49 protein-coding genes and 2 riboswitches (2 of these 51 running past the window's edge) are annotated in these 57,671 nt (G+C 65.3%); of the genes, 40 read left to right on the forward strand and 9 right to left on the reverse strand.

Annotated elements, in window-relative coordinates; translation table 11 throughout:
- The 3 genes from H0P51_RS14490 to malQ all read right to left on the reverse strand — a co-directional run.
- A protein-coding gene (locus tag H0P51_RS14490) for a molybdopterin-dependent oxidoreductase (protein ID WP_180918977.1) crosses the window boundary here: on the reverse strand, nucleotides 1-188 show its start. 1,534 nt of this gene lie to the left of the window's left edge; 188 of the gene's 1,722 nt are visible here — the first part of the coding sequence; the start codon lies at nucleotides 186-188; its stop codon lies off the left edge, out of view.
- A gap of 168 nt (nucleotides 189-356) precedes the next feature.
- Nucleotides 357-815 (reverse strand): nuclear transport factor 2 family protein, encoded by a 459-nt coding sequence (locus H0P51_RS14495; protein WP_180918978.1) that lies wholly within the window; start codon nucleotides 813-815, stop codon nucleotides 357-359.
- A complete protein-coding gene (gene malQ / locus H0P51_RS14500; RefSeq protein WP_180913523.1) occupies nucleotides 815-2,980 on the reverse strand; it encodes a 4-alpha-glucanotransferase in 2,166 nt (721 codons plus the stop codon). The genes H0P51_RS14495 and malQ overlap by 1 nt, the downstream gene beginning before the upstream one ends.
- Before the next feature lie 340 nt (nucleotides 2,981-3,320).
- Here malQ and eccB point away from each other — a divergent pair, with 340 nt between their 5' ends.
- On the forward strand, nucleotides 3,321-4,847 hold the full coding sequence (gene eccB, locus H0P51_RS14505; RefSeq protein ID WP_180913524.1) for a type VII secretion protein EccB: 1,527 nt from the start codon (nucleotides 3,321-3,323) through the stop codon (nucleotides 4,845-4,847).
- The gene (gene eccCa, locus H0P51_RS14510) at nucleotides 4,844-9,010 is read left to right on the forward strand and encodes a type VII secretion protein EccCa (RefSeq protein WP_180913525.1); all 4,167 of its coding nucleotides are present in this window, start codon (nucleotides 4,844-4,846) and stop codon (nucleotides 9,008-9,010) included. Before eccB ends, eccCa begins: the two co-directional genes overlap by 4 nt.
- Nucleotides 9,011-9,044: 34 nt before the next feature.
- Here eccCa and H0P51_RS14515 read toward each other — a convergent pair whose 3' ends face one another.
- On the reverse strand, nucleotides 9,045-10,220 hold the full coding sequence (locus H0P51_RS14515; RefSeq protein ID WP_180913526.1) for a cytochrome P450: 1,176 nt from the start codon (nucleotides 10,218-10,220) through the stop codon (nucleotides 9,045-9,047).
- A 182-nt stretch (nucleotides 10,221-10,402) separates the two neighbouring features.
- Here H0P51_RS14515 and H0P51_RS14520 point away from each other — a divergent pair, with 182 nt between their 5' ends.
- The 5 genes from H0P51_RS14520 to H0P51_RS14540 all read left to right on the forward strand — a co-directional run bounded on the left by H0P51_RS14520 (nucleotide 10,403) and on the right by H0P51_RS14540 (nucleotide 14,155).
- Nucleotides 10,403-10,597, forward strand: coding sequence for a ferredoxin (locus tag H0P51_RS14520; protein ID WP_180913527.1), 195 nt, complete (start codon nucleotides 10,403-10,405; stop codon nucleotides 10,595-10,597).
- Between the two features lie 364 nt (nucleotides 10,598-10,961).
- Nucleotides 10,962-12,197 carry a PPE family protein gene (locus tag H0P51_RS14525; protein ID WP_180913528.1) on the forward strand — a complete coding sequence of 412 codons (1,236 nt, stop codon included), beginning with the start codon at nucleotides 10,962-10,964 and terminating at the stop codon, nucleotides 12,195-12,197.
- 50 nt (nucleotides 12,198-12,247) lie between these two features.
- Nucleotides 12,248-12,547 carry a PE family protein gene (locus tag H0P51_RS14530; RefSeq protein WP_180913529.1) on the forward strand — a complete coding sequence of 100 codons (300 nt, stop codon included), beginning with the start codon at nucleotides 12,248-12,250 and terminating at the stop codon, nucleotides 12,545-12,547.
- Between the two features lie 10 nt (nucleotides 12,548-12,557).
- Nucleotides 12,558-13,784: a PPE family protein gene (locus tag H0P51_RS14535; protein ID WP_180913530.1), complete on the forward strand. Its 1,227-nt coding sequence runs from the start codon at nucleotides 12,558-12,560 to the stop codon at nucleotides 13,782-13,784.
- A 50-nt stretch (nucleotides 13,785-13,834) separates the two neighbouring features.
- Nucleotides 13,835-14,155, forward strand: a complete 321-nt coding sequence (locus H0P51_RS14540; protein ID WP_180913531.1) for a DUF732 domain-containing protein — start codon at nucleotides 13,835-13,837, stop codon at nucleotides 14,153-14,155.
- A 7-nt stretch (nucleotides 14,156-14,162) separates the two neighbouring features.
- Here the strand turns inward: H0P51_RS14540 and H0P51_RS14545 are convergent, their stop codons facing one another.
- Together H0P51_RS14545 and pstS are read right to left on the reverse strand one after the other, a co-directional pair.
- On the reverse strand, nucleotides 14,163-15,206 hold the full coding sequence (locus H0P51_RS14545) for a class I SAM-dependent methyltransferase (protein ID WP_180913532.1): 1,044 nt from the start codon (nucleotides 15,204-15,206) through the stop codon (nucleotides 14,163-14,165).
- Nucleotides 15,207-15,258: 52 nt separating this feature from the next.
- Nucleotides 15,259-16,368, reverse strand: a complete 1,110-nt coding sequence (pstS, locus tag H0P51_RS14550; RefSeq protein ID WP_425488860.1) for a phosphate ABC transporter substrate-binding protein PstS — start codon at nucleotides 16,366-16,368, stop codon at nucleotides 15,259-15,261.
- Between the two features lie 365 nt (nucleotides 16,369-16,733).
- On the opposite strand from pstS, the gene H0P51_RS14555 reads away from it, so the two are divergent.
- From H0P51_RS14555 to H0P51_RS14630, 16 genes are all read left to right on the forward strand, one after another.
- Complete coding sequence (locus H0P51_RS14555) at nucleotides 16,734-17,060, forward strand: DUF732 domain-containing protein (protein ID WP_246397964.1); 327 nt, start codon at nucleotides 16,734-16,736, stop codon at nucleotides 17,058-17,060.
- Nucleotides 17,061-17,361: 301 nt separating this feature from the next.
- Nucleotides 17,362-17,661 (forward strand): type VII secretion system ESX-5 target PE19, encoded by a 300-nt coding sequence (locus H0P51_RS14560; protein ID WP_036361188.1) that lies wholly within the window; start codon nucleotides 17,362-17,364, stop codon nucleotides 17,659-17,661.
- Nucleotides 17,662-17,998: 337 nt separating this feature from the next.
- Nucleotides 17,999-18,295, forward strand: coding sequence for a WXG100 family type VII secretion target (locus tag H0P51_RS14565; protein ID WP_180913534.1), 297 nt, complete (start codon nucleotides 17,999-18,001; stop codon nucleotides 18,293-18,295).
- 50 nt (nucleotides 18,296-18,345) lie between these two features.
- On the forward strand, nucleotides 18,346-18,630 hold the full coding sequence (locus tag H0P51_RS14570; protein WP_083111340.1) for a WXG100 family type VII secretion target: 285 nt from the start codon (nucleotides 18,346-18,348) through the stop codon (nucleotides 18,628-18,630).
- A 141-nt stretch (nucleotides 18,631-18,771) separates the two neighbouring features.
- Nucleotides 18,772-19,674, forward strand: coding sequence for an ESX secretion-associated protein EspG (locus H0P51_RS14575; RefSeq protein ID WP_180913535.1), 903 nt, complete (start codon nucleotides 18,772-18,774; stop codon nucleotides 19,672-19,674).
- A gap of 251 nt (nucleotides 19,675-19,925) precedes the next feature.
- Complete coding sequence (gene eccD, locus H0P51_RS14580) at nucleotides 19,926-21,437, forward strand: type VII secretion integral membrane protein EccD (RefSeq protein ID WP_180913536.1); 1,512 nt, start codon at nucleotides 19,926-19,928, stop codon at nucleotides 21,435-21,437.
- A complete protein-coding gene (gene mycP, locus H0P51_RS14585; protein WP_180913537.1) occupies nucleotides 21,415-23,280 on the forward strand; it encodes a type VII secretion-associated serine protease mycosin in 1,866 nt (621 codons plus the stop codon). The genes eccD and mycP overlap by 23 nt, the downstream gene beginning before the upstream one ends.
- Entirely contained in the window at nucleotides 23,277-24,497 is a 1,221-nt protein-coding gene (eccE, locus tag H0P51_RS14590) for a type VII secretion protein EccE (RefSeq protein ID WP_180913538.1), read from the forward strand. The genes mycP and eccE overlap by 4 nt, the downstream gene beginning before the upstream one ends.
- Nucleotides 24,494-26,326 carry a type VII secretion AAA-ATPase EccA gene (gene eccA, locus H0P51_RS14595; RefSeq protein WP_180913539.1) on the forward strand — a complete coding sequence of 611 codons (1,833 nt, stop codon included), beginning with the start codon at nucleotides 24,494-24,496 and terminating at the stop codon, nucleotides 26,324-26,326. The genes eccE and eccA overlap by 4 nt, the downstream gene beginning before the upstream one ends.
- 703 nt (nucleotides 26,327-27,029) lie before the next feature.
- Nucleotides 27,030-28,322 (forward strand): PPE family protein, encoded by a 1,293-nt coding sequence (locus H0P51_RS14600; protein ID WP_180913540.1) that lies wholly within the window; start codon nucleotides 27,030-27,032, stop codon nucleotides 28,320-28,322.
- Nucleotides 28,323-28,357: 35 nt separating this feature from the next.
- On the forward strand, nucleotides 28,358-29,755 hold the full coding sequence (locus tag H0P51_RS14605; protein WP_180913541.1) for a PPE family protein: 1,398 nt from the start codon (nucleotides 28,358-28,360) through the stop codon (nucleotides 29,753-29,755).
- Between the two features lie 103 nt (nucleotides 29,756-29,858).
- On the forward strand, nucleotides 29,859-30,146 hold the full coding sequence (locus H0P51_RS14610) for a DUF732 domain-containing protein (RefSeq protein WP_246398815.1): 288 nt from the start codon (nucleotides 29,859-29,861) through the stop codon (nucleotides 30,144-30,146).
- 357 nt (nucleotides 30,147-30,503) lie between these two features.
- Complete coding sequence (locus tag H0P51_RS14615; RefSeq protein WP_180913543.1) at nucleotides 30,504-31,754, forward strand: PPE family protein; 1,251 nt, start codon at nucleotides 30,504-30,506, stop codon at nucleotides 31,752-31,754.
- 16 nt (nucleotides 31,755-31,770) lie between these two features.
- Entirely contained in the window at nucleotides 31,771-33,171 is a 1,401-nt protein-coding gene (locus H0P51_RS14620) for a PPE family protein (protein ID WP_180913544.1), read from the forward strand.
- Nucleotides 33,172-33,234: 63 nt separating this feature from the next.
- Complete coding sequence (locus H0P51_RS14625; RefSeq protein WP_246397966.1) at nucleotides 33,235-33,525, forward strand: DUF732 domain-containing protein; 291 nt, start codon at nucleotides 33,235-33,237, stop codon at nucleotides 33,523-33,525.
- Nucleotides 33,526-33,622: 97 nt separating this feature from the next.
- Nucleotides 33,623-34,351, forward strand: a complete 729-nt coding sequence (locus tag H0P51_RS14630) for an MgtC/SapB family protein (protein ID WP_180918980.1) — start codon at nucleotides 33,623-33,625, stop codon at nucleotides 34,349-34,351.
- A gap of 26 nt (nucleotides 34,352-34,377) precedes the next feature.
- On the opposite strand, the gene H0P51_RS14635 is transcribed toward H0P51_RS14630, so the two are convergent.
- On the reverse strand, nucleotides 34,378-35,316 hold the full coding sequence (locus H0P51_RS14635; protein ID WP_180913546.1) for an alpha/beta hydrolase fold domain-containing protein: 939 nt from the start codon (nucleotides 35,314-35,316) through the stop codon (nucleotides 34,378-34,380).
- Between the two features lie 61 nt (nucleotides 35,317-35,377).
- On the opposite strand from H0P51_RS14635, the gene H0P51_RS14640 reads away from it, so the two are divergent.
- From H0P51_RS14640 to H0P51_RS14660, 5 genes are all read left to right on the forward strand, one after another.
- A complete protein-coding gene (locus H0P51_RS14640; RefSeq protein WP_180913547.1) occupies nucleotides 35,378-36,334 on the forward strand; it encodes a sterol desaturase family protein in 957 nt (318 codons plus the stop codon).
- A gap of 102 nt (nucleotides 36,335-36,436) precedes the next feature.
- On the forward strand, nucleotides 36,437-37,099 hold the full coding sequence (locus H0P51_RS14645; RefSeq protein WP_425488861.1) for an Rv1815 family serine proteinase: 663 nt from the start codon (nucleotides 36,437-36,439) through the stop codon (nucleotides 37,097-37,099).
- A 160-nt stretch (nucleotides 37,100-37,259) separates the two neighbouring features.
- Nucleotides 37,260-37,949: a TetR/AcrR family transcriptional regulator gene (locus tag H0P51_RS14650; RefSeq protein WP_180918982.1), complete on the forward strand. Its 690-nt coding sequence runs from the start codon at nucleotides 37,260-37,262 to the stop codon at nucleotides 37,947-37,949.
- A 100-nt stretch (nucleotides 37,950-38,049) separates the two neighbouring features.
- Nucleotides 38,050-38,550, forward strand: coding sequence for a VOC family protein (locus H0P51_RS14655; protein ID WP_180913548.1), 501 nt, complete (start codon nucleotides 38,050-38,052; stop codon nucleotides 38,548-38,550).
- Nucleotides 38,547-40,040: an FAD-binding protein gene (locus tag H0P51_RS14660; protein ID WP_180913549.1), complete on the forward strand. Its 1,494-nt coding sequence runs from the start codon at nucleotides 38,547-38,549 to the stop codon at nucleotides 40,038-40,040. The genes H0P51_RS14655 and H0P51_RS14660 overlap by 4 nt, the downstream gene beginning before the upstream one ends.
- A 79-nt stretch (nucleotides 40,041-40,119) precedes the next feature.
- Here the strand turns inward: H0P51_RS14660 and H0P51_RS14665 are convergent, their stop codons facing one another.
- On the reverse strand, nucleotides 40,120-42,042 hold the full coding sequence (locus H0P51_RS14665; RefSeq protein ID WP_180918983.1) for an ABC transporter ATP-binding protein/permease: 1,923 nt from the start codon (nucleotides 42,040-42,042) through the stop codon (nucleotides 40,120-40,122).
- A gap of 94 nt (nucleotides 42,043-42,136) precedes the next feature.
- Here H0P51_RS14665 and H0P51_RS14670 point away from each other — a divergent pair, with 94 nt between their 5' ends.
- From H0P51_RS14670 to gcvP, 12 genes are all read left to right on the forward strand, one after another.
- Complete coding sequence (locus H0P51_RS14670; RefSeq protein WP_180913550.1) at nucleotides 42,137-43,780, forward strand: acetolactate synthase; 1,644 nt, start codon at nucleotides 42,137-42,139, stop codon at nucleotides 43,778-43,780.
- Nucleotides 43,781-43,859: 79 nt separating this feature from the next.
- The gene (gene secA2 / locus H0P51_RS14675) at nucleotides 43,860-46,184 is read left to right on the forward strand and encodes an accessory Sec system translocase SecA2 (RefSeq protein ID WP_180913551.1); all 2,325 of its coding nucleotides are present in this window, start codon (nucleotides 43,860-43,862) and stop codon (nucleotides 46,182-46,184) included.
- Nucleotides 46,185-46,280: 96 nt separating this feature from the next.
- Complete coding sequence (locus tag H0P51_RS14680) at nucleotides 46,281-46,904, forward strand: CDP-alcohol phosphatidyltransferase family protein (protein ID WP_180913552.1); 624 nt, start codon at nucleotides 46,281-46,283, stop codon at nucleotides 46,902-46,904.
- A complete protein-coding gene (locus tag H0P51_RS14685) occupies nucleotides 46,897-47,823 on the forward strand; it encodes a DUF881 domain-containing protein (RefSeq protein ID WP_180913553.1) in 927 nt (308 codons plus the stop codon). Before H0P51_RS14680 ends, H0P51_RS14685 begins: the two co-directional genes overlap by 8 nt.
- A 49-nt stretch (nucleotides 47,824-47,872) precedes the next feature.
- Complete coding sequence (locus tag H0P51_RS14690) at nucleotides 47,873-48,205, forward strand: small basic family protein (protein ID WP_180913554.1); 333 nt, start codon at nucleotides 47,873-47,875, stop codon at nucleotides 48,203-48,205.
- A gap of 4 nt (nucleotides 48,206-48,209) precedes the next feature.
- On the forward strand, nucleotides 48,210-49,037 hold the full coding sequence (locus H0P51_RS14695; protein WP_180913555.1) for a DUF881 domain-containing protein: 828 nt from the start codon (nucleotides 48,210-48,212) through the stop codon (nucleotides 49,035-49,037).
- A gap of 28 nt (nucleotides 49,038-49,065) precedes the next feature.
- Entirely contained in the window at nucleotides 49,066-49,470 is a 405-nt protein-coding gene (gene gcvH / locus H0P51_RS14700; protein ID WP_180913556.1) for a glycine cleavage system protein GcvH, read from the forward strand.
- Between the two features lie 258 nt (nucleotides 49,471-49,728).
- On the forward strand, nucleotides 49,729-50,199 hold the full coding sequence (gene garA, locus H0P51_RS14705) for a glycogen accumulation regulator GarA (protein WP_180918984.1): 471 nt from the start codon (nucleotides 49,729-49,731) through the stop codon (nucleotides 50,197-50,199).
- Nucleotides 50,199-50,939 (forward strand): transcriptional regulator FtsR, encoded by a 741-nt coding sequence (gene ftsR, locus H0P51_RS14710; RefSeq protein ID WP_180913557.1) that lies wholly within the window; start codon nucleotides 50,199-50,201, stop codon nucleotides 50,937-50,939. Before garA ends, ftsR begins: the two co-directional genes overlap by 1 nt.
- Nucleotides 50,940-51,091: 152 nt before the next feature.
- Nucleotides 51,092-51,586, forward strand: a complete 495-nt coding sequence (locus H0P51_RS14715) for a bifunctional nuclease family protein (RefSeq protein WP_180913558.1) — start codon at nucleotides 51,092-51,094, stop codon at nucleotides 51,584-51,586.
- Between the two features lie 256 nt (nucleotides 51,587-51,842).
- On the forward strand, nucleotides 51,843-52,469 hold the full coding sequence (locus tag H0P51_RS14720) for a MerR family transcriptional regulator (RefSeq protein WP_180913559.1): 627 nt from the start codon (nucleotides 51,843-51,845) through the stop codon (nucleotides 52,467-52,469).
- Nucleotides 52,470-52,499: 30 nt separating this feature from the next.
- Nucleotides 52,500-52,597: riboswitch (glycine riboswitch) on the forward strand.
- A riboswitch (glycine riboswitch) is annotated at nucleotides 52,598-52,718 on the forward strand.
- 34 nt (nucleotides 52,719-52,752) lie between these two features.
- Nucleotides 52,753-55,581 (forward strand): aminomethyl-transferring glycine dehydrogenase, encoded by a 2,829-nt coding sequence (gene gcvP / locus H0P51_RS14725; protein ID WP_180913560.1) that lies wholly within the window; start codon nucleotides 52,753-52,755, stop codon nucleotides 55,579-55,581.
- Between the two features lie 25 nt (nucleotides 55,582-55,606).
- Here gcvP and H0P51_RS14730 read toward each other — a convergent pair whose 3' ends face one another.
- Nucleotides 55,607-57,671, reverse strand: partial view of a substrate-binding domain-containing protein gene (locus H0P51_RS14730; protein WP_180913561.1) — the 3' portion only. Its footprint extends 68 nt past the window's final position; 2,065 of the gene's 2,133 nt are visible here — the last part of the coding sequence; its start codon lies beyond the right edge, outside the window — the gene reads right to left on this strand; its stop codon occupies nucleotides 55,607-55,609.

Raw genomic sequence — 57,671 nt, forward strand, 5'->3', positions numbered from 1 at the left:
TTGCCGATCGCCACTCCGGCGACCAGTAGCGCGAATCCGATGGGAAGCAGCCAGAGCAGGTTGAACCATCTGTCCCGCCCCACCCGCAGCTTGGGTGCGGTGGCCCGCCGGGTCAGATCGAACCCGCCGCCGTAATTCTCGACATCCACCACGTCCTCGGCTTCGTGCACTTCGCTGGCGTAGTCCACGCCAAGCCGCCGATCGAGTACTCGAGTACGTCGCGCCGAAGTCTCGTGTGCAGTGCTCACCCGATGCCCCTCATTTCCAGCCGGAAAATTTTACGACATCGATTGTATAAATCATGGTGGTTGAAACCTAGACAATCGCCGAGTTCAGCCACTCCGCTGGACTTCGCGCTACTCGGGGTCGCGGGGCAGCAATCGGCGCACCGACCGCGTTTCGATGGCGTTGACCGTCAGGGCCCGGCGGTTGATCCGCCAGCCCTCGCCGGCGAGTTCGTACTCGTCGTCGTAGCGCAGGTGCCAGACGACGTCCGACACCCCGTCGTGGCGCTGGCTCCAGTGGTGGGCAATGCAGGCGATGCGGCCGACGGCGCACCCAGCGCGTGCGCCGTCGCAGTAGACCTCGCCGACGATCGCGTGCTCGGTGCGGGTCACTGCGGCCACCGCGGCCACCGCCGACGCGATCGCCCCTCGCCCGCGATGTGCGTGTATCGGTTTCAACGACTCCGGCGGATCGGGCACCGTCAACGTCGCGTCAACGGTGAAAAGCCCTGCTGTCAAATCGAATTGGTGGTCGTCGACGTAGGCCGCATAGCGATGGACCAAGTCGCTGAGTTCAGCGCGCGCCACCATCACGCCGGCTCCGTCGCCGCCCGGACCGCTTGCAGCAGCGTGGCTGCCCGCACGTCGGTGAACACGTCCTCCAACATCATTGGTCGCCCGTCCGGACCGGTCAGCGGTACCCGCCAGTTGGGATATTCGTCGGTGGTCCCGGGCTGATTCTGGGTTCGCTGATCACCTATCGCGTCGGTCAGCGCGACCCCAAGCAGCCGAGACGGCGTGCGCCCCAGATATCGGTACAGCGCCACGATCACCTGTTCGGGTCGGTCCTCACCGTCGGCGAGCAGCCCGGTCCGGCGCAGCTCCGCCAACCATGCCGCCCGCTCGGCCGCGGCGAACTCCAACTCCGCCTCCACCGGCCGGGTGAGTAACCCCAACGATTCCCGCAACCGCACATGTTCGCCGGCCAGATAGCCGGCCGTCGGCGGCAGGTCGTGGGTGGTGACCGAGGACAAGCAGTACTCCCGCCATCTTTCGGCAGGCAGCGGTCCACCGCCCGGAGCGGAGTCGTCCTGCTCGAACCACAGAATCGACGTGCCCAGCAGCCCGCGTAGTAATAGGTAGTCACGCACCCACGGCTCGACGGTGCCCAGATCCTCCCCGACAACGACGGCCCCGGCCCGCTGCGCCTCCAGCGCGACGATGCCGATCATCGCTTCGTGGTCGTAGCGGATGTAGGTGCCTTCGGTGGGTGGCGTACCGCTGGGAATCCACCACAGCCGAAACAACCCGATGATGTGGTCGATGCGTACGCCGCCGGCGTGGCGCAGCACCGCCCGAATCAGCGACCGGAAGGGCCGGTACTCAAATTCGTCGAGTCGGTCAGGCCGCCACGGCGGCTGCGACCAGTCCTGACCCAGCTGATTGAACTCGTCTGGGGGTGCACCTGCGGTCACCCCCAGCGCCAGCACATCCTGCAGGGCCCATGCATCGGCCCCGTTGGGATGCACACCGACCGCCAAGTCGTGCATGATCCCGAGGGTCATTCCGGCCCGCACCGCCTGTGACTGCGTCGCGGCGAGCTGTTCGTCCAGCTGCCACTGCAACCAACGGTGAAAATCGATCGCATCCTCGTTCTTGACGAATTTCGCGATCCCCGCGGCATCTGGGTGCCGCACCGACTCCGGCCAGCGATGCCAATCAGCGCCGTATTTCTCGGCCAGGGCACACCAAGTGGCGAAGTCGTCCAGGTCTCGGCCCTCGCGGGCACGAAATGCGGCGTAGGACAGTTCGCGGCCCGCTGAGCGCGGCACCCGGTGCAGCAATTCGAGTGCCTCCCGTTTGGCTGCCCAGGCGGTATCGCGGTCGATGCTGTCGACGCGGCCGGCCCGATGCTGCACGTCGGCGCGCAGCTGGCGCACCCGTCCGCGCTTGGGCAGCTCGACCAATTCGGGAACGGCTTCGACACGCAGATACAGCGGGTTGACAAAACGCCGCGAGGTCGGCAGATAGGGCGAGGGTTCCATGGGTTTGAGGTCTCCCTGCTCCCCGGGCAGCGTCGCGGCGTGCAAGGGGTTGACCAACACATAGTCGGCGCCGTGCACCGAAGCCGACCAAAGCGCCAGATCGGCCAGATCGGTGAGGTCGCCAATACCCCACGACCCTCGCGACCGCACGCTGTACAGCTGGGTGGCAAGCCCCCAGGCGCGCCGGCCGCCGAGCCGCTCCGGCAGGCCGAGCCAGTCCGGCGTCACGATCAGAGCGGTGCTGGCCTGGTCGTGGTCCGAACGTAGGTGCACCCGGTGGTAGCCCAGTGGCAGATCGGTGGGTAGCAGAAAACTAGCTTCGCCAATCCAGCGTCCGTCCAGATCGAACGGCGGCGTGAAGTTGTCGACCTGCACGATCCCGCTGTCCCGGCCGCGGCGCTCGGTGCCGTCCTCGAGCTCGAGCCACACGTCGGCGGGCGCCCCATGAGTCACATGCACCCAGAACCGGGTCTGCGCCCCGGAACGCCCGACGATGGTCGGCGGCATGAGCCGTTCCCAGTAGGAGCGACGCTCGGCAATCAGGGCGTCGTTGCGGTGTTGCTCCGTATCGGCCGCGACGCCGAGCGCCCCGAGGACAGCGACCAGGGTGTCCTCTGACACGAGCACGTGCCGGCCCGTCCAATCCTGATAACTGGTGGCGATGCCGAAGCGGCGGGCGAGTTCGACGAGGGAGGGCGCGAGCTCAGTCATGACGCCAATCTTGCGGCCACGCGGGACACATGGGGGAGCGCGGGGCCTTTGTAACCGTCGGCGGACGCGTTCGGCGTCCGAGACGCATCCGGCACGGCGGCGCTATCCGCAGCTCAAAGCGGTTGATCGAACCTCAATGCATTTGATTGAGCGGTATGCGACTTAGCGCGCCGAGTCGGCCGATGCCGGTTACCATGCCCAATGAAGACACGATGAAGCCGTGGGGGACGCCGTGCGGGCACTAACGCCTGGCGAGGTCGCTGCGGGTGCCCTACGGTTACCGATGTACCCGAAGGGCTTTATATCCAGGCGTTTTGACACAACCGGAAGGTGATCGAGCGTGGCCGAACATAGCCGCGGACAGCGGGGGTCGGGTTACGGCCTCGGTTTGTCGACGCGGACCCAGGTGACGGGTTATCAGTTCCTGGCGCGCCGCACCGCGATGGCATTGACCCGCTGGCGGGTCCGGATGGAGATCGAACCGGGCCGGCGCCAGACGCTGGCCGTCGTCGCGTCGGTGTCGGCGGCCCTGGTGATCTGCCTGGGAGCGTTGCTGTACTCGTTCATCAGCCCCGCGGGCCAGATCAACGAGGCGCCAATCATCGCCGATCGCGACTCCGGCGCGCTGTACGTCAAGGTGGGCGACCGGCTCTACCCGGCGCTGAACCTGGCCTCGGCGCGACTGATCACCGGGCGGCCAGACAACCCGCACCTGGTCCGTGGCAGCCAGATCGCCAAGATGCCGCACGGACCGCTGGTCGGGATCCCGGGCGCACCGGCGGAGTTCTCTCCCAAGAGTCCGACGGCCTCGTCCTGGCTGGTCTGTGACACCGTCGGCGGCACCTCCGCGTCGGACATTCCCTCCGCCGGAGGTGTCACGGTCACCGTCATCGACGGGACCCCGGACATGAGCGGCCATCGCCGCGTGCTGAGCGGTTCGGACGCCGTCGTGCTCAGCTACGGCGGGAGCGCCTGGGTAATCCGCGAGGGTCGCCGGTCGAAGATCGACGCCACCGATCGTTCGGTGCTCCTACCACTGGGCCTGACGCCCGAGCAGGTCAGTCAGGCGCGGCCGATGAGCCACGCACTGTACGACGCCCTGCCGGTCGGGCCCGAACTGCTGGTCCCCGAGGTGCCCAACGCCGGGGCCCCGGCTACCTTCCCCGGTGCTCCCGGACCCGTCGGCACCATTCTCGTCACGCCCCAAATCAGCGGGCCTCAGCAGTATTCGCTGGTCCTGGTGGACGGGGTCCAGACCCTGCCACCGTTGGTGGCCCAGATCCTGCAGAACGCCGGGCGTCCGGGCAACACCAAGCCGGTGACGGTCGAGCCGTCCGCGTTGGCCAAGATGCCCGTGGTCAACCGGCTGGACCTGTCGGCCTACCCGAACGATCCACTGAACGTGCTGGACATCCGGGAGAACCCGTCCACCTGCTGGTGGTGGGAACGGACCGCCGGCGAGAACCGCGCCCGGGTCCAGGTGGTGTCCGGTCCAACACTGCCCATCAAATCTAGCGAGATGAACCGCGTCGTGAATCTGGTGAAGGCTGACCCGACCGGTCGCCAGGCCGACCAGGTTTACTTCGGCCCCGACTACGCGAACTTCGTGGCCGTCACCGGCAACAACCCCGACGCACAGACCACCGAGTCGCTGTGGTGGCTGACCAATGCGGGCGCGCGGTTCGGCGTCGACGACACCAAGGAAGCCAGAGAAGCACTGGGCCTGTCGTCGCGACCGAGCCTGGCTCCCTGGGTGGCATTGCGACTGCTGCCGCAGGGCCCGACGCTGTCGCGGGCAGACGCGCTGGTCGAACACGACACCCTTCCGATGGATCTATCCCCTGCCGAGTTGGTGGTACCCAAGTGAAACGTGGTTTTGCCCGGCCGACCCCGGAGAAGCCTCCGGTCATCAAACCGGAAAACATCGTCCTGCCGACACCGCTGAGCATTCCTCCGCCCGAGGGCAAGCCGTGGTACATGATCGTCATCGGGGTCGTGGTGATCGGCCTGCTGGGCGGCATGGTCGCCATGACGTTCGCCAGCGGCTCGCACGTATTCGGCGGCGTCGGTTCGATCTTCCCGATCTTCATGGTCGGCGGGATGATGATGATGATGTTCGGTGGCCGGTTCGGCGGCCAGCAACAGATGAGCCGGCCCAAATTGGACGCGATGCGCGCGCAGTTCATGCTGATGCTGGACATGCTGCGGGAGACCGCGCAGGAGTCGGCCGACAGCATGGACGCCAACTACCGGTGGTACCACCCGGCGCCCAACACGCTGTCGGCGGCTGTCGGATCGTCGCGGATGTGGGAGCGCAAGCCCGACGGTAAAGATCTCAACTTCGGTGTGGTCCGGGTCGGCGTCGGCATGACTCGCCCCGAGGTGACCTGGGGTGAGCCGCAGAACATGCCCACCGACATCGAGCTTGAGCCGGTGACAGGTAAGGCGCTGCAAGAGTTTGGGCGCTACCAAAGCGTCGTCTACAACCTGCCGAAGATGATCTCGGTGCTCGTCGAACCGTGGTACGCGCTCGTCGGCAATCGCGAGCAGGTGCTGGGATTGATGCGCTCGATCATTTGCCAGCTGACCTTCTCGCACGGCCCCGACCACATGCAGTTCATCATCGTCAGCTCCGACCTGGAGGAGTGGGACTGGGTCAAGTGGCTTCCGCACTTCGGTGACTCGCGCCGCCACGACGCGGCGGGCAACGCTCGCATGGTCTACAGCTCGGTTCGCGAGTTCGCCGCCGAGCAAGCCGAATTGTTCGCCGGGCGAGGGTCTTTCACACCGCGGCACGCCAGCTCCTCGGCGCAGACACCGACACCGCACCATGTGATCATTGCCGACGTCGACGACCCGCAATGGGAGTACGTGATCAGCGCGGAGGGTGTCGACGGGGTGACGTTCTTCGATCTCACGGGATCGTCGATGTGGACCGAAGTACCTGAGCGCAAGCTGCAATTCGACGAGATCGGCGTCATCGAGGCGTTGCCACGCGACCGCGACACCTGGATGGTGATCGACGACAAGGCCTGGTTCTTTGCGCTCACCGACCACATGAGCTCCGCCGAGGCTGAGGAGTTCGGCCAGAAGCTGGCACAGTGGCGACTGGCCGAAGCGTACGAAGAGATCGGTCAGCGGGTGGCCCACATCGGCGCCCGAGACATCCTGTCCTACTACGGGATTGACGATCCGGCATCGATTGACTTCGACGACCTGTGGGGTAGCCGTACCGACACGATGGGCCGCTCACGGTTGCGGGTGCCGTTCGGCAACCGCTCCGATAACGGCGAGCTGCTGTTCTTGGACATGAAGTCGCTCGACGAGGGCGGCGACGGCCCGCACGGCGTCATGTCGGGTACCACCGGTTCGGGTAAGTCGACGCTGGTGCGGACCGTGATCGAGTCCCTGATGCTGGGCCACCCACCCGAGGAGCTGCAGTTCGTACTGGCAGACCTCAAGGGTGGGTCGGCGGTCAAACCGTTCGCCGGGGTGCCGCACGTTTCACGCATCATCACTGACCTCGAAGAAGACCAGGCGCTAATGGAGCGCTTCCTGGACGCATTGTGGGGCGAGATCGCCCGCCGCAAGGCGATCTGCGACAGCGCCGGCGTCGACGACGCCAAGGAATACAACTCGGTGCGGACCAGGATGCGGGCACGCGGGCAGGACATGGCGCCGCTGCCCATGCTGGTGGTCGTCATCGACGAGTTCTACGAGTGGTTCCGGATCATGCCGACCGCCGTCGACGTGCTTGACTCGATCGGGCGGCAGGGACGTGCCTACTGGATCCATCTGATGATGGCCTCCCAGACCATCGAGAGCCGTGCCGAAAAGCTCATGGAGAACATGGGTTACCGGTTGGTGTTGAAAGCCCGTACAGCGGGTGCCGCGCAGGCAGCGGGTGTGCCCAACGCCGTGAACCTGCCCGCCCAAGCTGGCCTGGGCTACTTCCGCAAGAGCCTCGAGGACATCATCCGATTCCAGGCCGAATTCCTGTGGCGCGACTACTTCCGACTGACCAGTGTCGACGGCGAGGAAGCGCCGGTGCTGGTGCACAACATCGATTACGTGCGCCCGCAGCTGTTTACCAATTCGTTTACGCCGCTAGAGGTCAGCGTCGGAGGCCCCAGCGTCGAGCCGACGCCCACTTACCCCAGCGGTGACCTGCTCGCCCTCCCCGGCGACGAGCCCGACGAGGAAGAAGAAGCGATCCGGACGCCGAAGGTCGGCACGGTGATCATCGATCAGCTGCGCAAGATCAACTTCGAGCCGTACCGGCTGTGGCAGCCGCCCTTGACTCAGCCGGTCGCCATCGACGAACTGGTCAACCGACTTCTCGGTCGCCCGTGGCACACCGATTACGGTTCGGCCAGGAATCTAGTGTTCCCGATCGGCATCATCGACCGCCCCTTCAAGCACGACCAGCCGCCGTGGACGGTCGACACCTCTGGGCCCGGCTCCAACGTGCTGATCCTGGGCGCCGGAGGTTCGGGCAAGACGACGGCCCTGCAGACACTGATCTGTTCGGCCGCGCTGACCCACACACCCGAGCAGGTGCAGTTCTACTGCCTGGCCTACAGCAGCACCGCGCTGACCACTATCGCGCAGCTGCCGCACGTGGGCGAGGTGGCCGGGCCCACCGATCCGTACGGCGTGCGCCGCACAGTGGCTGAGCTGCTGGCGCTGGTGCGTGAGCGCAAGCGCAGCTTCCTCGAGTACGGCATCGCGTCGATGGAGATGTTCCGGCGGCGCAGGTTCGGCGGTGAAGCGGGTCCGGTGCCCAACGACGGTTTCGGCGACGTCTATCTGGTCATCGACAACTACCGGGCGCTGGCCGAAGAGAACGAGGTGTTGATCGATCAGGTCAACATGATCATCAACCAGGGTCCGTCCTTCGGCGTGCATGTCGTGGTCACCGCCGATCGCGAATCCGAGCTGCGGCCACCGGTGCGCAGTGGCTTCGGATCCCGCGTCGAGCTGCGCCTGGCTGCGGTGGAAGACGCCAAGCTGGTGCGGTCCAGGTTCGCCAAGGATGTCCCGGTCAAGCCCGGCCGGGGCATGGTTGCGGTCAACTACGTGCGGCTGGACAGCGACCCGCAAGCGGGTCTGCACACCCTGGTCGCGCGGCCCGCCCTGTCGAACACAGCAAACAACGTGTTCGAAAGTGACAGCGTTGTCGCCGCGGTCAGCCGCCTGACCACTGCCGCCGCTCCGCCGGTGCGACGGCTGCCAGCGAGATTCGGCGTTGAACAGGTGCGCGAACTCGCGGCCCGGGACACCCGCCAGGGCGTAGGCGTGGGCGGGATCGCTTGGGCCATCTCGGAATTGGATCTTCAGCCGGTTTACCTCAACTTCGCAGAGAACTCGCACCTAATGGTCACCGGCCGTCGCGAGTGCGGACGTACCACGACGCTGGCCACGATCATGTCCGAGATCGGGCGGTTGTACGCGCCCGGTGCCAGCAGTGCACCACCACCACCAGCCGGACGGCGGTCCGCACAGGTATGGCTGGTGGACCCGCGTCGTCAGCTGTTGACGACGCTCGGATCGGACTACGTGGAAAGGTTCGCCTACAACCTCGACGGCGTCGTGGCGATGATGGGCGAGCTGGCGGCTACCCTGGCGGGCCGGGAGCCACCACCCGGCTTGTCGGCCGAGGAGCTGCTGTCCCGGTCGTGGTGGAGCGGGCCGGAGATCTTCCTGATCGTCGACGACATCCAGCAGCTGCCCCCGGGCTTCGACTCGCCGTTGCACAAGGCGGTTCCGTTCGTGAACCGTGCCGCCGACGTCGGCCTGCACGTGATTGTCACTCGAAGCTTCGGCGGTTGGTCATCCGCGGGCAGCGACCCGATGCTGCGCGCCCTGCACCAGGCGAATGCGCCGCTGCTGGTGATGGACGCGGACGCGGACGAGGGCTTCATCCGCGGGAAGATGAAGGGTGGTCCGCTGCCCCGCGGCCGCGGCCTGCTGATGGCCGAGGACACCGGAGTTTTCGTGCAAGTTGCTGCCACCGAGGTGCGCAAGTAGAAGGCCGGGCTGCGCTGGGTTTGACGCCTGGCAATCAAACCCAGCGCAGCGGTAACGCCTTGAGCGCGAAAGATTTGGACGGAAAATTGATTTCGGGTTTGTAGCCCGGCGGCAGCTCGAAATCGGGAATCCGCTTCAGCCATTCCCCGAGGATCACCGTCAGTTCCATCCGCGCCAGGTGCGACCCCAGGCAACGGTGCGGCCCGCCGCCAAATCCCCAGTGCCGGTGGACTTTTCCGTCCATTACCAGCTCGTTGGTTGACCACGCGTCGCTGCCGTCGCGGTTGATCGCAGCCATGCATAACCGCACCTGCGATCCGGGCGGCAGCGTCATGCCGCCCACGTTCACTAGCTCGGTGACAATCCGAGGCGCCACCGGCGCCGGTGGCTCCAACCGGATGACCTCTTCGATAAACACCCTGACCAGCCTGGGGTCTTCGCGTAACTGGGTGCGAAGTGCCGGCCGGCGGGCCAGTTCGAAGAGGGAAAAGCCGATGACGGCCGTCACGGTATCCAGGCCAGCCAGGATCAGCAGGTGGCTCATGCCGAGTGCCTCCAGGTCGGAGAACGCGTCGTCGCCAGTCATGACCACTGACAGCAGGTCGGAACCCGGATGCTGCCGGCGCTGCAGGATTGCATCCTTGAGGTACTCGAACAGGGCGATCTGACCCTCGGCGAGTTCAGCCGGGGTGAGGTTGGGCTTGTCGCCGATGATCACGTCTTTCCAGCCAATCAGGCGGTCACGATCCTGCAACGGCAGGCCGTAAAGGTCGAGGAAAACCTGGAACGGGTACAGCCTGGCGAAGTCGGCCATTACCTCACAGCCGCCCCTAACGGCGATCTCGTCAATCATCGCCACCGCGTGACGCTCTAGTACCGGCCGGGACTTGCTCAGCGCGTAAGGACTGAAGTGTGGCTGCAGAATTCGTCGGTAGTGGGTGTGCTGCGGCGGGTCGAACGCGAGCGGGAGCACCGGCATCGGGTTGCCCGGGGGCTGCAGCACCGACGACGAGAAAACCTTCGGGTTCCGCAGTGCGGCGAGCACGTCGTCGCGTCGCGTCAGATAGTAGTAACCATTCATGAACACAACGGGGCCTGCATCCCGTAACGTCTTCCAGCCCGCGCCACGATCCTCGGTGAACGGCAGCGCCGAGTATTCCAACCGGGGCAAATAGAATCCGCTATTATCACCAATGCCCGGAATATTCATTTGCTGGAAATCTTTCCTTTACTTCTACGCCACTCGGGATCGCATTTGCGGCTGAGGTACCGCGGTCCCAATATGGCAGGTACGGTGGGCGCTCACCAATCGCCGCTAGAGTCGGCGTACCGGCGCGGTCAGTTTACGGTCGGATCAGCCGATCCAGCGTCGAGCATCGAAAGGGGACTGGCGTGAAGGTGCGTCTCGAACAGTCCAGGTGCGTGGGCCACGCGCAGTGCTTCGCGGTGGATCCCGAACTGTTCCCGATCGACGAGTCGGGATACTCGATCCTGGAAGAACGCGAGGTCGCCCACGAAGATGAACCGGCGACTCGGGACGGTGTGGCTTCCTGCCCGGAGATGGCGCTGGTCATCGTCGGGGACTAACCGCACCGGATTCACGCCGCCTCGCCCGGGCGCCGAGACAACCGTGTTTCTGCTGGTGAATTCGACCGCTCCGAACATCAAATTTAACGACGGTTGAACAGAAGTTTGCGCGGAATGAATAATTGGCGTCGTCGGCTCCTTCGCTCCTTTGCTGCCATTAGAGTCCCGTATGAGTGTCAGGCAGGACGTACTACCAGCGAATGAACTGTGATACCGACCACGATGATGGCCCAGGACGTGCGAAGCGTTCGACATCGCCAAGCGTCGGCACAGCACTCCACGATTTCCCGCAGCAACGTGGCTGCAGACGAACGCGAGAACAGGACAGCCAAGACCGACACGTGTGGCGGTTGAGGAGGGGTTGGTGTTTGACTTCGGCGCGTTGCCTCCCGAGATCAACTCGGGACGGATTTACAGCGGTCCCGGGTCCGCTCCGATGATCGCGGCCGCTTCGGCCTGGGACGGCGTGGCGGCGGAATTGAGTTCGGCCGCTTCCGGATACAACTCGGTGATCACGGAACTGACCGGCTCGCCCTGGCTGGGGCCGGCGTCGCAGGCGATGCTCGCAGCCGTCGTGCCGTATGTCGGCTGGCTCAGCGCGGCGGCTGCTCAGGCAGAGGAGACCGGGACTCAGGCCCGCGCCGCCGCGGCCGCATATGACGCGGCGTTTTCCATGACGGTGCCGCCCCCGGTGATCGCCGCCAACCGGGCGCTGCTGATGACGCTGGTAGCGACCAACTTCTTCGGACAGAACACCCCGGCAATCGCAACAACCGAAGCCCACTACATCGAGATGTGGGCTCAGGATGCCGCCGCAATGTACGAATACGCTGCATCGTCGGCAATCGCCACCGAGTTGGCGCGGTTCGTCGCACCGCCGAATACGACGACACCCGACGGTGTGCCCGCGCAGGCCGCTGCGGTCAGCCACGCTGCCGCGACCCCAGCGGCGGAGGCGCAGACCACAGCCACCCAACTCGTCTCCACCGCTGCGGTGCCCCAGGCACTGCAACAACTCGCGGCCGCCCCGGCGGCGGCCGTCGAACCGAACTTCGTCTGGAACACCATTCAGAATTTCATGATGTATGGCTTACCAACTCCTGCGAACAACTATCTGGGGTTAACCCCCGCCAACTACACCACGATGGTCCGAGCGCTGCAGCTCTATTTCGGCGTGGGCTTGGCGGCCTTCGGAACGCAAATTCAGCAGCAGTTGTTCAACGGGTTGGGAACCACGGCCGGTGCGAGTGGCGCCTGGTACCCGACCCCGCAATTCGCCGCCTTGGGCGCCGGCGGCTGGCACTTTCACTCCGGCGCCAGCCTCTCCTCGGCGAGCATCAGCATCGCATCATCCGGCAAGATCGGTGGGCTCTCGGTGCCGGTGAGTTGGACCAACAGCGTGGGCACCGTGGAGGGGGCCGGCGCGAAGGTGGTCAGCGCCAACTTCGCGGCCACCTCCACCCACGCCAGCCCCGCGAGCGCGATGCACTCGGGGGCAGGCATCCCGCACGCCGCGCGCAGCGCGCAACGCGCGGGAAACATGGGAGTGCGCTACGGATTTCGCTACAACGTGGTCACCCGACCGCCCTCAGCAGGATGAGTCGCTTGTTCCAAAGGTGAAGAGCCAGAAACTAATTGAGGAGAAACCGAATGTCCTATGTGACGACACAACCAGAAGCGCTCTCGGCCGCCGCCGGCACCTTGCAGGGGATCGGCGCCGCGATGAGCTCACAAAACGCCGCGGCGGCCGCACCCACGACCGGAGTCGTGCCGGCCGCCGCCGACGAAGTGTCGGCGTTGACCGCGGCACAGTTCGCCGCGCACGCACAGGTTTATCAGGCGGTCAGCGCCCAGGCTCAGGCAGTGCACGAATTGTTCGTCAACACCTTGGGCGTCAGCTCGGGGTCCTACGCGGCGACCGAGGCGGCCAATGCCGCCGCGGCCGGTTAGGAGTCAGCACATGGCAAGCGATCTCAGTCTTCTACCGCCGGAGGTCAGTTCGGCGCTGATGTACTCCGGCCCGGGGGCATCGTCGTTCGTGGCGGCGGCATCCGCGTGGAACGCGCTGGCCGCGGAACTCACCTCCACCGCCCGGGGGTACGAGGCAGTGCTCGCCCAGCTGTCCAGCGAGGAATGGCTGGGGCCGGCGTCTGCGACGATGGCACAAGCCGCGGAGCCCTATGTGTCCTGGCTGACCGCTACCGCAGGTTCAGCCGAGAGCGCCGCCGCGCAGTCCCAGGCGGTCGCCGCGGCGTTCGAGGCGGCCTTCGCCTCGATCGTGCCGCCACCGCTGGTAGCAGCCAATCGCGCCGCGCTGGCCCAAGCTGTCCAGACCAACCTGCTGGGCATGAACAATGGCGTGATCGCCCAGCTGGAAGCCCAATACGCCGACATGTGGGCGCAGAATTCCGCGACCATGCTCAACTACGCCTCCGCGTCGCAGGCCGCCAGCAAGCTCACAACATTCACCGAGGCCCCGACGATTGTGAACCCCGCCGGTACCGCAACCCAGGCAACCGCTGTCGCCGCCGCCCAGGCATCGCCGGCAGCTTCGATCCAGCAGAACCTGCAGAGCGTCTTCAACCAGGTCACCACTCAGCTCGGAGCGCTCGCCACCCCAGGGACCACGAGTTCGTTGGTCAACTCGATCGGGTCCAGCAACCCGATCCTCACCGAGTTGTGGTTCCTGCTGACCGGGCAGACGACTTTGCCGACAAACTGGGGCAACTTCTTGAACGGCATGCAGCCTTTTGCCAGCTTCTTCTACAACACCGAGGGGCTGCCGTACTTCAGCGTTGGTATGGGCAACTCCGGTATACAGATGGCCAAGTCGGCAGGTCTGCTTACCAGCGCGGCGCCAGCAGCAGCGGCTGCAGTTCCGGCGCCCCCGATCAGCGCGGCCATCGGTGGTGCCGGCGGCCAGGTGGCGGCCGGGCTGGGCAACGGTGCCCACATCGGCCACCTAGCCGTACCCGCTTCGTGGCCGGGAGCCTCTGCCGCGCCGACGGTGCGGCCGGCCGTGCAAATGGTCAGCGAACCCATTGTCACGGGCGCATCCTCCGGCGGTAACGGCAATGTACTTAGTGGCATGCCGGTATTCGGAGCCGGAAACGGTCGCGGCGTGGGCGCGGGTCCGCGGTACGGATTCAAACCGACGGTCATGCCTCGGCCCATGTCGGCCGGCTAATCCCACGCCAAACCTCAACCACTTCAGCCGATCTTGAAACAGGAGCCAAAATGACCGCCCGCACTCTCGTCCTGACAGCCATTGTGCTCGGTGCGTTGGTCACGGCCGCCACCGCTTCGGCTGATTCGCTCGACAACAGGTTCATCAAGCTGCTACAGAGCGAGGGCATCAGCGATCACATATCGCCCAGTCACGCGGTGGAGGCGGCCCACATGGTCTGCACAAAGCTGGAGCAGGGCATGACGCCGACCGAGGTGGCCAGCGATGTGCTGAACAGCAGTTCCATGCCGGCCTATCACTCCGGCTACTTCGTCGGCGCCGCTATCGAAGTCTATTGCCCGCAGTTCGAGCCGGAAGAGGCGAAGAACTGACCCCGAACTAGCGGGTCTTGCGGTAGACGAGCCAACGCAACTCGATCGGGGATTCTTGCGGGGAGACGTCGAAAAGGTCCAGACCGTTGGCCCAACCCGGGAACCAGTCGGTGGGGGGCCAGGCGCCTTGCGGGAGGTGGCTTTTTTCGTATTCGCAGGCGGAATCGTCGGACACCATTTCCAGCGGTAGCCCGGTCACCGCGCTGGTCATCTCGTCCCGGGTGAAAATCATTGTGTTGCATTGTTGTCCGAGCTGAACGGCGGCATCGTCAGGGACATATCCCGGCCGTGGCAGAAATGCATTGAAAACCAGATGCCCGCCGGTTGCCAGGCAATCGGCGGCCAGTTCGAGAACACCCCGCAACTCATGGGGGGTACGGAACTCTGGCACCACTTCGGAGACCACGATCAGTTGATAGTCGGTGCGGACACCGTCCATGGTGTCGAAGGCGTCGCTTTCGATGACGCGCACATCCAACACCGCCCGCTCGGCCTCGGAGCGAATGATCTCGGCAAACTTCGGGGTCATCTCCACTGCATCCACCGGGTGGCCGCGCCGAGCCAGCGCGAGCGCATTACGGCCGGTTCCGGCCCCCACGTCGAGCACCCGGAAAGCCGCCGGATCGGCCGCCTCACAAGCCAGCGCCCAGACCCGTGCATCGGCCTCAGCCCCGAACAGCGGGCCCTCGCGCGCGCCAACCCATGTGTCGTAATCGCCTGCGACCGTGAGCCATTCAGCTTTCACACGGTAGTTCATCCCGATGCCGAAGGGGGCGTGGTAGGAGATGACGATGTTGGAGCGCTGAGAAGCGCTGAAGGCGCGGTCCAACTCGGTCTCCAACATCGTCCTCAGTTGCGCGGCTTCTTCGTCCGTCTGCTGAGCGCCGACGCTGGCGAAGATGTTCTTGCACATGTCGATGTACTCGTCGATCAACGCTGGAACCGCTGGCACGCTGATCTGGCCGGCGGCAACCGACCGACGATGTAACCGTCGCGTCATTGCGGAGCGCAGCGACGCAGGATCGAACGAACGCCCCGGCCGATCTTCCATGAGACTCTTCTACCTGACCCGATGCAGTGAAACCACCACCGGGCGTTCAGGATTACGAGATGGCATCCACCGCGGCGGCCAGTCGCTGCTTGAACGCGTCCGGAATAGGAACGTACCCGTTGTCGACCAAACCATTCTGGCCGTCCCCAATTGTGCTCTGCAGGAAGGCTTTCACCGCTGTGCCGACCATTGGGTCAGGATACTTCGAGCAAACTATCTCGTAGGTCGCCAGCACGATGGGATAGGAATCGGGCTGGCTCGGCCGGTAGAACGAGATCGTGTCCAGCACCAGGTCGTTGTTCTGGTTGACGATTCCGGCCGCTGCAATGGTCTTCGCCACCGAGTCCGCACTGATCGTCACCGGGTTAGGGCCGGCCGACGTGATGATCTTGGCCATGTGGAGCGCATACGACTGGGCGAATGACCACACGGTATAGCTGATCGCACCGTCGGTGTGTTGCACGGCCGACGCGGTACCGTCGTTGCCTGTTGCGCCCTCGCCGACACCGCCCAGAAACGTCTTGCCCGCACCCTTGCCCCAGGCGCCGTCCGAGGCCGTGTCGAGGTAGCGCTGGAAGTTGTCGGACGTACCCGATTCGTCGCTGCGGAACACCACACGTATTCGCTGTGCCGGAAGCGTGACGCCCGGGTTCAATGCCGCGATAGCAGCGTCGTCCCACTGGCTGATGGTGCCGTTGAAGATCTTGGCCGCTGTTGGACCATCCAGCGTCAACGACGTGAGGCCGCTGACGTTGTAGGTGATCGCCACCGGCCCGAACACTGCCGGCAGATTCCACGCATCTGAGCCGCAGCGTTGCCGCGCCGAGGCGTATTCGTCCGGGGACAGCGGCGAGTCGGACCCGGCGAAATCGCTCTGACCGGCGATGAACTCGCGAATACCAGCGCCCGAACCGTTAGCCGTGTAGTTCAGCGTCTTGTCGCTGCACGCGTGCTCATAGGCCTTGACGAATCGATTCATCGCGTTGACTTGGGCCGTGGAACCGCTGGCTTTGAGCGCCTTGGAGCCGCCGCAGTTGACGCCCACCGCGGGCGCGCTGCTCGATGCACTCGGTGCACTCGCCTTGCGGTCATTTCCGCAGCCGCAGATCACCACCGGTGACAGGATCACAGCCACCCAGGCACAAAAAATCTTCGCGTTCAATTCAATTCCTCGGGTCCGGTCGACTGGCCGAATAGATCGGCACAGATGGACATTGCGGTTCGGATATCGGCCAGCCGGCTTGAACCCTATTTCAACTCCGGTGCACCGGAAATTAACGCGTGATGACATCACGGAGGCTCGAGGATGAACGAAAATCTCGGGCACACCAACGGGCCCGGCCAGGCTTCGACGCCGCCTGGGCGGCGTAATCCGGCCGCGAAGTGGACGGCGGGTAAACAGCGTGTGTACACCTGCGCGCCCCGCTGGAACTGCGGCTTACCAACCGCGAAAATCGATGTTGACGACCCGCACGACACGCTTGGCCGGGTTGTCGTCAGTAAGTCGTCTAGTTCGGGAGTTTGTGAATGCGTCTGCGTCCGATTTGGGTCGTCGTTATGTTCTTGGCATTTTTTGGCCTACAGGCGGTCACCGTTGCGCACGCCGATACGGTCGACGACCGATTTCTCGCACAGCTGCGGTCCGAAGGCATTGCCGACCATGAGTCCAACGCACATGCGATCGAAGCCGGGCACTTCGTGTGCGTGAAACTCGACAACGGGTTGTCACCCAGCGAAGTAGCCACCGACGTGCTGAACAGCAGCAGCATGCCCGCCTACCATTCCGGATTTTTCGTCGGCGCCAGCATCGACGCATACTGCCCGCGCCACAAGGAGAAATTGGGCTCGTCCTGAAGCGACTTCTCAGCAGCGCGATTCTTTCCCGCGCCGATCCGTCCGACCTGGGAAAACAGCATGTCAATCGATCTTCCAAGACGGCACCGCCAGCATCACCGGGTACACCGCGGATTGTGCCGCGCTTGATTAACACCGAAGGTGGTCAGGCGCTGTTACTGTGTCGTTACAGCCGGCGATCCCGTATTGCCGTCGAGTGAACAAATCCCAACTAGGCAGCGTTGGAGGCGACCTGGCGCCGTGCGGTCATCTACTCTCGTGCAGAGAGCGGTGCTGGGATGAATTTTAGGGAGGAAACAGCATGTCGTTCGTGACCACACAGCCAGAAGCGCTGGCGGCTGCGGCCGGAAACCTGCAGGGAATCGGCACAACCATGAGCGCTCAAAACGCCGCCGCCGCGGCACCCACCACCGGAGTGGTTCCCGCGGCCGCTGACGAGGTGTCGGCGCTCACCGCGGCACAGTTCGCGGCACACGCGCAGATGTACCAGGCCGTCAGTGCCCAAGCGGCGGCGATTCACGAGATGTTCGTAAACACCCTGACCACCAGTTCGGGTTCGTACGCGGCCACCGAGGCCGCCAACGCAGCCGCAGCCGGCTGACCGATCTGCCCTAGATGTTTCGGAACGGGTCAGCGGCGGACGTGAGTTCCGCAGCCCCGTTCCGTCAGGCGGTGATCTCGCAGTCGAGCGGCCTGGCCGGAGGCCTTCGCTGCGAATCACCTGCATCCGCAGTCAACCCGAACAATGCGGTTCGAGTTCGACACCTTTCCGGCCGTGACGCAGCCCGGTGGCCGCCGGCTGACGGAAGAGGGGGTTCTCCGTAATTTTCCCGGTCGGCGGTTACATCCGTGTGGCGCTGATCGGCCATCGCGTTGTCAACATCTACTAACACTGACTATTCAAGATCTACTAACACTGACTATTCAAGGAGTGACAAGTGGCTACACGCTTTATGACTGACCCGCACTCGATGCGGGCCATGGCGGGCCGTTTCGAGACCCACGCCCAGACCGTCGAGGACGAAGCTCGCCGGATGATGGCGTCCTCGCAGAACATCTCCGGCGCCGGCTGGAGCGGTCTGGCCGAGGCCACCTCGATGGACACGATGACCCAGATGAACCAGGCCTTCCGCAACATCGTCAACATGCTGCACGGCGTTCGCGACGGACTCATCCGGGACGCCAACAACTACGAGCAGCAAGAGCAGGCCTCCCAGCAGATCCTCAGCAGCTAGCCACTCACGTCCTGGCTGCGTACTCTTTCAATCGTTAGGAGATCAACAGAATGACCATCAATTACCAGTTCGGCGATGTCGACGCCCACGGTGCGCTCATCCGCGCGCAGGCCGCCAACTTGGAGGCCGAGCACCAGGCCATCGTTCGCGATGTGCTGGCTGCCGGTGACTTCTGGGGCGGCGCCGGTTCGGTGGCTTGCCAAGAGTTCATCACCCAGTTGGGTCGCAACTTCCAGGTGATCTACGAGCAGGCCAACGCTCACGGCCAGAAGGTGCAGTCCGCCGGCAGCAACATGGCGCAGACCGACAGCGCCGTCGGGTCCAGCTGGGCCTAAATAACTAAAAACTGCGGGCGCGGCAGCACACCAAAGCAGGACGGTGTGCTGCCGTGTCCTGCAGTCAACTGGAAGTACAACTGAGGTACGACGGTCGCTAATCAAGGGCCACAGGGGAACTAGAAGGGTCACGAGGTAGGGATGGATCAACAGAGCACCCGCACTGACATCACCGTCAACGTCGATGGCTTCTGGATGCTTCAGGCGCTGCTGGATATCCGGCACGTTGCGCCCGAACTGCGGTGCCGGCCCTACGTGTCGACCGACAACAACGACTGGCTCAACGAACACCCGGGCATGGCGGTGATGCGCGAGCAGGGCATCGTCGTGGGCGACGAGGTCAACGAACATGTCGCTGCCCGGATGAAGGTCCTGGCAGCGCCAGACCTCGAGGTCGTCGCTCTGCTGTCCCGGGGCAAACTCCTCTACGGGATCGTCGACGACGAGAACCAGCCGCCGGGGTCACGCGATATCCCGGACAACGAATTCCGGGTCGTGCTGGCCCGCCGCGCACAGCACTGGGTCTCGGCGGTCCGGGTCGGCAACGACATCACCGTCGACGACGTCGTCGTCTCCGACAGCGCCTCGATCGCCGCCCTGGTGCTAGACGGCCTGGAATCGATCCATCACGCCGACCCGGCGGCGATCAATGCCGTCAACGTGCCCCTGGAGGAAATGCTCGAGGCCACCAAGTCGTGGCAGGAATCGGGATTCAACGTATTTTCCGGTGGCGATCTGCGACGCATGGGGATCAGCGCCTCCACCGTGGCCGCGCTGGGTCAGGCATTGTCAGACCCCGCGGCCGAGGTCGCTGTGTACGCGCGCCAGTACCGGGACGACGCCAAGGGGCCCAGCGCGTCGGTGTTGTCTTTGAAAGACGGATCCGGCGGACGCATCGCTTTGTACCAGCAGGCGCGCACGGCCGGATCTGGCGAGGCGTGGCTGGCTATCTGTCCGGCTACCCCGCAGCTGGTTCAGGTCGGCGTGAAGACGGTTTTGGACACTTTGCCGTACGGCGAATGGAAATCGCACAGCAGGGTTTAACAACGCCGTTACGAAAAACCCAATACAACAACAACTTTCAACATAAAATGCGAGCTGGAACCCGAGACGGCATACTGCTTTCAGCAACGGGTTACAAAACTGAAAAGTAAGCCGTCAACCACAACTCATACGCGCGAGGCGAGGCAAATGAAATCGGAGTCAGTCCAGCCAAAGCTCCACAGGGGCGGTGGCGCAACAGGCGCCCCGGCGATCGCGCCGACACACGCCGGCAGGGTAGGGGGTGTAGGACGATGACCGCGCTAGCTGATGCGCCACAGACCGACATCGAGGGTGTTTCATCGCCCCGAGCCGTCGTCGTCGGAATCATGGCCGGCGAAGGTGTCCAAATCGGTGTGTTGCTCGATGCCAACGCACCGGTTTCGGTGATGACCGACCCGCTGCTCAAAGTCATCAACAGTCGACTCCGCGAACTGGGGGAGACGCCGCTGGAAGCGACCGGGCGCGGCCGCTGGGCGCTGTGCATGGTCGATGGCACCCCGCTACGCGCCACGCAGTCGCTGACGGAGCAAGACGTTTTCGATGGTGACCGGCTGTGGATCCGGTTCATCCCGGACACCGAGCACCGGTCACAGGTCATCGAGCACATCTCGACGGCGGTGTCGGCGAACCTGAGCAAGCGTTTCGCCGCGATCGACCCGATCGTTGCTGTTCAGGTCGGCGCGTCGATGGTGGCCACCGGGGTGGTCCTGTCGTCCGGCGTGCTGGGGTGGTGGCGGTGGCACCACAACACCTGGCTGACCACGATCTTCACCGCGATCGTCGCCGTGGTGGTGCTCACCGTCTCGGTGCTGCTGATGGTCCGCGCCAAGACCGACGCGGACCGTCGCGTTGCCGACATTCTGCTGATGAGCGGGTTGGTGCCACTTACCGTCGCCGCCGCTGCTGCGCCGCCCGGACCGGTTGGTTCGCCCAATGCCGTGCTGGGCTTTGGCGTCCTGGCAGTCGCCGCGGCTTTGGCGCTGCGCTTTACCGGCCGCCGTTTGGCGATCTACACCGCGATCGTCGTGGTCAGCGGGCTGGCCACACTCGCCAGCCTGTCCCGGATGGTCGCGGCCACCAGCGCAGTAACCCTGCTGTCCTGCCTGGTGCTGGCCAGTGTCCTGCTGTACCACGCCGCGCCGGCGCTGGCCCGCCGACTGGCCGGGATCCGGCTGCCGGTGTTCCCGTCGGCGACCAGCCGCTGGGTGTTCGAGGCACGGCCCGATCTGCCTACGACGGTGGTGCGCTCGGAGGGCGGCCCGCCGACCCTGGAAGGTCCGGCATCGGTCCGCGACGTGTTGCTGCAGGCCGAGCGGGCACGTTCGTTCCTGAGCGGTCTGCTGGTGGGGCTAGGCGTCCTGATGGTCGTGTGCCTGAGCGCTCTGTGCAACCCGCACACCCACGAGCGGTGGCTGCCGCTGCTCCTGGCGGGCTTCAGCGCCGGGTTCCTGCTGCTGCGCGGCCGCTCGTACGTCGACCGCTGGCAGGCCATCACCCTTGCCGCGACCGGGGTGATCATCATCGCGGCCGTCGCGGTGCGCTACGCGCTGGTGTTGTCCTCGCCCCTGTCGGTGTCGATCGCCGCCGCAGTCCTGGTCGCGCTTCCCACCGCGGGACTCACGGCTGCGGCAGTGGTGCCCAACACCATCTACAGCCCGCTGTTCCGCAAGTTCGTGGAATGGATCGAGTACTTATGCCTCATCCCTATCTTCCCGCTGGCCTTGTGGTTGATGAACGTCTATGCAGCCATTCGGTACCGGTAGGGGTCGATCGTGGCGGGGCCGCGCAGCCAGCGCGGCCCTCGCTGCGATAGTCCTCGCAGGTGGGGCACTCGCCGGGTTGCCGCCGGCCTACGCCATCACGCCGCCGCCGTTCGACCCGGGCGCGATTCCTCCGGACACGCCGCCCGGACCGATCGCGCCGATGAAGCAAAACTCCTACTGCACCGAGGTGGGGGTTCTGCCCGGCACTGACTTCAAGATCCCGCCGAAGTACATGGAGATGCTGAGCCTCAGCGAGGCATGGCGCTTTGGCCGCGGTGAAGGAGTCAAGGTTGCGGTCATCGACACCGGTGTGACTCCGCACCCCAGGCTGCCGCGGCTTGCCCCGGGCGGCGACTACGTCATGGCCGGCGACGGGCTATCGGACTGTGACGCGCACGGCACCCTGGTGGCGTCCATGATCGCCGGAGCACCCGCCGACGGTGCGGTCGCTCCGCCGGCAGCACCGCGCCGACCGATCCCGGTCCCGACCCAAGAGAAGCCGCCACCACCGCAGACCGTGACGCTCTCCCCGGTTCCGGGCCCCACCATCACCGTGATCCCGGCACCACCGCCGTCGTCGGAGGGTGCCCCGCCCGGGGCGGCGCCGGGACCGGGACCCGGTCAGGCTCCGTCGGCGAACCGTGGCGGCGGCACCGTCACCATCCCCGGCTACGCCGGTGGCCGGCGAATTTCCGGTGTTGGGGTGGGCGCCAACAATCCCCTTCCGCTGGACCCGGCGACAACAACAACCACGACAACAACAACTACGACAACAACAAGTACGACGACGACACCTACGACCACCGCGTCGAGTCCGTCACCGACCCAGTCATCGCCGAGTCCGGCACCGGCCTTATTACCCGGACCGGCCGCGGCGCCACCCGACGCCTTTAGCGGAGTCGCGCCCGGTGTCGACCTGATCTCCATCCGTCAGTCCAGTTCGGCATTCACCCTCAAGGACGCCTACACCGGGGAGGAAGATCCGCAGACTGCGGCGAAGATCGACAATATTCAGACGATGGCGCGCGCTATCGTGCATGCTGCCAACATGGGTGCGTCGGTGATCAACATCTCCGACGTGACCTGCATCAGCGCCCGCAACCCGATCGATCAGCGGGTCCTGGGGGCCGCCGTGCGCTATGCCGCGGTCGACAAGAACGCGCTGATCGTCGCCGCTGCCGGTGACAGCAGCAAGAAGGACTGCAAGCAGAACCCCACCTTCAATCCTTTGTCGCCGAAGGACCCCCGCAACTGGAGCGCCGTGACCACGGTGGTGACGCCATCGTGGTTCAGCGACAACGTTCTCACTGTCGGCGCCGTCGATTTGAACGGTCAACCGCTGACCCAGATGAGTATTGCCGGGCCGTGGGTGTCGATCGCGGCGCCGGGGACCGATGTCATGGGTTTCTCGAATCGCGACGACGGTCTGATCAACGCCCTTGACGGGCCTGACAACTCGCTACTTACGCCGGCGGGCACCAGTTTTGCCACGGCAATCGTTTCGGGCGTGGCCGCGCTGGTGCGCGCCAAGTTCCCCGAACTGTCGGCCTATCAGGTCATGCAGCGGCTGATCCACACGGCCAGGCCGCCCGCCCGTGGAGTAGACAACCAGGTCGGATACGGTGTCGTCGACCCGGTGGCGGCGTTGACGTGGGATGTCCCTGCGGGGCCGCCCCAGGCACCCAAACAACTCTCGGCACCGCTGCAGCTGCCGAAGGCTCCCGCTCCGCGCAACATGGTGCCGGTGTGGATAGCCACCGGGGGTCTGGCCGCGGCATTACTGATAGGCGGAGCAGTGTTCGGTACAGCGTCATTGATGCGGCGATCGCGGAAACAACGATGAAGGCTCAGCGTAAGTTCGGGTTGTCGTTGACCTGGCCGCGCCTGACCGCGGTGTTTCTGGTCGACGTGCTGATCCTGGTCCTCGCTAGCCATGCGCCCTCGTCATGGCAGGGCGAGAACCGGGTGGCGTGGTGGGTCGGTGTCGGCGTCGCGGTCCTGATAACGCTGCTGTCGACCGTCACCTACCGCGGCATCACCGTGACCTCGGGATTGACGGCCTGGCTGTGGGACTGGTCCGCGGACCCGGGTACCGCGCTGGGCGCCGGATGCACACCGGCGACAGATTTCAAACGCCGATTCGGGCGCGACACAGTCGGGGTGCGGGAGTATCGAGGTCAACTGGTGGCCGTCGTCGAGGTCGACGGCGGGGATGGTGAGCACCCGGGCCGGCATCGGCACCGCAACGCCGGTTCGGCGCCGATCCTGCCGGTGGCGGCGGTTGCGAACGGGTTGCGGCAGTTCGACATTCACCTAGACAGCATCGATATCGTCTCCGTCGAGGTACGCGGGGGAGCGGAAGCTGCCCGCGCGTCGGCGTCGCTGCAGCAGTGGGGCCCGGAGGGCTGGGGGTCGAGCGATGGAGCGGGCGACCGCCCGGGCGCAGACCGCCGCCGTACCTGGTTGGTATTGCGGATGAACCCGCAACGCAACGTCGCTGCGGTGGTGTGCCGCGATTCCTTGGCGGCGACGCTGGTCGCGGCCACCGAGCGGCTGGTGCAGGATCTGGATGGACAGAGTTGTGCGGCGCGGCCCTTGACGGCCGACGAGCTGGCCGAGGTCGACAGCGCGGTGCTGGCCGACCTCGAACCGACCTGGAGCCGGCCAGGCTGGCGGCACCTGAAGCACTTCAACGGCTACGTGACCAGCTTCTGGGTCACCCCGTCGGACCTTGACTCCGAAACGATGCATGACCTGTGGCTCTCCGAGGCGCCGGAAGTTGGCGCTACGGTGGTCACCGTGCGACTGAATACACATGCGGGCCGGCCCCAGTTGTCGGCGTGGGTGCGCTATCACAGCGAGGCTCGACTGAGCCGAAGTCTAACGGCGGGATTGAACCGGCTCACCGGGCGCCAACTGGCCGCGGTGCGGGCCAGCCTGCCGGCACCATCCACCAAGCCGCAATTGGTTGTGCCGAGCCGCGAACTGCGAGACCACGACGAGCTGGAACTGCCGGTGGGTCGCGAGGCGGAGCACGTCTCCAGCTCAGCAGTACAATGACCCGCGCGCAGTCAGCTGCCGAAGATGCCAGAAACGCAATGGTTGCAGGCTTGTTGGCATCGGGGATCTCGGTCAATGGGCTGCAGCCCAGCCACAATCCGCAAGTCGCGACGCAGATGTTCACCACCGCCACCACGCTGGATCCCGGGATGTGCGATGCCTGGCTGGCGCGGATCCTCTCGGGTGACCAAAGCCTCGACGTGCTCGCCGGCGCCTGGGCGGCGGTAAGGACCTTCGGTTGGGAGACCCGGCGCCTCGGCGTCACCGACCTGCAATTCCGCCCCGAGGTCTCCGACGGGCTGTTCCTGCGCCTGGCTGTCACCAGCGTGGACTCACTGGCTTGCGCCTACGCGGCAGTGCTGGCCGAGAACAAGCGTTACAAGGAAGCCGCAAACCTGCTCGACGCCACCGAACCCCGGCACCCCTTCGATACCGAGCTGGTGAGTTACGTGCGGGGCGTGCTGTATTTCCGCACCAAACGATGGCCGGACGTGCTGGTGCAATTCCCGGAGGCCACCCAGTGGCGACACCCCGAGTTGAAGGCCGCCGGGGCTGCGATGGCCACCACGGCGCTGGCTTCGCTCGGTGTCTTCGAGGAAGCATTCCGCCGGGGTCAGGACGCGATCGAGGGGGACCGGGTGCCGGGGGCGGCCAACATCGCGCTCTACACCCAGGGCATGTGTTTGCGGCATGTCGGCCGGGAGGACGAGGCGGTCGAGCTGCTGCGTCGCGTGTACTCCCGCGACGCAAAGTTCACCCCGGCACGCGAAGCGCTGGATAACCCGAACTTCCGCCTGGTGCTTACCGACCCGGAGACGATCGAAGCCCGCACGGATCCGTGGGACCCGGACAGTGCCCCGTCGCGCGCCCAAGCCGAGGCGGCCCGCCACGCCGAGGAGGCGGCGAAGTACCTGGCCGAGGGCGACGCCGAGCTCAACGCGATGCTCGGTATGGCGCAGGCCAAGAAGGAAATCAAGCTCATCAAGTCGACGACCAAGGTGAACCTGGCGCGGGCCAAGATGGGCCTCCCGGTTCCGGTTACGTCGCGGCACACGTTGCTACTGGGACCGCCCGGAACCGGCAAGACGTCGGTGGCGCGCGCGTTCAGCAAGCAGTTGTGCGGGTTGACCGTGCTGCGTAAACCCGTGGTGGTGGAGACGAGCCGCACCAAGCTGCTGGGGCGCTACATGGCTGATGCCGAGAAGAACACCGAAGAGATGCTCGAAGGGGCATTGGGCGGGGCGGTCTTCTTCGACGAGATGCACACCCTGCACGAAAAGGGCTACTCGCAAGGCGACCCCTACGGCAACGCGATCATCAACACGCTGCTGTTGTACATGGAGAACCATCGCGACGAGCTGGTGGTCTTCGGAGCCGGCTACGCCAAGGCAATGGAAAAGATGCTCGAGGTGAATCAGGGTCTGCGGCGGCGCTTTTCGACGGTGATCGAGTTCTTCAGTTACACCCCGGACGAGTTAATCGCGCTCACTCAGTTGATGGGTAAGGAGAACGAGGACGTCATCACCGACGAAGAAGCGGCCATCCTGCTGCCGTCGTACACCAAGTTCTACCTCGACGAGACCTACTCCGAAGACGGGGACCTAATCCGCGGCATCGACATGCTCGGTAATGCCGGCTTTGTGCGCAACGTGGTGGAGAAGGCCCGCGATCACCGCAGTTTCCGCCTCGACGACGAGGACTTGGACGCCGTGCTGAACAGTGACTTCAACGAATTCAGTGAGACGCAGCTACGTCGGTTCCGCGAATTGACTCGCGACGATCTTGCCGAGGGACTCAGCGCCGCGGTAGCGGAGAAGAAGTCGAACTGACGCCCGCTTTCGCGCACCCTGATCCTGCCGGCACAGGCCGACGGTCATGCCTCCCACAGGCCGGATAGCCGGTTTCCCGACCGCATCCTGTGGAAGCTCCTAACCTGTGCATATATGACTTGCTGCCCCTCCTTGGCGCCCTGACCAGGGGCGCAGCGAAGGTCTCACCGCGAGTCCGCACAGCGAGCACAGTCATCGGCAGCGGGTATGACGGTCCGGTTGGCACAGATTGCGTACGTTGTCCCTAAATCGAGAAGGGACATCATGACACAACACTTTCTTTTTTCTGCGGTAGAACCGTGCTCGTGTCAGCTTATTCTTCATTTTTGTCATTCTGAAATAGAATAAACATTTCCTGCAGCCACGTTTGGTTGGGCCGCGATGACCAGCGCCACCTGTCGATTTAACGGGAACCGGACGCAAGAAATGTCACACGTTTCCAAATGCTCAGACATTTCTTGTTTACTTTTCGATTACTTAGCGGGAACTGATCGAAAATAACCCGCGCTGAGGATTGCTCGCAGCAGCCCGGGATCCGGCCCAGCGCCTTTCAACCAACACGACGGGCGCGGCTGCAGATGAACTGAAGTGACCGGAAGTTGTCGAATTCAGGGCACCCGAGGGCCCAATCCACCTGCGCAGCGCAAGCAGGTTCGACGGCTTGCGGGCCAGAGATAGCCATAGGGGATGAGGGGTGAAGGGCATGGATTTTGGAGTGCTGCCACCGGAGATCAACTCCGGCCGCATGTATAGCGGCCCGGGAACCGGATCATTGCTGGCCGCCGCCGCGGCATGGCACGAGTTGGGCGCCGAATTGCATTCCACCGCAGCCGCTTACATGTCCACGATCGAGAGCCTGGTATCCGGCACGTGGCAGGGCCCCAGCTCGATGGCGATGAACGCAGCCGCCGGACCCTACGTATCGTGGCTATCGGCCACCGCATCCCGCGCCGACGAAGCAGGCGCACAAGCCAAGGCTGCCGCGCGAGCCTACGAAAGCGCGTTCGTGGCAACGGTTCCACCGCAGATAATCGCGGCTAATCGGACCCTGCTGTTATCACTGATCGCCACCAACATCCTCGGCCAGAACACGGCGGCCATCGCGGCTACCGAATCCCACTACGCCGAGATGTGGGCCCAGGATGCCGTGGCGATGTACGCCTACGCCGGAGCATCAGCAATGGCAACGCAATTGACGTTGTTCACCGAGCCGCCACAAACCACCAGCGAAGCGGGTACAGCGGTGCAAGCGCAGGGCGTCGGTAGCCAATCCACGGCCGACATCGGCAGCCAGCTGACCCAACTGGTCACTTCGATCCCGAATACGTTGCAGAGTATGGTCACAACGCTTCAGGGAGCACCGACGACGGGGACGACATCGGTATTGTCCGAACTCGCCCTGCCCCAGCTGGCCGCGGCGTCGTTGCCGCCCGCGCTGGCTGCCGACGTGGCGAATTGGAACTCGATGATGAGTGTGCTCACCGGTCCCTTCTCGCTGCAGGGGTTGACCTCGATTCCCGGTGGGCCGTTCCTGTCGTTCGGACAGCTCTACGCCTACGCCCAGAACGGGCAGGGACTGCAGTCTTTTATGACCCCCGCCCAACCCATCTCCGGCGCGTTGGCGCCGATTGCGCAGGCCCTCACGCCCCATGCAAGCGCCGCCAGTGCTGTCGGAACATCCGCGTCAATGGGCCGCGCGGCAATGGTGAGCGGGCTGTCGGTGCCCCAGACTTGGACGACCACCGCCCCGGAGATCAGAATGGTCGCCGCGAGCCTGTCGACGAATCTGGCCACGGCTCCTGCAGCCGCATCGGCCGGTGAGGCCGGTGTGTTCAGCCAGATGGCGCTGTCGGGGTTGGCCGGACGCGCCCTCGGAGCCACCGTCGGCGGCGCCAACACCGGCGGTGCCGCCGTCGCCCGTTCACTGGGGGGCGTTGTCGCCGAGTCCGATCCGGCCGCCGCGATGATCTTCGTGCTCCCACCGCTCCAGGATTGAGCCCATGACGCACGCGAGCCTAGGGGGTAGCCACAATGTTCTACGCAGCATTTCCGCCCGAAATCAATTCCGGCCGGATGTACAGCGGCCCGGGATCGGGGCCGATGCTGGCCGCCGCGGCAGCCTGGAGCGGCCTGGCCGCCGAGCTGCAGGCAGCCGCCGCGTCCTATTCGGCGACGATCGCCGGCCTCACCAGCGGCCCGTGGATTGGACCGTCGTCGCTCACCATGGTCGCCGCGGCCACACCCTATATGACCTGGATGAGCGATACGGCGGCGCAGGCCGCGCAGGCCGCGGTCCAAGCTGGCGCCGCAGCATCGGCTTACGAGGCCGCCTTCGCCGGTCACGTGCCCCCGGCCGAGATAGCGGTCAACCGAAGCTATTTGGCGGCACTGGCAGCCACGAATGTTTTCGGGCAGAACACCGCCGCGATCGCGGCCGCCGAAGCACAATACGGTGAGATGTGGGCCCAGGACGCCGTCGCAATGGACAGCTACGCGGCCGCGTCGGCAGCCGCGACCGACATCGCGCCGTTCACCAAACCGCCCGATCTGGTCAATCCCGCAGGACTGACCCGTCAAGCCCCGGCAACCGAACACGCCCTCGGTAACTCGGCCGGCACCGCGAGTCGGTCGACTCTGTCGGTGAGCAGCCCGTTGTCGGAATTGCTGGCAGTCGGTGCCAACCTCAGCACCGACTACACCGCCATCATCAACGGAGTGCTCAATGGCCTGTTCGGTCCCAGCGGAGCAACAACATTCACCACCCTGTATTCGGCGATCAAGGTTCCGCTGAGCTTTACCACGCAGTTCAACGATGTCGGACTGCTGGTCAACTTCCCAGCATCGCAATTCCTCAAGTTCGGGCCGAAGTCGATTTCTGGCCTTGGCGACCTTCCCAAAGACGCGCTGGGCGGCGGTCTCACCCCGCACTGGGGCCGCGGATGGCTGACGAGTGCGGTGACGCCAAGCCCCACAGTTAATTTCGGTCGAGGAACCCTCGTCGGATCGCTGACGGTGCCGCCCAGCTGGACAGCCAATACGCCGGCCATCCGCACGGTCGCCGCCGCCTTGTCGGCCGCCGGACCCGAGACCGTACCGGCGGCCGAACTCGGCCAGGGCGGTCTGTTGAGTTCGATGTCCCTGGCCGGTATGACCGGAAGCGCCTTGGGGGGCGGGGCTTCCTCCGCCGCGTGTGGCACCCGACGCCAAATGACGCCGGTCAAAGACCTCACAGAACTCAAATCACCAGAAATGCTCAAACGTATGGTTGCCCAGATTTCTGAGCGTCCTGACAGTGTGCAGCACCACACGGTCGACCAGGAAGGTTTGGATGCCCTCCTCGAGCAGCTGGCCAAGAAGCCCGGTATTCACGCGGTGCATCTCACCAAGGACACGCCGCCGGTCGTACCCGCAGATGCGAAATTTGGTTAGCAGACACGGTATTTCGAGAAATCTCAGCCGAATGATTTTACCCGCAAGATGATTCAGGGAGGCTTTCGTGCGAAGGCTACTGGTTTTGGTCACCGCTCTCGTCATGATCGGCTCTGCCACGCCGGCATACGCCGAGCCCGATGAGACGCCGACCAACGACGACGCCGGCTTCCTGTCCGCCCTGCGCAACGCGGACATCGGCTACTCCAACCCAGCTCAAGTGATCGGATCCGCCAAAGCGGTGTGCAGCTGCTTGGACAACGGCGAGTCGGGCTTCGAACTGCTCCATGACGTGAAGGCTCACAATCCGGGCTTCAGTTTGGACGCCGCGGCCGAGTTTGCGGTTATCTCTGCGAAATACTATTGCCCACACCAGCTGTCCAAAGCGTGAGGTCATTCGCGTTGCGGCGCAACACTTCCTCTTCGAAGCACGTTGACGGCAGCCGCTGCGGTGGATGCCGGCATTCGCGGAGTTGCCATTCGGTTGCCCCAATATATTTTTTCAAGATGCATCGCCGAAAAGCGATTGGGGATCATTCGAAATCTTCGCAGATACCCAACATGCTTGACCTACCCTGAAGCCGTCGTACCCGACGCGGATGGGACCGTCGCCGAAGCAATGCGTGGGATTCCGCGGTGCGCTATTGGGGTATTTGGTGAGTCTTATATGAGTCTGGCAAGTTTTGCCCCGCTCCCAGGAAAGCCGTGACTACCATGGCGGGCACCGAAGGAGCGGAGGGGATTCTAGATGGACTTCGGGGCGCTGCCGCCCGAGTTAAATTCCGGACGAATGTATACGGGAGCAGGCTCCGGTCCGATGCTGGCTGCGGGAGCGGCCTGGGACGCGTTGGCCTCGGAGTTGCATTCCACGGCGGCGTCCTATGGGGCCGTGATCGACGGCATGACCGTCGGCTCCTGGCATGGTCCGGCAGCGACGTCGATGACCACGGCCGCCATTCCGTATGTGGCCTGGATGACCGCGACCGCGACGCAAGCAGAGCAAACCGCCGCGCAAGCCAAGCTCGCGGCCGCGGCATACGAGACCGCCTTCGCCGCAACAGTGCCGCCGCCGGCGATCGAAGCCAATCGCGCCATGTTGATGACGCTCATCGCGACGAATCTGCTCGGGCAGAACACGGCAGCGATCGCCGCCACCGAAGCGCTATACGCGGAAATGTGGGCTCAGGACGCCGCAGCCATGTACGCCTACGCGGCTTCCTCGGCCGCCGCAACCGTACTGACTCCCTTTAGCTCGCCGCCCGAAACCACCAACCCCGGCGGCGTGGCAAGCCAGTCGGCTGCTGTCACCCAAGCCGTCGGCAGCGCCGCCGCCACTGACATTCAGTCGCAGCTGTCGCAGCTGATGACCGTCTTTCCGAACATGCTGCAGGGCTTGGCGACGACGGCCGCCGCTCCCGCGGCGGCGACGCCCGCCGGTAACGTCATCGAAGCCATCTACCCCTTCGCCGCAGCCATCCGGCCGTTTTTTGCCGCCATCACCGGTGCATACAGCCCGATCATCCCATTCGTTCTCGGTGGCGGTTGGTGGCTGTTCAGCCTGCAAATCCTCGGCCTGTCGCAGAACGCTCCCGGGGTCGCTGCAATGCTCAACAGCGGCGGCAAGCCGATTGCCGGCCTGTCGCCCTTGCGGGGCGGCTACGTCGCATCACTGGGGGCGGGCGGGACCACAGCAGCCCTGGGGCAGTCCACCCTGGTCGGCTCTTTGTCGGTGCCGCCGAGCTGGGTGAGTTCCGCGCCGGTGCTGCGGACGATGGCCTCCGTGCTGCCGGGTGCCACTCCGGAGGCCCTGGCCGCGGTTCCCGCGGCGGCGGAGGGCGGCTTATTCGGCGAAATGGCCATGGCGAGCCTGGCTGGGCGTGCGCTGGCCGGCGCCACTGTGCGCACCGTCAGCAACGGCACATCGGGCGTCAGCGCTGGCGCGGCTGCCGGCGAAGACGTCGCCAGCACGGCCACCATCATCGTGATACCGGCGGACTGAACGGAAGGCGTGCCTGATGAGTTTCGCAGCGCGACCGCCGGAGATCACCTCCGGTCTGATGTACATGGGCCCAGGCGCAGGGCCGATGATCGCGGCGGCCACGGCCTGGGACGCGCTGGCCGCCGAACTTGGCGACACCGCCGCCTCCTACAGCGCAATCGTCGAAGGCCTGGCCAACGAAGGATGGACGGGTCCGTCATCGGCGGCGATGACCGCGGCGGCGGCGCCCTACGTCAGCTGGATGTCAGCCACCGCGGCACAGGCCAAGACGGCGGGAGAACAAGCGAAGGCGGCGGTGAGCGCCTACGAGGCGGCGTTCGCCGCAGTGGTCCCGCCGGCAGAGATAGCGATCAATCGGAGCCAGTTGGCGCTACTGGTGGCGACGAACATCTTCGGGCAGAACACGGGTGCGATCGCTGCCCTCGAGGCGCAGTACGGGGAAATGTGGGCCCAGGACACCGCGGCGATGTTCGGCTACGCCAATGCCTCGGCCGCCGCCGCCAAGCTGACGCCGTACTCCGAGCCGCCGCAGGTAACCAACGTGGCGGGACTCGCCAGCCAACAAGCAGCGGTGGGGCAGGCCAGCGGCCTGGCTGCCGGGACGGCTGCTGCGACCGCCGCGCCGGCAGCGGCACCCGCATTTCCATTCGACGTCGTCCTGCAGGCTCTGCAGTCTCTCGGCCAGGCCAGCACCTCCTACATGCAAGCTATGAGTGAGGTGCTCAACGCCGTGACCGGCACGCCATTGGCCGGTCCTACCTGGGAGCTGACATTCGGGATCTTCGCCGACATCGGCCGATTCAGCACGGTGGCCAACGACGCCATGAGCGTGCCCAACCTTGGCATGACCGAGTTCAAGCTGTTCTGGAAGCCGCCACTCGAGGACATCCCGAAATCCGCGTTGGGAGCCGGACTGGGAATGTCACCAACCGCCAACCTGAGCAACGCTGTATCGGCGGGTACCGGCGAGGCCAACGTGGTGGGGAAGCTGTCGGTACCGCCGAGCTGGGCATCTGCCACGCCCGCGATCAGGACGGTCTCCAACGTGCTGCCGGCGACCAGCATGGCCGCGGCCCCCGCGGCTGCGGTCCCGGCCGAGGTGGTCAATCAGATGGCCCTGGGGAGCCTGACCGGCGGCGCAGTGGGCACCGTAGGGGCGCAGGTTTACAGCGGAAGTGGTGCACGGGCCCGCGCCAACGGCGCGAAGGGCCCGGTGGAACCGGTCAAGCTAGACAACGTGATCGCCAAGCTGCAGCAGCAGCCGGAAACGGTACAGCACTGGAACGTCGACAAAGCGGGGCTGGACGGGCTGCTCGACAAGCTGTCGAAAAAGCCCGGCATCCATGCGGTACACGTGTCCAGCGGCGACCAGCCCAAGGTCACGTTGCCCGCCGCGCAGTTGCCCGAGGGGCGGTAGAGGGGGGGCGCTCGGGCAATGACTCGCTTAGGACGTTTATCAGTTGCGCTCACCGCGCTCACGATGCTGAGTCTTACTCCGGCCGCGCACGGCGATCCTGACGCCGACGATGCGGCGTTTCTCGCTGCCTTGAAGAATGCGGGCATCACCGTTCCCGATCCGGCCAGGGCAATTGTGTCCGCACAAGCCGTGTGCGGCCTGATGCGCAACGGTGAAACCGGTCTTCAGGTCCTCACCGACGTGCGGAACCAGAATCCCGCATTGACTTTGGACGGCGCCGCCCTGTTCACGGCCATCGCGTCGAACACCTACTGTCCCGAGCATCTGGGGCAAACCGAGGGCGGCTACTTCTGACCGACAGGCCCTGGTTTGCCTGCGCTCTACCTGGTGTTAACTCGAATCTGATTACCTGCTGTTTGCCGTATCGCGATCGGGAGAGGGGGCCAGCATGGTGCACACACTGACCAATGCCGAGTTCGCGCTCCGCCTGGCCGTCGGTGTGGGTTGCGGCGCGTTGATCGGCTTCGAACGTCAATGGCGGGCCCGGATGGCCGGGCTGCGAACCAATGCGTTGGTGGCTACCGGCGCGACATTGTTCGTGCTCTACGCGGTGGCCACCGAGGACACCAGCGCCACCCGGGTGGCCTCTTATGTAGTTTCCGGGATCGGGTTTCTCGGCGGTGGGGTGATTCTGCGTGAGGGAGCCAATGTCCGAGGCCTCAACACCGCCGCGACGCTGTGGTGCTCGGCGGCGGTGGGGGTGCTGGCCGCGTCCGGGCATCTGGTGTTCACCTTGATCGCTACCGGCACCGTGGTCGCGATCCATCTACTGGGCCGGCCGCTGGGACGGCTCATCGACCATGACAATTCCGGCGACGACGACGAGGGGCTCGAGCCATATCAGGTCCAGGTGATCTGTCGCCCCAAGTCCGCGAAGTATGCACGGGCTCAGATCGTGCAGCACACCCGCAGCAACGACATCATCCTGCGCGGCATTCACACCGGGGCCAGCGGCGAGGACAAGATCGCGCTCACCGCCCACGTGCTGGTGGACGGTCATTCACCGGCCAGGCTGGAACAGCTTGTCGCCGAATTGTCTTTGCAGCCAGGCATTTACGCCGTGCACTGGTATGCCGGGGAGACCAGCTCCGCGACTCTGGCTGCCCCGCAATCCGACTGAACCCGGCTACAGCTGCGGCACCCGCCTCACCTGGACAGCACCTCGCCTATCTCTTTCATCGTCACTTTCGCCTTGTGACCGGGAAGGAGCATCCAGGTGTGCATACCGCCGTCGAGTTCGTGCCAACCGATCTCGTGTCCTTCTGCGATCGCGCGGTTGCGGAACGCCCGGGCATCGGGGTTGAGCACATCGTGGGTTCCGGTGAAGACCGTCAGTCGGGGGAGGCCGTCCAGCGCTCCCACGCTCGGGCTGAGCAGGGGATGGTCCAGCGGGTCGCCGCCGGCGTAGCGGATTCCGGCGGCGCGCAGGTCTTCGAGGTTGAGGAACGGATCCATTTTGGCCACGGTCAGCACCTCGGGGTCGGGCAACCCCAGGTGCATCCAGGGAGAGAGCAGCAGGGCGTCGGTGGGCTGCGGTAGAGCGGCGTCGCGCACCGCGTGACACAGTGCGAACGCCATCCCACCACCGGCCGAATCTCCCATGAAAGCAACCGAATTCGGATCCCAAGTGTCCAGAACGCGGCGATAGACCTGCAACAGGAAGGGGAACACCTGACGGTAGGTGTGCTCGGGGGCGATCGGGTAGATCGGCACGGTGAGGCTACGGCGCAAAGTGAGGGACAACCTCGCGATGGCCGGCCAATGGAAATGGGGCAGCAGATCCAGTACGTAGGCGCCACCGTGCAGATAGACCGCGTGCCCACGCAACTCATCGCGCATGAGGTGCCGAGGGCTGACGTGGTAGACCGGGCGGCCGTTGAGGTCGGCGCGAGCGACCTCGACCCTTTTCAGGACCAGCTTCGAGGGCATGCCGTTGTAGGGCGGGCGCGGGTTTGCGGCCCACTGTTCCAGCTTCGCCGCCGGGAACAACCGGTTACGCACGCCGGAAGCACGCAGCAGTCGCTGGGTGACATGTGGCCTGCCGATCGGGCGGCTCACCCTCATCTTGAATTCGTTGATTGCCATCAAGGTCTACCGTGACACAACCCGGCGCGCGTGGATCCGGCAATCAGTAATCTGTTTTGCTGTGGGTGTGCTGACCGGATTCGTTTCAGCGCTGCCGGCCCAACTGCGGGATCCGGTGCTATTCGCGATTCCGTTCTTCTTGCTGCTGTTGACGCTGGAATGGACGGCTGCCCGCAAGTTGGCGAAATTGGACGCTGCATCTGGTGCTGGGGACCCCGCCGAATCCAGACCCGCCTGGGGCGCCCACCTCGCTCGCGATTCGATGACCAGCATCTCGATGGGGCTGGTTTCGATCGCCACCACCGCCGCATGGAAGGCCCTAGCCCTGTTCGGCTACGCCGCTCTTTTTGCCTACGTCGCGCCGTGGCAGCTGTCCGCGAGCAAGTGGTACGCCTGGCTCATCGCGTTCCTGGGGGTCGACCTGCTCTACTACGCCTACCACCGTTGCGCGCACCGCGTCCGGCTGGTCTGGGCCACTCACCAGGCTCACCATTCAAGCCAGTACTACAACCTGGCTACCGCGCTGCGGCAGAAGTGGAACAACAGCGGCGAGATCCTGATGTGGGCCCCATTGCCGCTGTTGGGATTGCCGCCGTGGATGGTGTTCTTCAGTTGGTCGCTGAACCTGATCTACCAGTTCTGGGTGCACACCGAGCGGATCGCCAAGCTGCCCCGCTGGTTCGAGTTTGTCTTCAACACGCCGTCGCACCACCGGGTGCACCACGGAATGGACCGGCTGTACCTGGACAAGAATTACGGCGGCATCTTCATCATCTGGGACCGGATCTTCGGCAGCTTCCAAGAAGAATTGTTCCGACCGCACTACGGGCTGACCAAGCAGGTCGACACGTTCAACGTGTGGAAACTGCAGACTCACGAGTACGTCGCGATCGTCCGCGACTGGCGCTCGGCGAACCGGCTGCGGGACCGGCTGGGGTACGTCTTCGGTCCGCCCGGCTGGGCGCCCGGCGGTGCCGATCGAAGGGGCGGAGTCGCTCCGATCGCGAGCTCTCGGTAACGCTGTTTGCGCTCTGCACGAAGACTTAGTGTCGGGGTGGTTACGACGTAACCTGAATGTGCAGGTCGGCGCGTTGTCGGCCATAACGGATCGGAGTCGATTTTGTATCGCCTGACCTTGCGCGCGTGCACAGCAGCGGCTGCTGTTTCGCTGGTGGCCGCTGGGCTGTCGACTGCCACCGCCGCAGCGGAGTCGACGTTGGTGTTCCCGGGCATGGAGATCCACCAGGAGAACCACGTCTGCACTTTGGGTTTCGTCGACATTCCGCGGCGCGTGGCCTATAGCGCCGGGCACTGCCGAGGGGGAATGGTCTACGACAAGGACAACAACCCGATCGGGCGCGTGGTGGCGTCCCGCGACAACACCCCCACCGGTTCCACGGTGGCCACCGATCAACCCATCGACGACTACGAGGCGATCGCGCTGGCCAACAATGTCGCGATGAGCAACATCCTGCCGGGCGGCCGGGGCCTGGTTTCGAGCCCGGGCGTGGTCGCTGCACCAGGTCAGGCGGTCTGCCACTTCGGCGTGACAACCGGAGAGACCTGCGGCACGGTCGAGAGCGTCAACAACGGGTGGTTCACCATGTCCCACGGCGTCCAGACCCAGCAGGGCGACTCGGGCGGGCCGGTGTACCTGTCGTCGGGCGGTGTCGGCCAAATCGTCGGGATCTTCAACAGCATGTGGGGAGACTTCCCGGCCGCGGTGTCCTGGCAGAGCGCCTCCGAGCAGGCCCGCCAAGATATGGGTGCGGGGGCAAGCTAGCTCATTGGCCAGCGCGAACACCGGAATCCGCGGTGCCACGGCGCGTCGATAACACGACCTCCACTGCATTTGCGAGAGCACCGCTCTCTGATCTATCCATCCGTTGCATGCGCTCCGCGAAAAAGCAAGAGCGGTGATCTCGGTTATGTCAGACTTGGCCGTGGGCAAACGCCAGGAGTCACGGGAGCAGATCGAGGCCCGGATCGTCGAGATTGGCCGGCGCCATCTGGTGAACCACGGCGCAGCGGGGTTGTCGCTACGCGCAATCGCCCGGGATCTGGGCATGGTCTCATCGGCGGTGTACCGCTACATGTCGAGCCGCGACGAACTGCTGACACTGCTACTCATCGATGCATACACGGCTCTCGCCGATGAAGTCGACCGGGCGCGAGACGACACCGCCGGCGATTCGTGGAGCGACGACGTAACCGCCATGGCACATGCCATGCGGGCATGGGCCGTCGCGCACCCAGCCCGCTGGGCCCTCTTGTACGGCAGCCCGGTTCCCGGCTATCACGCACCCGCGGGTCGCACCACGCCGGTGGGAACTCGCGTCGTCGCTGCATTTCTGGAGGCCGTCGCCGCCGGGATTACCACCGGCGACATCGTGCTGACCAACGACCACGTGCCGCAACCGACCTCGTCAGACTTCGAACGGCTGCGCAGCGAATATTCGTTTCCCGGCGATGATCGGGTGATGGGCAAGTGCTTTCTGTTGTTCGCCGGGCTGGTGGGAGCGATCAGCCTGGAAGTATTCGGCCAGTACGGGACGGATACCCTCACCGACGCCGGCGCCGTGTTCGACACGCAGGTCCAACTACTGTTGGACATGCTCGGCCGGCAGAATTAGAACATGTTCAGCCTCGCCCGTCGCGTCGGGCGGTGTCAGCGATGGCAAATTACTTCCCGGCAGTTCTGGCCGGCGACTGGCTGAGATATTCTGCGAAGCGATGAACCTCCTCGTTCAGTCGCCCATCCAAATCGCGTGGGTAACGTCGGATCTGCAGACCACTGAAACTGCCCTCACCGGCCTTTTAGGTGCCCGGAAATGGGTGCGCATACCCGATGTGCACTTTGCGCCCGATACCTGCAGCTATCGCGGCGAGCCCGCCGACTTCGTGGCGCACATCTCGCTGAGCTATCTCGGGGACATGCAGCTGGAGCTGATCGAGCCGGTCCGCGGGGAGAATGTCTATAGTGAATTCCTGCGCGACCACGGACCAGGTCTGCACCACATCTGCATGGAGGCCGAAAGCCCCGCGCAATTCGACGCCGCTTTGGTCGATGCCGCCGAGCAAGGCGCCGCGGTGGTGCAGCGGGGTGTGATGGCCGGCGGCATTCAGTTCGCTTACGTGTCGGCCCCGCAGGCCGGAGTTCCGTTCGTGGAAATCGCGTATCTGTCGCCCGAGATCAAAGCGTTCTACGACTACATAAGACAGGAGCAAAAGTGAGCACCGAGATCCCCGCCACGGTCAATGCGGACACGGTGGAGTCCTGGTCGGACGACGTCGACGTCCTGGTGCTCGGCTTCGGCATCGCCGGGGGCTGCGCGGCGGTCTCCGCAGCCGAGGGGGGCGCCCGGGTGCTGGTGCTCGAGCGCGCCGCTGCGGCCGGCGGTACCACGTCAATGGCTGGCGGCCACTTCTACCTGGGCGGTGGGACCGCCGTTCAGCAGGCAACCGGACACCCCGACACGCCCGAGGAGATGTACAAATACCTAGTCGCGGCCTCGCGTGAACCGGAGCTCGACAAGATCCGCGCCTACTGCGAGGGCAGCGTCGAGCACTTCAATTGGCTTGAGGCCCTTGGCTTTCAATTTGAGCGCAGCTTCTACCCGGGCAAGGTCGTGGTGCCGCCGGGCACCGAAGGGCTCAGCTACACCGGCAACGAGAAGGTGTGGCCCTTCTGCGAGCAGGCCGTTCCCGCGCCGCGAGGGCACTCGGTGCCGGTGCCCGGCGAATTGGGGGGAGCCGCGATGGTGATCGACCTGCTGGTCAAGCGCGCCGACGAACTGGGTGTGCAGATCCGCTACGAGACCGGCGCGACCAACCTGGTCGTCGACGACGGCGGCGCCGTGGTCGGGGTGAGCTGGAAGCACTTCGGCGAGACCGGTGCGGCGCGCGCTAAGGCGGTGATTATCGCCGCCGGCGGTTTTGCGATGAATCCGGAAATGGTCGCCGAGCACACTCCCGCACTGGGCCAGCCACGGCGCACCAAACACCACGGCCTGGTGGCACCCTATATTCTGGGCAATCCGAACGACGACGGGCTGGGCATCCGGTTGGGCGTCTCGGCGGGCGGGGCCACCAAGAACATGGACGAGTTGTTCATCACCGCCGCCGCATACCCCCCGGAGATTCTGCTGACGGGGGTGATCGTCAATAAGGATGGCAAACGGTTCGTCGGCGAGGACTCCTACCATTCGCGGACCTCGGCGTTCGTGCTCGAGCAGCCGGACCAGACCGCGTACCTAATCGTCGACGAGGCGCACATGCAGATGCCTGAGATGCCGCTGATCAAGTTCCTCGACGGCTACGAGACGATCGCCGAAATGGAAGAGGCGTTGGGCATCCCCGCGGGCAAGCTTGCCGAGACACTGCAGCGCTACAACGAATTTGCCGCTAAGGGCGAAGACCCCGACTTCCACAAACAACCCGAATACATTGCGCCGCAGGACAAGAGCCCGTGGGCGGTGTTCGACCTGTCGCTCGGGCGGGCGATGTACTCCGGATTCACAATCGGCGGGCTGGCGGTCACCCTGGACGGCGAAGTGCAACGCGCCGACGGCAGTGTGATCCCCGGGCTGTATGCGGCGGGAGCGGGTGCGTCCAACATCGCCCAGGACGGCAAGGGGTATGCCAGTGGGACGCAGCTGGGAGAGGGGTCGTTCTTCGGTCGCCGCGCCGGAGCACGCGCGGCAGCGCGGGCGCAGGCGCGATAGCTGGACTCAGCGCCGGAGCACGCGCGGCAGCGCGATAGGGTGCAGCTAAGGACACCTACAACCGACAGCGACGAACGAGCTATGCCTCCGCAAGGTCCTTGTCGACAGGCCCCAATCGCCATGGTCCTCCGCCGAGCAGTTCGAGTTGACGTTGGTGATGTTGCTCGACGGCAGGGTGGTGGCTGACGCTAACCACAATGCAGTCCGGCAGTTCCGCGCGGACCAGCTGATACAGCGCGTACTCCAGGCCCGGGTCCAACGCAGAGGTTGCCTCGTCCATGAACACAGCCTTGGGTTTGGTGAGCAGGATGCGCGCGAAAGCGACCCGCTGCTGTTCCCCCGGGGACAACACCTTGGCCCAGTCCTGCTCTTCGTCCAGCCTCGCGATCAAGGGGGCCAGCGCAACCTTGGTCAGCACCTCGTGCAGCTCGGCGTCGGAGACGGCGTTCACCGCGTTGGGGTAGCACACCACGCTGCGCAGATCACCTAGCGGCACGTACGGCAACTGTGAGAGGAACATCGTCTCGTTCGCACCGCCGGGGGAGTGCAGGGATCCTGAAGCATAGGGCCACAATTCGGCCAGCGCGCGCAACAGGGTGGTCTTGCCGGAACCCGACTGGCCGGTGATCACCAGGGATTCGCCTGGTTCCAGGCGAACGTCGAGCGGGTCGATCAAGCTGTCACCCTCCGGTTTGCGCACCTCCACGTTGTGGGTCTCCACCGATCCATCCTGGGACGGTGTGTTCAGCACCGACGGCAGTGCGCGTCCCTGCTCGTTCGCCGCGACTAGGCCGTGCAATCGGATGATCGCTGCCCGCAGGTAGGCGAATGCGTCGTACTGGTTGCGGAAATACGACAGCGAGTCCGAAATTCGGCCGAATGCGGCAGCGGTCTGCGTCACGTCGCCGAACTTGATCTGACCGGCGAACAGCCGAGGCGCCTGGATTAGCCACGGTAACGGCACGATTACCTGCGACATGGACCAGTTCCAGCCGTGGAAGATGATGGAGCGGCGAACGAAGTTGCGGTAGTTGTCGATGATCGGTGTGAAACGCTGCCACAGCTGCGCCCGTTCGACACGTTCACCGCGGTAGAAGCCGATGGCCTCGGCGGCATCTCGCAGGCGTACCAGCGCGTAGCGGAATCGAGCGTTGAGCTTTTCGTTATTGAAGCTCAGCCCGATCAGCGGTCGACCCAGCCAGAACGCGACCGCCGAGGCGATCAGCACGAAAACTAATACCGCCAAGAACATTGCGCGCGGGAATACGACACCGAACACATCCAGCGGCCCGGACAGGTTCCACAGGATCGCCGCGAATGAGACCACGGATGCGACAGCGTTGACGGCACCAAACAGCAACGTCTGGGTGGTGCCGTTGGCGGGCATGTTGGGGGTACCCGCGTTGTTCGCGGCGGTAAAGATGTCGATGTCCTGCTGAATACGTTGGTCCGGGTTGTCAATTGTGTTGTCGATGAACAGGTCCCGGTAATAGGCCCGGCCCGCCAACCAATCGTCGGTCAGGTGGCCGGTCAGCCACACGCGCCAGGCGATGACGAAGCGCTGCAGCAGATAGATGTCGACAAGGTACCGCGCGATGAAAACGGCCGCCAAAATGCTGAAAACCGCCATCGAGACGTAGAACCCGTGCTTGCCGGACTGCTTGACAATCTCTCGATGAGCGGCATCACCTTGGACGAATGTTTGAACCGACGAATACAAGTCATTGGTGAAATAGCTGAACAACACGTCCAGCCGCACCGACATCAGCACCGACAGCAGCAGCACGCCCAACATCAACCACACCCGGACGCTTTCGCGCCCAACGAAGTAGCCGCGGGTGATCCGCCAGAACTGTCGGCCCCACGGGGTGAAGAACCTCATCACAACCAGCGCAAGGAGCAGACAAACGGCGCTGACCACCCACGCTATGGCCAGCCATCGCACCGAATCCTGCAGCGCGTGCGACCAGTCGATTTTCGGTTTGAACGGTTCCGGGCCCAAGGTCTTCGTCTCCTCACAGTCGAGGGTGTTCCGATCGACTGCGCGACGGAAATCCTTGGGCGAACGTACCCGAATGAATCGATAAGCTCCGGTCATGAACACCGACCCGGCCCCCGCCCAGCCCGTGCACGCCGGCCGCCTCGTCGCCCGTCGGCTCCGGGCCAGTGGTATCGACACCGTTTTCACCCTGTCCGGCGGCCACCTGTTCTCCATCTATGACGGCTGCCGCGACGAGGGTGTTCGGCTGATCGACACCCGGCACGAGCAGACCGCGACCTTCGCCGCCGAGGGCTGGTCCAAGGTGACCCGGGTGCCGGGGGTCGCCGCACTGACGGCCGGTCCCGGGATAACCAACGGGATGAGCGCAATGGCGGCCGCCCAGCAGAACCAGTCGCCGCTGGTGGTTCTCGGTGGCCGGGCGCCCGCGTTGCGCTGGGGGATGGGCTCGTTGCAGGAGATTGACCATGTGCCGTTCGTGGCGCCGCTGACCCGCTTCGCCGCTACCGCGCAGTCGGCCGAAGACGCCGGCCGGCTGGTCGACGAGGCGCTGCGGGCCGCTGTCGGCGCACCGTCCGGCGTGGGATTCGTCGACTTCCCGATGGATCATGTGTTCTCCATGTCCGATGACAACGGCAAACCGGGGGCGCTGACCTCGCTGCCGGAGAGCCCGGACGTGGACGCCGACGCGTTGGACCGAGCAGTCGGCCTACTAGCCCAAGCGCAGCGTCCCGTCATCATGGCGGGCACCAATGTGTGGTGGGGACGCGGCGAGATCGCCTTGCTGCGGCTGGCCGAGCAGCTGCAGATTCCCGTGTTGATGAACGGGATGGCGCGCGGGGTGGTGCCCGCCGACCACCCGCTGGCATTCAGCCGGGCACGGTCGAAGGCGTTGAAGGAAGCCGATGTCGCGCTTGTTGTCGGGGTGCCGATGGATTTCCGGCTCGGCTTCGGCGGCGTCTTCGGCAATGAGACCCAGCTGATCGTGGCCGACCGCGTCCGACCTGAGCGCGCCCATCCGCGTCCGGTTGCCGCCGAGGTGTACGGCGACCTCACCGTCGCGCTGTCCGGACTCGTAGAGGCAGGCGCGACTAATCACCAGAACTGGATCAACGAACTGCGCACCGCCGAGTCCGCCGCCCGCGACCAGGAACGGGCCGAATTAGCCGACGACCGGATCCCGCTACACCCGATGCGGGTCTACGCCGAGCTAGCGCCGCTGCTCGACCGAGACGCCATCGTCGTGATAGACGCCGGCGATTTCGGGTCCTATGCGGGCCGGGTGATCGACAGCTACCAACCCGGATGCTGGCTGGACAGCGGCCCGTTCGGCTGTCTGGGTTCGGGGCCCGGCTACGCGTTGGCCGCCAAGTTGGCGCATCCACAGCGGCAGGTGGTGTTGTTGCAGGGCGACGGCGCGTTCGGGTTCAGCGGCATGGAATGGGACACCCTGGCGCGGCACAACGTCCCGGTGGTGTCGGTGGTGGGTAACAACGGCATTTGGGGCCTAGAGAAGCACCCGATGGAGGCACTGTATGGCTACTCCGTGGTGGCCGAGCTGCGCCCCGGCACCCGCTACGACGAGGTGGCCCGGGCGCTGGGTGCGCACGGCGAGCTGGTGTCGGCGCCCACCGAGCTGCGGCCGGCGCTCGAGCGCGCCTTTGCCAGCGGGTTGCCCGCCGTCGTCAACGTTCTCACCGACCCAAGCATCGCCTACCCGCGCCGGTCCAACCTGGCCTGATTTGTCAGCTCTTGTCCGCCCGCGGCGCGGCGGCGTCGTCTCCGACGGCCTGACCACCGGCTTCGCGTACCGTTGGGCTGTGCCTAAGACCACCCGTTCGCAACCTGGCCGGCTGAGCGGCCGATTTTGGCGCCTGCTCGGTGCCAGCACCGAAAAGGACCGCAGCCGCTCGATGTCGGTGGTGACCGCATCCGAGGAATACGACAAAGAAGCCGCCGACCTCAGCGACGAGAAGTTGCGCAAGGCATCGGGGCTACTCAACCTGGACGACCTCGCGGATGCCGCCGACATTCCGCAGTTCCTCGCGATTGCCCGGGAAGCGGCCGAGCGGACTACCGAGCTACGTCCCTTCGACGTGCAGCTGCTGGGCGCGCTGCGCATGCTGGCCGGCGATGTGATCGAAATGGCCACCGGTGAGGGCAAGACGCTGGCTGGTGCGATCGCCGCCGCGGGTTACGCGCTGGGCGGACGGCACGTGCATGTCGTCACCATCAACGACTACCTGGCTCGCCGCGATGCGGAGTGGATGGGCCCGCTGATTGAGGCGATGGGCTTGACGGTCGGCTGGATCACCGCGGAGTCGACCAGTGAGGAGCGCCGGACCGCCTACGGTTGCGACGTCACGTACGCCTCGGTCAACGAGATTGGGTTCGACGTGCTGCGCGACCAGTTGGTCACCGACGTCGAGGACTTGGTTTCCCCGAATCCGGACGTCGCGCTGATCGACGAGGCCGACTCGGTTCTGGTCGACGAGGCACTGGTGCCGTTGGTGCTGGCCGGCACCAGCCACCGGGAGACCCCACGGGTGGAAATCATCAAGCTGGTCGGCCGGCTGAACCCGGAAACCGATTTCGACACTGACTCCGACAGCCGAAACGTTCACCTCACCGAGGCGGGCGCGCGCAAGGTCGAAAAGGCGCTCGGCGGCATCGACCTGTACTCCGAGGAACACGTCGGCACCACCCTGACCGAGGTGAACGTCGCTCTGCACGCGCATGTCCTGTTGCAGCGCGATGTGCACTACATCGTCCGCGATGACGCCGTGCACCTAATCAACTCCTCCCGCGGCCGCATCGCGCAACTGCAGCGCTGGCCGGACGGGTTGCAGGCCGCGGTCGAGGCCAAGGAGGGCATCGAGACCACCGAGACCGGCGAAGTGCTCGACACCATCACCGTGCAGGCGCTGATCAACCGCTACGCGACCGTGTGTGGGATGACCGGCACCGCGCTGGCCGCCGGCGAGCAGTTGCGCCAGTTCTACAAGCTGGGAGTCTCGCCGATTCCGCCTAACACCCCCAATATCCGCGAAGACGAGTCCGACCGGGTCTACATCACCGCCGCGGCCAAGAACGACGCGATCGTCGAGCACATCGCCGAGGTGCACGAAACCGGGCAGCCGGTGCTGGTGGGGACCCGCGACGTCGCCGAATCCGAGGATTTGCACGAGCGCCTGATGCGCCGGGACGTCCCCGCGGTGCTGCTCAATGCCAAGAACGACGCCGAGGAAGCCGCGGTCATCGCCGAGGCGGGCAAGCATGGCGCGGTCACTGTCTCGACGCAGATGGCCGGACGGGGCACCGACATCCGGCTGGGCGGATCCGACGAATCTGACCACGACCGGGTGGCCGAACTTGGCGGATTGCACGTCGTCGGCACCGGACGCCACCACACCGAGCGGCTAGATAACCAGCTGCGCGGACGTGCGGGGCGTCAAGGCGACCCGGGGTCCTCGGTGTTCTTCTCGAGCTGGGAAGACGACGTGGTGGCGGCCAACCTGGATCACAACAAGCTGCCGATGCAGACCGACGACGACGGGCGCATCGTCAGCCCCAAAGCGGCCGGGTTGCTCGATCACGCGCAGCGGGTCGCCGAAGGCCGGATGCTGGATGTGCACGCCAACACTTGGCGATACAACCAGCTGATCGCCCAGCAGCGCGCAATCATCGTCGACCGGCGAAACACCTTGCTGCGCACCGCAACCGCGCGCGAGGAGCTGGAGGAGTTGGCGCCGAAGCGGTTCAAGGAGCTCGCTGAGGAACTTTCCGAGGAGCGACTGGAGAAGATTTGCCGGCTGATCATGCTGTATCACCTGGACCGCGGCTGGGCCGACCACCTGGCCTACCTGGCCGACATCCGGGAGAGCATCCACCTGCGCGCACTGGGCCGGCAGAACCCGCTCGACGAGTTCCACCGGATGGCGGTGGACGCCTTCGCATCACTGGCCGCCGACGCGATCGAGGCGGCGCAGCAGACTTTTGAAACCGCCAACATCCTCGAGGACGAACCGGGGCTGGACCTGTCCAAGTTGGCGCGGCCCACCTCAACGTGGACGTACATGGTCAACGACAACCCATTGTCCGATGACACGTTGTCCACGCTGAGCCTGCCCGGGGTCTTCCGCTGAGTCCTTGTCACCCGATGTGATGGGGCTGCCAAACCCGGCATCGGATTCGCAGTGGGGTTACGTTCGCGAAAAGAAGGCACGTTAAGGTCACGGCTCATGGAGGCAGGGCAAGCCCGAGATCGAGTGCTGACCGTGCCCAACGTACTGAGCGTCATCCGCCTGGCCTTGATTCCCGTCTTCATCTACCTGATGCTGGTCGGCCACCACAACGGCTGGGCGGTGGCGATTCTGATGTTCAGCGGATTCTCCGACTGGGCCGACGGCAAGATTGCCCGGCTGCTCGATCAGTCGTCGCGGCTGGGCATGCTGCTGGATCCCGCGGTCGACCGCCTCTACATGGTCACGGTGCCGATCGTGCTGATGTTGAGCGGAATCGTGCCGTGGTGGTTCGTCGTGATCCTGGTGGCCCGCGACGCGGTCCTGGCCGCAACGCTGCCGCTGTTACGCAGTCGCGGTCTGTCCGCGCTGCCCGTCTCTTATGTCGGCAAGGCCGCCACGTTCGCGCTGATGTCGGGTTTCCCGCTGGTACTGCTCGGTCAGTGGGACGCGTTGTGGAGCCGTATCGTGGGAGCCTGCGGGTGGGCGTTTCTGATTTGGGGCTTGTACATGTACCTGTGGGCTTTCGTGCTCTATATGGCACAGGTGGTCCTGGTGATGCGCCAGATGCCCAATGTCAGGCGCCGGCGCCCCGCCACGCCGGGAGCTGGTGGACATGGCTGAGTCCGATCGGCTGCTCGGCGGTTACGACCCCAACGCCGGCTACAGCGCCCACGCCGCTGCCGCCCGCGCCAAGAAGATCCCCGTTCCATCGTTGCTGCGCGCGCTGCTATCCGAGCATTTGGACCCGGGATACGCGGCTGCAGCTGCGGATCGGGAAAGCCGCGACCAGCCCGAAACCGGCCGCCAGCGTGCGTTCGGCTGGATGTGGCAGGCGCTGGCTGCGACCCTGGTTGCAGCCGTGTTTGCCGCGGCGGTGGCGCAGGCCCGCTCAGTGGCTCCCGGCGTGCGCTCGGCGCAGCAGCTGTTGGCCACAAACGTGCGATCGACGCAAGCCGCCGCCACTAAGCTGGCGCGGCAACGCAGTGCGCTGGCGGCCAAGGTCGACCAGGTGCAGCGCCTCGCGCTGGCCGACGACGCCGAGGGGCAACGGCTGCTCAACAGCCTGGACGCACGCAGCCTGGCGGCAGCCAGCACTGCGGTGATCGGCCCGGGGCTAACGGTCACAGTGACCGACCCGGGCGCCGGCCCGAACCTGTCCGACGCGTCCAAGCAGCGGGTGACCGGCAGCCAACAGATCATCCTCGACCGCGACCTGCAACTTGTCGTGAACTCACTTTGGGCCAGCGGCGCTGAAGCCATCTCGGTCGACGGGGCGCGGATCGGTCCCAACGTGACGATCCGGCAGGCCGGTGGCGCAATCCTGGTCGACAACAATCCCACCGGCAGCCCGTACACCATCATGGCGATAGGGCCACCGAAGTCGATGCGGGACACCTTCGATCACAGTCCAGGGATGCGTCGGCTTAGGCTGCTGGAGGCCTCCTACGGCGTCGGCGTGAGCGTGAACGTGGGCGATGGCCTGTCATTGCCGGCCGGCGCGGTCCGGGACGTCAAGTTCGCCACACAGGTCGGGCCGTAGGAATGCGCAGTGCAATGGGGAAGACAATCCAGACGGGAATCACGCACGCATGATCGGTATCGCCGCCCTTGCCATCGGCATCGTGCTGGGCCTGATCTTTCATCCCAGCGTTCCCGAGGTCATCCAGCCGTATCTGCCGATCGCCGTGGTCGCTGCGCTCGACGCGGTATTCGGCGGCCTGCGCGCCTACCTCGAGCGAATCTTCGACCCGAAGGTGTTCGTCATCTCGTTCGTCTTCAACGTTCTGGTGGCGGCGCTGATCGTCTACGTCGGTGATCAGTTGGGCGTCGGCACCCAGTTGTCCACCGCAATCATCGTGGTGCTGGGAATCAGGATCTTCGGCAACGCGGCGGCACTGCGGCGTCGCCTGTTCGGGGCGTGACCGGATGACGTCCGAGTCCGACGACGCAGGCGAGGCCGAACCCGGCGGTAAGACGACACCGGCGGTACGCCGTGGGCGCCACGAGCTGCCCAGCGACCGGCCCGCTCGCTCGCGGGGCCTCAAAGCGTTCCTGGGCGGCGGCCGGTCCCGGCTGGCGTTCGGAACGTTGGCCGTGTTGCTGTGCCTGGTGCTGGGGGTCGCGATCGTCACCCAGGTCCGCCAGAACGAGTCCGGCGACTCCCTGGAAACCGCCCGCCCTGCAGACCTGTTGGTCCTGCTGGACTCGCTGCGACAGCGGGAGGCGACGCTGAGCACCGAAGTCGCCGATCTGCAGAACACCCTGAACGCACTGCAGGCATCGGGCAGCAACGACCAGGCCGCGATCGAGAACGCGCAGGCGCGACTGGCCGCCCTGTCCATCCTGGTCGGCGCGGTCGGCGCGACTGGGCCTGGCGTCGTGATCAAGATCGAGGACCCCGGCCCCGGAGTGGCCCCGGAGGTGATGCTCGACGTGATCAACGAGCTGCGTGCCGCGGGCGCCGAAGCGATCGAGATCAATGACGCGCACCAGTCCATCCGGGTGGGAGTCGACACCTGGGTGGTCGGTACCGCCGGTTCGCTGACCATCGACAGTAAAACGTTCGCTCCGCCGTATTCGCTTCTGGCCATTGGCGATCCACCGACACTGGCGGCCGCGATGAACATCCCCGGCGGGGCCGAGGACAGTGTGAAACGGGTCGGTGCACGCATGTCGGTCCAGCAGGCCGACCGTGTCGAGGTGACTACCTTGCGGCAACCGAAAACACGCCAATACGCTCAGCCCGTCAAGTGAACTAGCCCACGACCAGAACAGGATCACCGTGACCGAAATCCCGTCCGATCTGCACTACACCGCCGAACACGAGTGGGTTCGCCGCAGCGGGGACGACACCGTCCGGGTCGGGATCACCGATTTCGCGCAATCGGCGCTCGGAGATGTCGTCTTCGTTCAGCTGCCCGACGTCGGCACCGAGTTCACCGCGGGTGACTCGTTCGGCGAGGTGGAGTCCACCAAGTCGGTCTCGGACCTCTACGCCCCGGTCTCCGGAAAGGTCTCCGCGGTCAACGGTGAGCTGGAAGGCAGTCCACAACTGATTAACTCGGACCCCTACGGGGACGGCTGGCTGCTCGAACTCCAGGTCGATGCCGGCGACACCGCCACGCTGGACACTGCCATCGCCGGACTTCTCGACGCTGAGGCCTACCGCGGCACATTAGCCGAATGACGATTGCTAAGGTCCCGAAAGCGTTGCGGGACGAATCGCGGATCCCAGAGATCGTTCAGGGGATCTAGGTGAAGCCGGGGTGTCGGGCTTACGATCCTGCAGTGGTCGGCACATCGCGAATCCGTGCGCGGTACGGTCGGTACTTGAAGCGCTAGAGCAGTAACGAGCAGTACAGACGCTAGATCCGAGTAGGAAGCGGGCCGCCCGGCCCGGTCAGGCAACGCCACAGCGGCCAGTGAGGAGCAGCGGGTGACGGACATGGACTCAGCAAGCGGACACGACCAGGGCGACGAAGTCACGGTGGAGACGACCTCGGTCTTTCGCGCCGACTTCCTCAACGAATTGGACGCCCCCGCCCAAGCGGGCACCGAAAGTTCGGTGTCGGGAGTGGAGGGACTTCCGGCCGGCTCGGCGTTGCTGGTCGTCAAACGCGGACCCAACGCCGGTTCGCGCTTTCTGCTGGATCAGGCCATCACGTCTGCCGGGCGGCACCCCGACAGCGATATTTTCCTAGACGACGTCACCGTGAGTCGTCGGCACGCCGAATTCCGTTTGGAGGGCGGCGAGTTCAACGTTGTTGACGTCGGCAGCCTCAACGGCACCTACGTCAACCGAGAGCCGGTTGATTCCGCCGTACTGGCCAACGGCGACGAAGTTCAGATCGGCAAGTTCCGGTTGGTCTTTTTGACCGGACCCAAGGGTGACGACGACGGGGGATCGGGAGGCTAGTGAGCGCACCCGATAGCCCGGCACTCACCGGGATGTCGATCGGGGCGGTCCTGGACCTGCTGCGACCCGACTTCCCCGATGTCACGATCTCCAAGATTCGCTTCTTGGAGGCCGAAGGGTTGGTGACGCCGCAGCGCGCGGCATCGGGTTATCGCCGGTTCAATGCCTACGACTGTGCGCGGCTGCGCTTCATCCTGACCGCACAGCGCGATCACTACCTGCCGCTGAAGGTGATTCGCGCCCAGCTCGATGCCCTGCCCGACGGCGAACTGCCCCCGATCGGATCTCCTTACGGGGTACCGCGTTTGGTGTCGGTGAACAACGACGATTCCACCGCCAGCTCCGACGCAGGCGCCGGGTCACCCATCGGCGCACGGCTCAGTCGGGAAGCGCTGCTGGAGCGCTCCGGAGTCGACGACGCCCTATTGAGCGCACTGCTCAAAGCGGGGGTGATCACCACCGGGCCGGGTGGCTTCTTCGACGAACACGCGGTTGTGATCCTCCAATGTGCCCGTGCGCTGGCCGATTACGGTGTCGAGCCGCGGCATCTGCGGGCCTTCCGGTCCGCGGCCGACCGGCAGTCGGACCTGATCGCGCAGATCGCCGGGCCGCTGGTCAAGGCCGACAAGGCGGGCGCGCGTGACCGTGCCGACGATCTGGCCCGCGAGGTGGCCGCGCTGGCGATCACGTTGCACACCTCGCTGATCAAGTCCGCCGTTCGCGACGTTCTGCAGCGGTGAGGACTAGACTTCGGACGACAGCTTGGTGTTCGACGGCATGGTCGCTAAACCCCCGGGTCAGGCCATGTGCACCACGTCGTTTTTCGGCCGTTTTCCCGGTCGGAGCACCGAGCCCTGAAGCGGACATTGCGGCGTGCGGAGGGCAGACACAGATGGGTGAAGTTCGTGTTGTCGGCATTCGCGTAGAGCAACCGCAGAACCAGCCGGTTCTGCTGCTGCGCGAGACCGACGGTGACCGCTATCTACCGATCTGGATCGGCCAGTCGGAGGCCGCGGCTATTGCGTTGGAGCAGCAGGGCGTGGAGCCGCCGCGGCCGCTGACCCATGACCTAATCAGGGATCTTATTGCTGCGCTTGGGCATTCGCTCAAAGAGGTGCGCATCGTGGACCTGCAGGAGGGCACCTTCTACGCGGACCTGATCTTCGACCGCGACATCAAGGTGTCCGCCCGGCCCTCGGACTCGGTGGCGATCGCGTTGCGGGTCAACGTGCCGATTTACGTCGAGGAGTCGGTGCTGGCCGCTGCCGGTCTGCTGATTCCCGACGAGGGCGATGAGGAGGCCGGAACAGCCGTCCGGGAAGACGAGGTGGAAAAATTCAAGGAGTTCCTCGACAGCGTCTCACCGGACGACTTCAAGGCGACCTAGCCGGCCCCCCGCCGGTACCCACCGAACGTCACGGATGCGTCTCATATCACACAACGGATTGTCGACACGCCAGCGGGATAACGCCCACTCATCGAGCCGGCAGCCATACTTTGATGACGAGTTGATGATCAACCCGGAGCACGGCAGCCACCGAACAGCGTATGCTCTCTAATCACTCGGACCTGAGATAGCGTGGCTGTTGGGGCAGCCAGTGCCGCAGCTTTTGACCACAGCGCGATCGGCGAGAGGACGCACCGTGAGCGAGCAGCCACGTCAAGAACAGTTGGATCTTGCCGACCGGACCGCCACTTCAAGCACCCAGAGCGGCCCCACAGCCGCCGAATCCGTGCAGCCCGGGCTGTTCCCCGACGATTCCGTGCCCGACGAACTGGTGGGTTACCGGGGACCGAGCGCGTGCCAGATCGCCGGGATCACCTACCGTCAGCTGGACTACTGGGCCCGCACCTCACTGGTGGTGCCATCGATTAGGGGGGCGGCCGGTTCGGGCAGCCAGCGGCTCTACTCCTTCAAGGACATCCTGGTTCTCAAGATCGTAAAGCGTCTGCTCGACACCGGGATTTCGCTGCACAACATCCGCGTCGCAGTCGACCATCTGCGCCAGCGCGGCGTGCAGGATCTGGCCAACATCACCCTGTTCTCCGACGGCACCAGCGTGTACGAGTGCACTTCGGCCGAGGAGGTGGTTGACCTGTTGCAGGGCGGCCAGGGTGTGTTCGGCATCGCCGTGTCCGGCGCCATGCGCGAGCTGACCGGCGTGATCGCCGACTTTCCCGGCGAGCGTGCCGACGGAGGCGAATCAATCGCGGCCCCCGAGGATGAGCTGGCTTCCCGTCGCAAGCACCGCGACCGCAAGATCGGCTGACTACGCAGCAGCGTAAACTGGATCCCGCATCGCTCTCGCGCGGGAGAGTTCTGTGGCCGCCAGCCACAGACGCCGAAGGAGCAATACCTCTCCGTCAACCTCTCAGGCACCAGGACCGCGCCGGACAACGATGCCTCTGGAAAGCGGTGACGACCCCAAGCGGGTCCTCACCCGCCGATGGGGAAAGGCGCCTGCCGGCGCCGAATCTCTCAGGCGCTCGGTGCAACGGGTGAAGACAGAGGGAGAGGGCCGCTAGTCCTCTGCCTCGTATAGGAGCCCATTCGTGTCCGATCATCCGAAGTTCGCAGACCGGCACATCGGCCTGGACCGTGACGCCGTCGCCACCATGCTCGAGGTCATCGGCGTCGACTCGCTCGACGCCCTGGCCGCCAAGGCGGTCCCGACGGGCATCCTCGACAAGCTGGACACCTCAGGAGCCGCCCCGGGTCTGGACCGGCTGCCGCCGGCCGCCACCGAGGGCGAGGCACTGACCGAACTGCACGAACTCGCCGACAGCAACACCGTCGCGGTGTCGATGATCGGGCAGGGCTACTACGACACCCTGACCCCGCCGGTACTGCTGCGCAACATCATGGAAAACCCGGCCTGGTACACCGCCTATACGCCGTACCAGCCGGAGATCAGCCAGGGTCGGTTGGAGGCACTGCTGAACTTCCAGACCATGGTCACCGACCTGACCGGCCTCGAGATCGCCAACGCATCCATGCTCGACGAGGGCACTGCCGCCGCCGAGGCCATGACGCTGATGCACCGCGCATTCCGCGGCAAGGGGGCTGGGCGCCTGCTCGTAGATGTCGACGTATTCGCCCAGACCGCGGCGATACTGGCGACAAGGGCCAAGCCGCTGGGCATCGAGATCGTCACCGCTGACCTGCGTGACGGGCTCCCCGAGGGTGAGTTCTTCGGCGTGGTGGTCCAGTTGCCCGGGGCCAGCGGCCGGATCACCGACTGGAGCGAGCTGATCCAACAGGCCCACGGCCGGGGTGCGCTGGTGGCCGTCGGTGCCGACCTGTTGGCGCTGACGCTGATCACCCCGCCGGGTGAGATCGGCGCTGACGTCGCGTTCGGTACCACCCAACGATTCGGTGTACCAATGGGATTCGGCGGCCCGCACGCCGGGTATCTGGCGGTGCACGCCAAGCACGCCCGGCAGCTGCCGGGGCGCCTGGTGGGGGTGTCCGTCGACACCGACGGCACGCCGGCCTACCGGCTGGCGCTGCAGACCCGTGAACAGCACATCCGCCGCGACAAGGCGACCAGCAATATCTGCACCGCGCAGGTGCTGCTTGCGGTGATGGCCGCGATGTATGCCAGCTACCACGGTGCGGAGGGCCTCAGCGCGATCGCCCGCCGGGTACACGGCCACGCCGAGGCGATCGCCACCGCGCTCGATGAATCGCTGGTGCACGGCACATACTTCGACACCGTGCTGGCCCGGGTACCCGGCCGCGCCGACGAGGTGGTGGCCGCCGCCAAGGCCAACGGCATCAATCTGTGGCGCGTGGACGCCGACCACGTCTCGGTGGCCTGCGACGAGGCCACCACCGACGCGCACGTCGGGGCGGTGTTGCAAGCTTTCGGTGTCGACGCCACCGAGCCGGTACACGTTGACATCACCACGCGGACCACGGAATTCCTCACCCATCCTGCCTTCACGAAGTACCGCACCGAGACGTCGATGATGCGCTACCTACGCACCCTGGCGGACAAGGACATCGCCTTGGACCGGAGCATGATTCCGCTCGGTTCATGCACGATGAAGCTGAACGCCGCCGCCGAGATGGAATCCATCACCTGGCCCGAGTTCGGGCGTCAACACCCTTTCGCGCCTGCGTCCGACACCCCCGGTCTGCGTCGGCTCATCGCCGACCTGGAGAACTGGCTGGTGGCAATCACCGGCTACGACGACGTCTCGTTGCAGCCCAATGCGGGTTCGCAGGGGGAGTACGCGGGCCTGCTGGCCATTCACGAATACCACGCCAGCCGGGGTGAACCGCATCGCGACATCTGTCTGATCCCGTCCAGCGCGCACGGCACCAATGCCGCCTCGGCCGCGCTGGCGGGGATGCGCGTCGTCGTGGTGAGCTGTCATGAGAACGGCGACGTCGACCTCGACGACCTGCGCACCAAGGTCGGCGAACACGCCGAACGCCTGTCGGCGCTGATGATCACCTACCCGTCCACGCACGGCGTCTACGAACACGACATCGCCGATATCTGCGCGGCCGTGCACGACGCCGGCGGTCAGGTGTACGTCGACGGCGCCAACCTCAATGCGCTGGTAGGGCTGGCCAGACCGGGCAAGTTCGGTGGCGACGTCAGCCATTTGAACCTGCACAAGACGTTCTGTATCCCGCACGGTGGCGGCGGGCCGGGAGTCGGGCCGGTTGCGGTGCGCTCCCATCTGGCGCCGTTCCTGCCGGGGCACCCGTACGCTCCAGAACTGCCGTCAGGGCATCCGGTGTCGTCGGCACCCTACGGGTCGGCCTCGATCCTGCCGATCAGCTGGTCTTACATCCGGATGATGGGTGGCGACGGCCTGCGGGCGGCTTCGTTGACCGCGATTGCCTCGGCGAACTACATCGCCCGCCGGCTCGACGAGTATTTCCCGGTGCTCTACACCGGCGAGAACGGCATGGTCGCCCACGAATGCATCCTGGATCTTCGCGGCATCACCAAGGCCACCGGCGTAACCGTCGACGATGTTGCGAAACGCTTGGCGGACTACGGTTTTCACGCGCCGACCATGAGTTTCCCGGTGGCCGGCACGTTGATGGTGGAGCCCACCGAGAGCGAGAGTCTGGCCGAGGTAGACGCGTTCTGCGAGGCCATGATCGGAATTCGCGGTGAGATCGACCGGGTCGGCACGGGGGAGTGGCCGGTGGACGACAATCCGCTGCGCGGTGCCCCGCACACCGCGGAGTGCTTGCTGGTGTCCGACTGGGACCACCCCTACACCCGGGAGGAAGCGGCCTACCCGCTGGGCAAGGCGTTCCGGACCAAGGTATGGCCGCCGGTGCGGCGCATCGACGGCGCCTACGGCGACCGGAACCTGGTGTGTTCCTGCCCGCCGATCGAGGCGTTCGCCTGAACCCGCGCCGGCTCAGCTCACGAGGTCAGCTCAGGAAGTCGTTGACCGCCGACGCCAGCGCGGGTGTGGCCGAACTCGGCAGGTTCTGGTAGCTGCCGCCGCTCAGCTTGGCAACCGCTTCCCAGGTGGCCCGGTCCGGGTCCCCGCCGAAGTCGATGATGTTGACCGCGATCGGTTTCGCCGGATCGGCCGCCGTCCTGATGAATTCCTGCAGCCCCGGCCCATCCAAGGACTGGTCGGTGTGCGGCCCACCGGTGATCACGAGAATTGAATTCGCTTGGCCAGCATGGTAATTCGTCTTCATTTCCTGGTAGATCATTCGCAGCGTGGTGAAGGACACGGCACCGCCGCCCGACGAATACTGCCGGTCCAGCGCCGCGGTGAGCGCCGCGGTGCGGGGTTGCCCGTTGAGCTGGTCGGCCAGCGGCCCTGCGGCTACCTCAGAACGGCCCTCGTGGCCGTCGAAGGTCCACAGTCCAATCACCGCGGTGGGGGGCAGCGCCTTGATCCTGCTGCTCAGCGCCGCGACTACGTTAGCCAGCCGGGTCTTGCCGCCGCCGTCGTCGGTCGGCAAGGACTGGTCGAGCATGATGGTCGCCGCTACACCGCTCGACGACGTAGCCATGGTGTCGGCCAGCGTGGCGCGAGTGGCGTCATCACCGACGGACAAGGTGGCCGACAGTGGCCCGAAACTGGTCACCGGGCTGCTCGGTGGCTTGACGTCTTTCGCCCGGAAGCCGGCCTTGGCCAGCCTGGCCTGCTGTTCGGGGGTGCGCATGAACCGCGAGAACGCGCTCGCGGCTGTTGTCTGCTCCTGCGACAACCAGGTTCCGCTGAGCAGCACCGTCGGGTAGTCAGCCACCGGAACCGGCCCCGGCGGCGTCCACGAGGTCAGTTTGCTCTTGGCGTCCGGAGTCGATTGACCGCGCTGGTACAACTGCTGCTCGGTGGTGACCACCGCATGTACCGGCGCCGCGGCCACTTCGTCGGCTTTGGCGCCTGGCTTGAGTAGCGCGTTGAACGCCTCGTTCAGCGAGTCGTCGGACAGCTTGGGTTGGGCACTCATCAGGGTGCGCGCCGCACCGCCACCATCGGTCGGCGGTGCGCCGGCGGGCACTGACGCCGCCGCGATCGCCTCACCAGCCAGATACGACGCGTCGCCGTTGCCGGTGATCGGCATGGCCAGCCGCAGTGAACCCCAGGACGGCTGGTTCAGGCCGGCCATCGACGTCGGGTTGGTCTGCAGGCCGGGTAGCGCGGCCCAGTCCTGTTTGGCCAGCACCGGCTGGAACTCGGGCCGGATGGCCAGCAGCACCGGCGAGGTCACCAGCGACCGGCTGTCGCTGATGGTCTTCGGCCCAACGGCGCCGGCTAGGCGCGCGGCGGAGATGGAGCTGCCGGGAATCCACAGGCCCGGTTGGTTGCCGAGGTCGGCGGGCCATTTGCCGATGAAACCGCTGATGACCGCGTCGGCGCCGGCCGATTTGACCGTTACCGGCACACACCGGTCACCGATCGGCCCGGCCTGCGCGTTGTAGTCCTCGGCCAGCTGTTTGACCACGTCGACGATGGTGGGATCGGCCAGTACGGCAACCGAATCCTTTCCGGCCAAGCAGCGCGCCGAGGCGGACTGCGCGTCGTGGGAGCCACCGAAGAAGCGCCACAGGATCACCCCGGCGACCACGACGATGACGGTGATCAGGGCCACGATCACCCCAATGCTGACTCCGCGACGGCCGCTGGTGCTGCGGTGGCCGCCCTGCCAACTGGCCAGGCCCCGATGAGCGGCGCTAAGCCGGGAAGCAGGCGTGGCCGCGGCCGGTACCGGTGATTCGGTGCTTTCCGGCCGCGTGCCGAAATCGGGGTAGTCGTCGCCGTCGGCCGCGGCGTACTCGCCGCCAACCGGATACTGCGAGAGGTCCTCGCCGCGGTCGGTGAAGCTGTCTTCGGCCGCGAAGAAGTCGTCGTCGGTGTAGCGGCTCGGGGCGGGGTACTCGTCTCCGGCAGGTCCCGGATACCCGTAGTCCAGCGCTTCGGCGGGCTCGACGCCCTCCCCGGTGCCGGCCTCGCCGCCATGCTCCTGATACTGC

The sequence above is a fragment of the Mycobacterium vicinigordonae genome (assembly GCF_013466425.1).
Classification (GTDB): domain Bacteria; phylum Actinomycetota; class Actinomycetes; order Mycobacteriales; family Mycobacteriaceae; genus Mycobacterium; species Mycobacterium vicinigordonae.

What these genes read in the sequence shown, in the direction of transcription:
- H0P51_RS14560 (WP_036361188.1), top strand. Translation starts at nt 17,362, where the DNA reads ATGTCGTTCGTGACCACACAGCCAGAAGCGCTGGCGGCTGCGGCCGGA.
- eccE (WP_180913538.1), top strand. Translation starts at nt 23,277, where the DNA reads ATGAAGGCTCAGCGTAAGTTCGGGTTGTCGTTGACCTGGCCGCGCCTG.
- H0P51_RS14635 (WP_180913546.1), bottom strand. Translation starts at nt 35,316, where the DNA reads ATGGCAATCAACGAATTCAAGATGAGGGTGAGCCGCCCGATCGGCAGG.
- H0P51_RS14655 (WP_180913548.1), top strand. Translation starts at nt 38,050, where the DNA reads ATGAACCTCCTCGTTCAGTCGCCCATCCAAATCGCGTGGGTAACGTCG.
- H0P51_RS14540 (WP_180913531.1), top strand. Translation starts at nt 13,835, where the DNA reads ATGACCGCCCGCACTCTCGTCCTGACAGCCATTGTGCTCGGTGCGTTG.
- eccD (WP_180913536.1), top strand. Translation starts at nt 19,926, where the DNA reads ATGACCGCGCTAGCTGATGCGCCACAGACCGACATCGAGGGTGTTTCA.
- H0P51_RS14670 (WP_180913550.1), top strand. Translation starts at nt 42,137, where the DNA reads ATGAACACCGACCCGGCCCCCGCCCAGCCCGTGCACGCCGGCCGCCTC.
- H0P51_RS14715 (WP_180913558.1), top strand. Translation starts at nt 51,092, where the DNA reads ATGGGTGAAGTTCGTGTTGTCGGCATTCGCGTAGAGCAACCGCAGAAC.
- H0P51_RS14555 (WP_246397964.1), top strand. Translation starts at nt 16,734, where the DNA reads ATGCGTCTGCGTCCGATTTGGGTCGTCGTTATGTTCTTGGCATTTTTT.
- H0P51_RS14615 (WP_180913543.1), top strand. Translation starts at nt 30,504, where the DNA reads ATGGACTTCGGGGCGCTGCCGCCCGAGTTAAATTCCGGACGAATGTAT.
- H0P51_RS14535 (WP_180913530.1), top strand. Translation starts at nt 12,558, where the DNA reads ATGGCAAGCGATCTCAGTCTTCTACCGCCGGAGGTCAGTTCGGCGCTG.
- H0P51_RS14600 (WP_180913540.1), top strand. Translation starts at nt 27,030, where the DNA reads ATGGATTTTGGAGTGCTGCCACCGGAGATCAACTCCGGCCGCATGTAT.
- H0P51_RS14625 (WP_246397966.1), top strand. Translation starts at nt 33,235, where the DNA reads ATGCTGAGTCTTACTCCGGCCGCGCACGGCGATCCTGACGCCGACGAT.
- H0P51_RS14620 (WP_180913544.1), top strand. Translation starts at nt 31,771, where the DNA reads ATGAGTTTCGCAGCGCGACCGCCGGAGATCACCTCCGGTCTGATGTAC.
- H0P51_RS14575 (WP_180913535.1), top strand. Translation starts at nt 18,772, where the DNA reads ATGGATCAACAGAGCACCCGCACTGACATCACCGTCAACGTCGATGGC.
- H0P51_RS14680 (WP_180913552.1), top strand. Translation starts at nt 46,281, where the DNA reads ATGGAGGCAGGGCAAGCCCGAGATCGAGTGCTGACCGTGCCCAACGTA.
- H0P51_RS14695 (WP_180913555.1), top strand. Translation starts at nt 48,210, where the DNA reads ATGACGTCCGAGTCCGACGACGCAGGCGAGGCCGAACCCGGCGGTAAG.
- H0P51_RS14515 (WP_180913526.1), bottom strand. Translation starts at nt 10,220, where the DNA reads ATGAATATTCCGGGCATTGGTGATAATAGCGGATTCTATTTGCCCCGG.
- eccA (WP_180913539.1), top strand. Translation starts at nt 24,494, where the DNA reads ATGACCCGCGCGCAGTCAGCTGCCGAAGATGCCAGAAACGCAATGGTT.
- malQ (WP_180913523.1), bottom strand. Translation starts at nt 2,980, where the DNA reads ATGACTGAGCTCGCGCCCTCCCTCGTCGAACTCGCCCGCCGCTTCGGC.
- H0P51_RS14690 (WP_180913554.1), top strand. Translation starts at nt 47,873, where the DNA reads ATGATCGGTATCGCCGCCCTTGCCATCGGCATCGTGCTGGGCCTGATC.
- garA (WP_180918984.1), top strand. Translation starts at nt 49,729, where the DNA reads ATGGACTCAGCAAGCGGACACGACCAGGGCGACGAAGTCACGGTGGAG.
- H0P51_RS14545 (WP_180913532.1), bottom strand. Translation starts at nt 15,206, where the DNA reads ATGGAAGATCGGCCGGGGCGTTCGTTCGATCCTGCGTCGCTGCGCTCC.
- H0P51_RS14495 (WP_180918978.1), bottom strand. Translation starts at nt 815, where the DNA reads ATGGTGGCGCGCGCTGAACTCAGCGACTTGGTCCATCGCTATGCGGCC.
- H0P51_RS14530 (WP_180913529.1), top strand. Translation starts at nt 12,248, where the DNA reads ATGTCCTATGTGACGACACAACCAGAAGCGCTCTCGGCCGCCGCCGGC.
- H0P51_RS14605 (WP_180913541.1), top strand. Translation starts at nt 28,358, where the DNA reads ATGTTCTACGCAGCATTTCCGCCCGAAATCAATTCCGGCCGGATGTAC.
- H0P51_RS14685 (WP_180913553.1), top strand. Translation starts at nt 46,897, where the DNA reads ATGGCTGAGTCCGATCGGCTGCTCGGCGGTTACGACCCCAACGCCGGC.
- H0P51_RS14610 (WP_246398815.1), top strand. Translation starts at nt 29,859, where the DNA reads ATGATCGGCTCTGCCACGCCGGCATACGCCGAGCCCGATGAGACGCCG.
- mycP (WP_180913537.1), top strand. Translation starts at nt 21,415, where the DNA reads ATGCAGCCATTCGGTACCGGTAGGGGTCGATCGTGGCGGGGCCGCGCA.
- H0P51_RS14570 (WP_083111340.1), top strand. Translation starts at nt 18,346, where the DNA reads ATGACCATCAATTACCAGTTCGGCGATGTCGACGCCCACGGTGCGCTC.